Consider the following 41380-nt stretch of genomic DNA (forward strand, 5'->3'; position numbering starts at 1 on the left):
CGATCGTAGCCCTCCCAACACCACCTTAACTACTTAACTCATTGAATCTCAAGGAGTTTGTCGTTCCGATGTCGCTGGAAGTGGGGCGCATTATAAGGGGATTCGAAACCCCGTCAACCTTTAATTTCAATAAACCTTCATCTCGCTGAAAAACAAAGCGGGGAGGCCTACCGGCCTCCCCGCTTTAGTCACCGGCCTTAAAGGCTAGGGAATGCAAACTGCGACGCTTCATGGCTGGCACGCTGCGGCCAACGCTGGGTAATCGCCTTGCGACGCGTATAGAAGCGCACCCCGTCAGGGCCATAGGCATGCAGGTCACCGAACAGCGAACGCTTCCAGCCACCAAAGCTGTGATAAGCCACCGGCACCGGCAGCGGCACGTTCACACCCACCATGCCCACTTCGATCTCGTCGCAGAACAGGCGCGCCGCTTCACCGTCACGGGTGAAGATGCAGGTACCGTTGCCATACTCGTGATCATTGATCAGTTGCATGGCCTGCTCCAGGCTGTTCACACGCACCACGCACAGCACCGGGCCGAAGATCTCTTCTTTATAGATGCGCATCTGCGGGGTCACCTTGTCGAACAAAGTACCCCCCACGAAGTAGCCATCTTCATTACCGGCCACACGCAAGCCACGGCCATCCACCACCAGCTTGGCACCAGCAGCAACCCCGTCATCGATGTAACCCACTACCTTGTCACGGGCAGCAGCAGTCACCAGCGGGCCCATGTCCAGGCCGCACGAGGTGCCGGCACCAATCTTCAGCGCCTTGATCTGCGGTTCCAGCTTGGCAATCAGGGCATCGGCTACCTGGTCGCCCACGCACACCGCAACCGAAATAGCCATGCAACGCTCGCCACACGAACCGTAGGCCGCGCCCATCAGTGCGCTTACAGCATTGTCCAGGTCGGCATCCGGCATCAGCACGGCGTGGTTCTTCGCGCCACCCAAGGCTTGCACGCGCTTGCCACGCTTGGTGCCTTCGGCATAGATGTACTCGGCGATCGGGGTTGAACCAACGAAGCTCAGCGCTTTTACTTCTGGCGCTTCGATTAGCGCATCCACCGCTTCCTTGTCACCGTGCACCACGTTGAGGATGCCCTTCGGCAGGCCGGCTTCCAGCAGCAGTTGGGCAATGTACAAGGTCGAGCTTGGGTCACGCTCGGAAGGTTTGAGGATGAACGCGTTACCGCAAGCAATGGCCAGCGGGTACATCCACAGAGGCACCATGGCCGGGAAGTTGAACGGGGTAATGCCAGCAACCACACCCAGCGGCTGGAAGTCGGACCAGGCATCGATATTCGGGCCGACGTTGCGGCTGTACTCGCCCTTCAAAACCTCTGGCGCTGCACAGGCGAACTCGACGTTCTCGATGCCGCGCTTCAGCTCGCCAGCTGCGTCTTCCAGGGTCTTGCCATGCTCTTCGCTGATCATCTGCGAAATCTTGGCTTCGTTCTGCTCCAGCAATTGCTTGAAGCGGAACATCACCTGGGCGCGCTTGGCCGGCGGGGTGTTGCGCCAGGCCGGGAAGGCCGCCTTGGCGGAGTCGATCGCTTCCTGCACGGTCGCGCGGCTGGCCAGCTCGACCTTGCGAACAGCCTGGCCGGTGGACGGGTTGAAGACATCAGCGGTGCGTTCTCCCTTGGAAACCAGCTCGCCATGGATCAGGTGCTGAACAATGCTCATGCAAAACTCCAGATAAAGAAGGTAGAGACAGGCGCGCGATACTTGCACGCGCCTGACATCGAAATCGGAAAGATCAGTCGATCAGGTTCAGGTTTTCGCCGACGGCGTCGAACAGGCGATCCAGTTCTTGCGGCGTGGTGTTGAACGTTGGGCCGAACTGCAGAGTGTCGCCCCCGAAGCGTACATAGAAGCCTGCCTTCCACAACTTCATCGCCACTTCGTATGGGCGGACGATGGCATCACCGTCACGGGCGGCGATCTGGATGGCGCCGGCCAAGCCGTAGTTACGGATATCGATGACGTTCTTGGTGCCCTTTACGCCGTGCAGCAACTTCTCGAAGTGCGGCGCCAGCTCGGCAGCGGACTGCACCAGGTTTTCTTTCTGCAGCAGGTCCAGCGCGGCGATACCGGCGGCACAGGCTACCGGGTGCGCCGAGTAGGTGTAGCCGTGCGGGAATTCCACGGCATATTCCGGCGTCGGCTGGTCCATGAAGGTCTGGTAGATCTCGCTGCTGGCGATTACCGCGCCCATCGGGATGGCGCCGTTGGTCACCTGTTTGGCGATGCACATCAGGTCCGGGGTAACGCCGAAGGCTTCCGAGCCGGTCATCGCGCCCATGCGGCCGAAGCCGGTGATCACTTCGTCGAAGATCAGCAGGATGTTGTGCTGGGTGCAGATTTCACGCAGGCGTTTCAGGTAACCCTTCGGCGGTGGCAGCACACCGGCCGAACCTGCCAGCGGCTCGACAATGACCGCAGCAATGTTGGAGGCATCGTGCAGTTCGATCAGCTTGAGCATTTCGTCAGCCAGGGCAATACCGCCCTCTTCTGGCATGCCTTTGGAGAAGGCGTTCACCGGCAACACGGTGTGAGGCAGGTGATCGACATCCAGCAGTTGGCCAAACATCTTGCGGTTGCCGTTGACACCCCCCAGGCTGGTACCGGCGATGTTCACCCCGTGGTAGCCACGAGCACGGCCGATGATCTTGGTCTTGGTCGCCTGGCCTTTCAGGCGCCAGTAGGCACGTACCATCTTCAGCGCGGTGTCAGCGCATTCGGAACCGGAGTTGGTATAGAAGACATGATTCAGATTGCCCGGCACCAGCTCGGCGATCTTTTCCGCCAGCTGGAACGACAGCGGGTGGCCAAACTGAAACGCGGGGGAATAGTCCAGCGTACCCAGCTGGCGAGTCACCGCTTCGGTGATTTCCTTGCGGGTGTGCCCGGCGCCGCAGGTCCACAGGCCAGACAGGGCGTCAAAGATCTTGCGCCCCTGGTCATCGACCAGGTAGTTGCCTTCGGCCGCCACGATCAGGCGTGGGTCGCGCTGGAAATTGCGGTTGGCGGTGTAGGGCATCCAGTGGGCATCCAGCTTGAGCTGGCTGGCGATACCGGCAGGGGCGGTTTCGGGCATGTTCATCGGCGGTTCCTCGAAAGACGATTAGGCAACGATGGATGTTGTTGCAGCTAAATTGGCACGGCGATAAAGTCGGAAAAAGCCTACATTTCTAATCTTCAGACAGGTCGTTACTAAACTAATGAGCCGACGCCCCGATCCACTCGCTCAAGTCAGCGATTTCGACATCCGCTTGCTGAAGATCTACCGCAGCGTCGTCGAGTGCGGTGGCTTCTCAGCCGCCGAAAACGTACTGGGCATTGGCCGCTCGGCCATCAGCCAGCAGATGAACGACCTCGAACAACGCCTCGGCCTGCGTCTGTGCCAGCGTGGTCGCGCCGGTTTCTCGCTGACCGAGGAAGGCCGCGAGGTCTACCACTCGGCACTGCAGCTGCTCAGTGCTCTGGAGAGCTTCCGCACCGAGGTCAACGGCCTGCACCAGCATTTGCGTGGCGAACTGAACATTGGCCTGACCGACAACCTGGTGACGCTGCCACATATGCGCATCACCCATGCCCTGGCCGAGCTCAAGGATCGTGGCCCGGATGTACGCATCCAGATCCGCATGATCGCCCCCAGCCAGGTCGAGCACGGCGTGCTCGACGGCAGCCTGCACGTGGGCGTAGTGCCGCAGACCAGCCCGTTGTCGGGCTTGGAGTACCAGCCGTTGTACAGCGAACGCTCGCTGCTGTACTGCGCGGTTGGCCATCCGTTGTTCTATGCCGATGACCAGCAAATCGACGACGAGCGCCTCAATAGCCAGGAAGCCATCACCCCCACCTTCCGCCTGCCTGCCGAAATTCAGGCGCATTACCAGGCGCTGAATTGCACGGCCAGCGCTTCGGACCGCGAGGGCATGGCGTTTCTGATCCTGACCGGGCGCTACATCGGCTACCTGCCCGACCACTACGCCACGTTCTGGGTACAACAGGGCCGTTTGCGTGCGCTCAAGCCCCGGCAGCGCTTCTACGACCTGAGCCTGAGCTGGGTTACCCGCAAAGGCCGGCGCCCCAACCTGGTGCTGGAAAGCTTCCTCGAAAGCCTGGCTGCGACACGTTGATGCCAGTCTGTGCCGCAAACGCTTGTCACTTCGGCACAGGCAGGTAATCTTGTCCGACAGCCGCAGCCATTGCCCCGTACGGAATCGTCCATGACCCTAGAAGTCCCTGCGCATCGCCTCTCCGCCTCGGGCAAGCCCGCAGGCCGCATCCGCCAGAAGAACGAACAGGCCATTATCCAGGCCGCCGAAGACGAATTCGCCCGCCATGGTTTCAAGGGCACCAGCATGAACACCATCGCGCTCAAGGCAGGGTTGCCCAAGGCCAACCTGCACTACTACTTCACCAACAAGCTGGGCCTGTACATTGCCGTGCTCAGCAACATCATCGAGTTGTGGGACAGCACGTTCAACGCCTTGAGCGTCGAGGATGACCCCGGCGAAGCCCTGAGTCAGTACATCCGCACCAAGATGGAGTTCTCTCGGCGCAACCCGCAAGCCTCGCGGATTTTCGCCATGGAAGTGATCAGCGGTGGCACCTGCCTGACCGAATACTTCAGTGCCGACTACCGCGAATGGTTCCGCGGCCGGGCTGCAGTGTTCCAGGCCTGGATCGAAGCCGGCAAGATGGACCCTGTCGACCCGGTGCACCTGATCTTCCTGCTCTGGGGCAGCACCCAGCATTACGCCGACTTCGCCACCCAGATCTGCCAGGTGACCGGCCGCAGCCGCCTGACCAAGCAGGACATGGAAGACGCGAGCAACAACCTTATCCACATCATTCTGAAGGGCTGCGGCATCAAGCCGGCTGCCTGACTACTTTTTATGCCTTCGACCCTGCTCGACCTCTGCGAGTACCGCGAGGAAATCCGCAAAAGCCGCTTCATCACCCTCGCCGGGCCAATCAGCAGTGCCGCCGAAGCGATGAGTTTCATCGAACGCCACAGCGACCTTGCCGCCACCCACAACTGCTGGGCCTGGAAACTCGGCGCGCAGTACCGCAGCAGCGATGACGGCGAGCCCGGCGGGACCGCAGGGCGGCCGATCCTGGCGGCCATCGAAGCGCAGGATTGCGACCAGGTGGTGGTTCTGGTGATCCGCTGGTACGGCGGTATCCAGCTGGGTACAGGCGGACTGGCAAGGGCCTATGGCGGCGGCGCCAACAAGTGCCTGCAACAAGCACCCAAACGCCTGCTGGTACAGCGCAGCGAATTCACCTGCAGCTGCAGTTTCAGCGAACTTGCGCTGGTGAAGCTGCGCCTGGCAGAGGTTGACGGCCTGGTCCTGGATGAACAGTTCACCGCCAATGGCGTGGATCTGTTGATTGCCCTGGGTGACGCCCACCTGGCGCCATTGCAGCAGCAACTGGCCGATCTGAGCCGCGGGCGCATTTTGCTCGAAGCGCGCTGAACATTGCCCACAACACCTGTGGGCCTGCCTGTGGATAACCTTGGGGCACTCATTTGCAGCCAGCTATTTTCAAGGCCTGCAGCGTTTTGATCATAAATTGATCACTATTTGATGACAGCCGCAAATTGCTGAAAGCGCTCGAGTTATCCTCAATGCAAGGCCTGGCGGGCCAGCGCGCGAAAGCCTCAGCTTGCACACAATAACTGTGGACCAGCCTGTGGATAACCCGTGCGCTAACAGGCCAGGCGCCCGGCCAGGCAAGGCCCAGGCATAGTTGATCGTTTTTTATACAGCCATAGGCAGGCAGCGACTGCCGCTGTGCATTATCCTCAATACCTTTCTTTGCCACCGACCAACGGAGCGCGCTCACATGGCTAACGCAAAAAACGCACTTATCATCGGCGCCTCGCGGGGGCTTGGCCTGGGCCTGGTACAACGCCTGCACGAAGACGGCTGGAACATCACCGCCACCGTCCGCAACCCGCAGCAGCCAGGTGCCCTGGCGGACGTGCCCGGCGTGCACATCGAGCAGCTGGAGATGAACGACACTGCCCAGCTCGACGGCCTGAAGCTACGCCTTCAAGGCCAGGCATTCGACCTGGTGTTCATCAACGCAGGTGTCATGGGCCCGTTGCCGCAAGACTTGGAGACGGTACAGACCAAAGACATCGGCGACCTGTTCATGACCAACGCCGTGGCGCCGATCCGCGTGGCACGCCGGCTGGTAGGCCAGGTACGCGAGGGCAGCGGTGTTCTGGCGTTCATGAGCTCTATTCTGGGCAGCGTGACCATACCCGACGGCGGTGAAATCTGCCTGTACAAAGCCAGCAAGGCAGCACTGAACTCGATGATCAACAGCTTTGTTGTCGAGCAGCAGCGCCCCGACCTGTGCGTACTGGCCATGCACCCGGGCTGGGTGAAAACCGACATGGGCGGCGAAAACGCCGAAATCGATGTGCTCACCAGCACCCGTGGCATGCTCGAACAGATCAAGGCGCAAAGTGGCAACGGCGGCCTGCGCTTCATCAACTACAAAGGCGAACCCTTGGTCTGGTGATTCACCCGGTCGCGGGCCGGCCGGGCGCATTGCCTGGCCGGTGCCTGTAGAATGGCGGCAACCGTACCTGATTGAGACCCCTTTTTATGTATGACTGGTTGAACGCCCTGCCCAAGGCCGAGCTGCACCTGCACCTGGAGGGCTCGCTGGAGCCCGAGCTGCTGTTCGCCCTGGCCGAGCGCAACAAGATCGCCCTGCCCTGGAACGATGTGGAAACCTTGCGCGGCGCCTACGCCTTCAACAACCTGCAAGAGTTCCTCGACCTGTATTACCAGGGCGCCGATGTGCTGCGTACCGAGCAGGACTTCTACGACCTGACCTGGGCCTACCTGCAACGTTGCAAGGCTCAGAACGTGGTTCACACCGAACCGTTCTTCGACCCGCAGACCCACACTGACCGCGGTATCGCCTTCGAAGTGGTGCTCAACGGTATCAGCCAGGCGCTCAAGGACGGCCGCGAGCAGTTGGGCATCAGCAGTGGCCTGATCCTCAGCTTCCTGCGCCACCTCAGCGAGGATGAGGCGCACAAGACCCTCGACCAGGCCTTGCCGTTCCGCGATGCGTTCATTGCTGTAGGCCTGGACAGCTCGGAGATGGGCCACCCGCCACGCAAGTTCCAGCGTGTGTTCGACCGCGCCCGCAGCGAAGGCTTCGTCGCCGTTGCCCATGCGGGAGAAGAAGGCCCGCCCGAGTACATTTGGGAAGCCCTCGACCTGCTGAAGATCAAGCGTATCGACCATGGCGTGCGCGCCATCGAGGACGAGCGCCTGATGCAGCGCATCATCGAAGAACAGATCCCGCTCACCGTGTGCCCGCTGTCCAACACAAAGCTGTGCGTGTTCGATCACATGAGCCAGCACAACATCCTGGACATGCTCGAGCGTGGCGTGAAAGTCACCGTCAACTCGGACGACCCGGCCTACTTCGGCGGCTATGTCACGGAAAACTTCCACGCCCTGCACACCCACCTGGGCATGACCGAAGACCAAGCCCGTCGCCTGGCGCAGAACAGCCTTGACGCACGTTTGATCTGAGTCGCATGACGACGTTGCGCTCAACCGACCTGCAACGTCGCCACGCGGGCAATGCGATTGATCTGCTGGACGCCCAGCGCCGAAATATGCAAAGCCCGCGTGTCCTCGGCCTCACGTATCCAGCCAGATTGCAAAAACAACCTGAACAAGGCCTGGCCCAGCACGCCCCCAAGGTGCGGGCCCTGGTCATCCCACTCGGTGCAGCGGCAGATCACGCAACCTCGTTGCTGGTGTGGCGCCAGAGCATCGATGTAGACCCCGACCAACGCCAACTGCGCCCGCCCCTCGTCACTGACCATCAACTGTCGACCGCAGCCGTCCAGCCAGCCGGCCACCACCAGGCGATCATACAACTCACTGGCCAACGCCCCGCCCAGGTGGTCGCCACATCGGCGTGCCCGGCGCATCGACATGGGCAGCGATGATACCGGCGCCTTGGCACGCTCTCCCCGTACGCTTTCCAGCTGTACGCTGGCCAAGGCCTCAACCGCCGCCCCGACCTGAGGGGTTGCCAGGCAGAAGTAGCGTTTACGGCCCCTGGCTTCATGCTTGAGCAAACCGGCCGACGACAGCAACGAGAGGTGCGCGCAGGCCGACGACGAAGTCAGGCCGGTCATTATCGCGAGTTCATTGGCCAACCGTGGCGTGCCATCGATCAATGCCCACAACATGGCACTGCGCTTGGGGTCGGCCATCAGGCTGGCGATTTGGCTGATACTGCTGGCTGCGTTCATGTCCCTGTAACTCCCTGCAAGTTCACTGTGTGGATGCGATTGCCAACCCTGGCAGGGAAGCGCGTCTCGCTGGCACTGGCCTGGTTCGCCAGTATAAGCCGCAGAAAACACCGTTCAGACGACCACGCGCCGACCTACCCAAGGCGAAAACCATTGGGTATGCCTACCCTTGGCACTCAGCGAGGCAGCTTTGGAAAACGGCTCGAACCCAGCCAAACAAGGCCCAGGTACACCCATACAGAAGCACTGAAACATTCTGATAAAAATAGACTTGCAGCAATTTCAGATGCGGCCCACAGCAACCTTCAAAAATTAGCGCGCAACAAAGCGAAAGTTCTGGGGAATTGCAGGCTTTGCGCCCAAAGCAGGAAACACCGTCTGGAAAATGTACGCACTTACCGTCAGTCAGGACGCTGAAGCAGTGCCATGGCAGGCTGGTGGGCCAGCGCTACACTTGAGCGGCTCCCCTTCCTGGAGGTATGCCGCGATGAAAATTGTCGTAAGTGCGTCGAGCCGAAACCCCGCCTGCCCCTGGCAAGTCCAGCTCGATCAGCATGTGGTCAGTTTCCGTAGCGAGGCCGAGGCGCGCGCCTTCGTCGCTACGCTGGAAACCCGTCTGCAGGCACCTCACCCGCTCATGCGGGAACCTTGGCCTGCAAACGTCGGGTCAACAGCGCGACACTGACCACAAGCGCCCCGCACAGGCTGATCACCATTGCCATCGGCACTGCACTGCCATCATGCAGCAGCCCGACCAGCGCCGCCGCACCTGCGGCAACGCTGAACTGCACGCAGCCCATCAGTGCCGAGGCACTGCCGGCCCGCGCACCCTGCCCGCTCATGGCGCAGGCGGAAGCATTGGGAATGATGCAACCAAGGCTGGCGATACAGATGAACAGCGGTATCAGCAGCGGCCACAACTGCGCGGGTCGCAATGCCGCCACGCCCAGCAGCACCAGGCCCGCAACCAGGTACAGCCAAACCGCGCGGGCCAGCAGGAAGGCTGGCCCGCGCCTGGCCAGCAAGCGGGCGTTCACCTGTGCCACCAGAATAAAGCCCGCAGCATTGGTACCGAACAACCAGCCGTAATGCTCGGCGGGCACCCCATACAGCTTGATGAATACGAAGGGCGAACCGGCGATATAGGCAAACATGCCGGCAATAGCGATACCGCCGGTCAACGCATGGCCGAGGAAAGCCCGGTCAGCGAGCAAACGCAGGTACTGGCGCAAGGCGCCAGACAGCGGCTGGCGGGGTATATGCTCAGGCAGGCTTTCAGGCAGGCCCAGGCTGACCGCCAGCAGGCAGCCGGCACTGAACAGGCTCAGCGCGAGGAAAATCGACTGCCAGCCGGCCAGGTTCACCAGCACCCCACCCAGCATCGGCGCCAGGATCGGCGCCAGGCCCATGACCAGCATCAGCTGCGAGAACACTTTCGCTGAGGCTACCGGGTCGCACTTGTCGCTGACGATGGCCCGCGACAGCACCATGCCGGCACAACCGCCCAGTGCCTGGACGAAACGCGCCAGTACCAATGTGTCGAGGTTGGGGGCATAGGCACAAGCCAGTGACGCCAGGGTGAACAGGGTCACGCCGAACATCAACGGTAGGCGTCGGCCAAAGCGGTCGGCAACTGGCCCATAGGCCAACTGGCCGATGGACAGGCCGAGGAAGTAGGCAGCCAACGTGGCCTGGACGTGTTTTTCATCGGTAGCGAACGCTTGCGCCATGGCCGGGAAGGCGGGCAGGTAGAAGTCGATCGCCAAAGGCCCAAACGCACTGAGTGCGCCCAGGATGAGCACCATTCGCAGGTTCATCAGGAATCCATAGCAGGCTAAGCAAGTGCATGATTCTACCTGCTGTGGACCCCATCAGTCTGAAAACATTTGCAACACAGTGCCCCTGTGGAGGGCACTGCCAAGTCTTCAGGCAAGTTCGGCCTGATAACCTTCATCCCGAATGGCAGTGAGGATCTGCTCCTGCGCCAGCTCACTCTGCACCCGTACCTGTTTCGCCGCCAGGTCGATCTCGACCTTGGCCGCCGCATCCTGCTCCTGCACCGCGCGGGTCACGGCTTTCACGCAATGGCCGCAGGTCATGCCTTGTACATTGAACACTTGCATGGGTTACCTCCTTCAGGTTTTCCACGAGTCTCAAGCTTGCCATCAGGGCAAGGTCAAGCCCCGCCTGCAACAGCCGGGGTGGAAATCCGCGCCCGCGTCGGCCAAGCTGCGCCTTTGACGATCAAGCAAGCAGGAGATTTTTCATGTTCAGGGCAGCATTGGGCGTCGTCGGGCTACTGGGCGCGCTGGCTGTGGTGCCACCGGCCAGCGCCGAGGGCAACTCGGCCTACAGCGTACTGATCATTTCCCGGGAGCGGCTGGAGGTAGCTACCAGCTGCGAAATCGGCGTGTACCTCAACGACCAGCTTTCCGGGCGCGTATTTCAGGAGCAGTCCACCTCGTTCAACCTGCCGCCGGGCCCTGTGGATGTGCGCCTGCGCCTGCTACCCGGGCAAATGCCGGGTTGCGCCGCAGGCATCGAAGACCAGCGCAGCACGCGTTTGAACCTGCAGGCGGGCCAGATCAACAAATACCGCATCGCCATGGGGCAATATGGGCTGGAGTTGAAGCGAGCCGATCTGGGCTATTGACCTTGCCCGCGTGGCAAGGTTGATGCTGGAGGCCAGTCCAAGGAGGAGAGCCATGCCCGCATCCACCACTTACGACCTGCCGATCACCGGCATGACCTGTGCCAGCTGTGCTGGCCGGGTCGAACGCGCCCTGCGCAAGGTCACAGGCGCTGAACAGGTCAGCGTAAACCTCACCACTGAAAAAGCCCGGGTTCTGGCCCCGGCCGACAGCCTGCCGGCGTTGGTCGACGCCGTGCGCGAAGCCGGTTACGGCGTGCCCACCCGCACTCTCGAACTGCAGATCGGCGGCATGACCTGCGCCAGCTGTGTCGGCCGTGTAGAGCGCGCCCTCGGCAAATTGCCCGGCGTCGAGCAGGTCAGCGTGAACCTGGCCAGCGAACGCGCGCACCTCGAAGTGCTCACAGCCCTCGATGACAACCTGCTGATCGACGCCGTACAAAAGGCCGGCTACAGCGCCAGCCTGCCGCAATCTGCCAGGGACGAGCAAAGCGCTGCCCAGCACCGCCTGCGCAACGAGCGCCTGGCGGTCGGCGCAGCCTTGCTGTTGGCCCTGCCGCTGGTATTGCCAATGCTGGTACAACCGTTCGGCCTGCACTGGATGCTGCCTGCCTGGGCGCAATTCCTGCTGGCCACGCCGGTGCAATTCATTCTTGGGGCACGCTTCTACGTAGCCGCCTGGAAGGCCGTGCGCGCCGGTGCCGGCAACATGGACCTGCTGGTGGCCCTGGGCACCAGTGCCGGCTATGGCCTTAGCCTGTATCAATGGGCGCAGGCCCCCGCCGGCATGGCCCCGCACCTGTACTTCGAAGCCTCCGCCGTGGTGATTGCCCTGGTATTGCTGGGCAAGTACCTGGAAAGCCGCGCCAAGCGCCAAACCGCCAGCGCCATCCGCGCCCTCGAAGCCTTGCGCCCGGAACGCGCCGTGCGCGTGGTCGATGGCCAGGAGGAGGACGTGGCAATCGCCCAGTTGCGCCTGGGCGACCTGGTCCTGGTAAAGCCCGGCGAGCGTTTCCCGGTCGATGGCGTGGTCGAAGATGGCAGCAGCCACGCCGATGAGGCCCTGATCAGCGGCGAGAGCCTGCCAGTGCCCAAGCAACCCGGCGACAGCGTCACCGGTGGCGCTATCAACGGCGAAGGCCGGTTGCTGGTCCGTACCCAGGCACTGGGCACCGAGACCGTGCTGGCACGCATCATCCGCCTGGTGGAAGACGCCCAGGCCGCCAAAGCGCCAATCCAGAAGCTGGTCGACCGGGTCAGCCAGGTATTCGTCCCGGCTGTACTGGTGCTGGCGCTGATCACCCTGATCGGCTGGTGGCTGGCCGGTGCACCACTGGAAACCGCGCTGATCAACGCCGTTGCCGTGCTGGTCATCGCCTGCCCCTGCGCCCTCGGCCTGGCCACGCCCGCAGCGATCATGGCTGGCACCGGGGTCGCCGCCCGCCATGGCATCTTGATCAAGGATGCCGAAGCCCTGGAGCGGGCCCATGCGGTCAACCGCGTGGTCTTCGACAAGACCGGCACCCTTACCTCCGGCAGCCCGCGGGTGGTTCACAGTCAGGCACAGGACGGCAGCAGTACCGAGCTGCACCGCCTGGCCGGCGCCCTGCAGCGCGGCAGTGAACACCCGCTGGCCAAGGCGGTACTGCAGGCGTGCGCCGAACAGGGGCTGGACGTGCCCGAGGTTGCCGACAGCCAATCGCTGACCGGGCGCGGCATTGCCGGGCGTGTCGAGGGCCGTGAGCTGGCGCTGGGCAACCGCCGCCTGCTAGACGAGAGCGCTCTGCAGCCTGGTGAGCTGGCCTCCAAGGCCCAGGCCTGGGAAGCCGAAGGGCGCACCCTGTCATGGCTGATCGAACGCGGCAGGCAACCGCGCGTGCTGGGCCTGTTCGCCTTTGGTGACAGCCTCAAGCCCGGCGCCGCGCAAGCCATCGACACCCTGCATGCACAGCACATCAGCAGCCACCTGCTGACCGGTGACAACCGTGGCAGCGCCAAGGTGGTGGCCGATGCCCTGGGCATCGACGATGTGCATGCCGAAGTGCTGCCGGCCGATAAGGCCGCGACGGTGACGGCACTCAAGCGCGACGGTGTGGTTGCCATGGTCGGCGATGGCATCAACGATGCACCCGCGCTGGCCGCTGCCGACATCGGCATCGCCATGGGTGGCGGCACCGACGTGGCCATGCAGGCCGCCGGCATCACCCTGATGCGTGGCGACCCGCGCCTGGTGCCCGCCGCGCTGGAAATCAGCCGCAAGACCTACGCGAAGATCCGCCAGAACCTGTTCTGGGCTTTCATCTACAACTTGATCGGCATCCCGCTGGCCGCGCTGGGTTACCTCAACCCGGTACTGGCCGGTGCCGCCATGGCCCTGTCCAGCGTCAGCGTGGTCAGTAACGCGCTGTGGCTCAAGGCGTGGAAACCCACCAGTAGCAGCACCCAGGAGGCGCCATGAACATCGGCCAGGCCGCCCGCCGCAGCGGGCTCAGCACCAAGATGATTCGTTACTACGAGTCCATCGGCCTGCTCAAACCAGCCACACGCAGCGATAGCGGCTACCGCTTGTACCAGGCGCAAGACCTGCACAGCCTGGCCTTCATCAAGCGCTCCCGCGACCTGGGCTTTTCCCTTGAGGAGGTCGGCAAGCTGCTGACCCTGTGGCAAGACCGCCAGCGTGCCAGTGCCGACGTGAAGGCACTGGCGATACAGCACATCGATGAACTGAACCGGCGCATCGAGGAGCTGGTGAGCCTGCGCGATACCCTTGGCGAGCTGGTGTCGCACTGCCAAGGGGATGACCGCCCGGACTGCCCGATCCTCAAGGACCTGGCCAATGGCGCTACCGGCAACTGCTGTCACTGAGCGATCAAAAGCGTTTGGTATGCCAAAAGCGTCCAAACGCGACCGAATAGTCACCAAACACGACTTTGTCCAATAAATACAGGGGTTCTGGCTTCATAAAACCCGGATGCTGCCGATGCACTGGCTACCTGCCTCGTGGGTCGACAATAAAAAATTCCGGGAGCGTCGATGAGCATCAAACAGAAACTGACCTGGGCATTCGCGGTCATCGCCGGCTTGCCCATCGTCCTAGTGGCCACTCTGGTGGTCCTCAACCTGCGTGGCGAAGCCCGCGATGGATTCCTCGACGGTAGCAGCCGGGAAATCCGCCAGGTCAGCAACGCGATGAACATCTTCTTCCAGGGCATCAACCAGAACGTCGAGTACCTGGCTTCCCAGCCAATGGTCGCTGCCACGGGCAGCGAGCTGAACAAGTACATGAGCGCCACACCGTCCTACGAACTGGGCGAACAGGCCAGCAAGCTCCTCGAATTCATGACCCGCCTGGCCAACTCGCACCCCGCTTATGCCTACCTGTCCTACGGCGTGAATGACGGCGGCTACACGGGCTGGCCGGCCGGGCAGAAGTTCGTCAACTACGACCCACGCACCCGCCCCTGGTACCAACTGGCCATGGCCAACCCAGGCAAGACCGTGCGCACCGGCGCTTACTACTGGGCCGCCGACGACGCGGTGCTGGTCAGCACCGTGCGCGCCGTGGCCAACCAGCTGGGCAACCCCGGCGGCGTGGTCAACATCGATGTTTCCCTCAAGGGCCTGACCGAGATCGTCAAGCAGATCAAGCTGGGCGAAAGTGGCTACCTGATGCTGGTGGAAAGCAACGGCAACGTGATGGTCGACCCGCGCGATGCAGGCCACAACTTCAAGCAACTGGCGAGTTTTGGCGACGGTTACGCCGAGCTGGCCAAGGCCGGCAAAGGCCTGGTCGAGGTCGAGCTCAATGGCGTGCGCTACATGGCCAACGTCTACCCCGACGAGCAACTGGGCTGGACCTTCATCGGCCTGATCGAACAAAGCGAGGTGATGCAGACCACCACCCGCCTGACCTGGCTGATCGGCGTCATCGCCGTGGTGCTGGCCGTGCTGTTCGCCGTGGTCGGTGCGGCCTTCGCCAAACTGATCGTGCGCCCGATCAACAGTGTCACCAATGGCCTGGAAGACATTGCCCAAGGTGAAGGCGACCTGACCCGCAACCTGGAAATCCGCGGCCGCGACGAAACCGCGCAATTGGCCAGCTGGTTCAACCAATTCCTCGGCGCCATTCGCAGCCTGATCCAGCACATCGGCGCTGCCGCCAGCAAGATCCTCAGCACCTCCATCAGCTCGACCCGCGTCTCCAGCGACATGGCCGAGGCCGCCGGCCGTCAGCGCGAAGCCGTGGACATGGTGTCCACTGCCTTCCACGAGATGGTCGCCACCGCCAACGAAGTAGCGCGGTCTTGCAGCCAGGCGGCGCAGTCGGCCGACAGCGGCCAGCAGCAAGCCCGCGAAGGCCAGCAACAGATCGATGCCGCGGTAAGCAGCGTGGACCGCCTGAGCCACGAGATCGAGCAGTCGGCGCAGTCGATCCAGCAATTGGAGCGTGACAGCAACGCCATCCAGTCGATCCTCGGCACCATCCGCTCCATTGCCGAACAGACCAACCTGCTGGCCCTGAACGCGGCCATCGAAGCAGCTCGTGCCGGTGAGCAGGGACGTGGCTTTGCCGTGGTGGCCGACGAAGTGCGGGCCCTGGCCAAGCGCACTGCCGACTCCACCGCCGAAATCGACGGTTTGCTGGGCAACCTGGCCAGCCGCACTGCCGAAGTGGCCGAACAGATGCATGCCAGCCTGGAAGTTTCGCAGCAGTCGGTGAGCCGTATCGGCCTGGCCCGCGACAGCTTCGGGCAGATCCGTGAGTCGGTGGACGTGATCCGCGACATGAACACGCAGATCGCCACGGCGGCCGAAGAACAGCACCAGGTGGCCGAGGACATCAACCGCCACATCAGCCAGATTCACGGCGATGCGCAACTGGTGGCCGAACTGGCCCAGGCGGCGCGTCAGGACTCCGAGAGCCTGGCCGGGCTGTCCAATGAACTGGACACGCTGGTGCGCAGGTTCCGCACCTGATGCATTGCCTGTGCCGGCCTCTTCGCAGCTAATGCAGCGAAGAGACCGGCACCGGCAACCGAGCACTAAAGTTTCAGCTCCCCCGGGGTCGCCCCAAACAACTGCTTGAACGCCGCAATGTAGGCCGATGTGGAGTCATACCCACACCCCAGCGCCGCCTCGGTCACATTCTCCCCCGCCTCCAGTAGCGCCAGCGAAGACAGCAACCGCATGCGCTGCCGCCAATTGCGAAAGCTCAACCCGGTCTCCCGCTGGAACAGCCGCATCAGCGTCTTCTCCGAACACCCCAGCTCGCGCGCCCATTGCTGCAAGGTCTGCGGCTGGTCCGGCGCGGCGATTAAGCCATTGCACAGCGCCAGCAAGCCAGGGTGGCGTGGCAAGGGCAGTGAAAAACCGACTTCCGGCAACGTGCGCAACTGGTCGAGCAGCACCGCCACCAAGCGCGCCTCGGCACTGTCACCCTCCGGGTAATCCGCCGGCAACAGGCAAAACTGCTTGATCAGTTCGCGTGCCAGTGGTGTCACCTCAAGCACCCGGCATTGCTCAGGCGCCCATGGGCAGGCATCGCGGCGCACATACAGGCTGCGCATCTCGGCTTGCATCGAAGTGACCACTTCATGCTCGGCATCGGCAGGGATCCACACCCCCCACTGTGGCGGGGCAAAGTAGCTGCCGTCACGCGTGTACACGCCGAGTACGCCGCTGATCGCGTAGGAAAACTGCACCCAGTCGTGCTGGTGGCGGGTGGTCCAGGAACCGGCACCAAGGCTTTCGGCACGGGCGTAGAGGGGCCTGGGCAGGTGGTCCAGCGCCGGAATAGCGCGGGGATGTCCGATAATCGGCATGGCGGTTTCTTGTAGTTCTGACCAGACAAGCCTAACAGCTGGCATCGTCTCGATGTTCAACCTGTGTCATCGCTCGACGATTACCGTCACCCCCTGCCCACCTGCCGCACAGATCGAAATCAGCCCACGCCCCTTCCCCGCCGTCGCCAGCAGCTTGGCCAGGTTGGCCAATATCCGCCCCCCGGTCGCCGCAAATGGATGCCCGGCCGCCAGCGAACTGCCCTTGACGTTGAGCTTGCTGCGGTCGATCGCCCCAAGCGGCGCCTCCAGCCCCAACCGCTCGCAGCAAAAATCGACATCCTCCCAGGCCTTCAGCGTGCACAGCACCTGGGCAGCAAAGGCTTCGTGGATTTCGTAGTAATCGAAGTCCTGCAGTGCCAGGCCATTGCGCGCCAGCAAGCGTGGCACCGCGTACACCGGCGCCATCAATAACCCTTCGCGGCCCGTGACGAAATCTACCGCTGCGGTTTCCCCATCGACCAAATAGGCGAGCACCGGCAACCCTTGCTGCTGCGCCCACGCCTCGCTGCCTAACAGCACCAGCGAAGCACCATCGGTCAACGGCGTGGAGTTACCCGCCGTCAGGGTGCCTTGCCCACTGCGGTCAAAGGCAGGTTTAAGCCTGGCCAACTGCTCAAGGCCAAGGTCCGGGCGCAGGTTGTTGTCCCGAGTCAGCGAGAGAAACGGCGTTAGCAGGTCGTCCTGCCAACCCTCGGCATAGGCCGCAGCCAGCTTCTGATGACTGAGCAGCGCCAGCTCGTCCTGCTCGGCGCGACCAATGCGCCAGGCTTGGGCCATGCGCTCGCAATGCTCGCCCATCGACAACCCCGTGCGCGGTTCGCCGTTGCGCGGTAACTCGGGCTTCAGGTGATGAGGCCGCAGTTTCAAGAAGGGCTTGAGCCGCTCGCCCAGGCTCTTGCCACGGTTGGCGTGCAGCAGGATATGGCGCAGGCCTTCGTTGACGGCAATCGGTGCATCGGAGGTGGTATCCACACCGCCGGCAATACCGCAGTCGATCTGCCCCAGGGCAATCTTGTTGGCCACCAGCAGCGCTGCCTCCAGCCCGGTGCCGCAGGCTTGCTGGATGTCATAGGCCGGTGTCTGCGGGGACAGGCGCGACCCCAGCACACATTCGCGGGTCAGGTTCATGTCGCGTGAGTGCTTCAGCACTGCGCCAGCCACCACCTCACCCAGGCGCTGCCCATGCAGGCGATAGCGCTCGACCAACCCTTCGAGCGCGACGGTGAGCATCGCCTGGTTGCTGGCCGTGGCGTAGGCGCCATTGGCGCGGGCGAAGGGGATTCGGTTGCCGCCCAGGATCGCGACCCGGCGAGATGAACGCATGCGCTAGCTCCTCCTGAAACAATTTGATCCGTACAGCCTAGGTGTTTTTACCGTATTCGAACGACCCTGCCACAAAGTTGGTCCACACTTTCAAGCTTGCCTTTCAGGAGACCACCCATGAGCGATCGCTACCTCGGTTTTGCCAACTCCAATCTCGGCCGTCGCCTCGTGGATGCCCTTGGCCTGCCACGTCCGGCGCCGCTGGAGCGCTGGCAAGCTGGCCGCCTGCGCCCGGTGGAAGGCGCCCTGGTATTGGGTGGCGGGCCTCTGGCGAGCCAGGTCGAAGCCATCGCCCCGTGCCTGACCGACGAGGTCTACAGCTTCAATGCCGACAACCTGCAGGCTGAAGCCTGGGTGGCCGGCCTGGGGCCGAAAATCAAGGCTGTGGTGTTCGATGCCAGTCATTTGTCCGACAGCGATGCACTGAAGCAGTTGCGCGAATTTTTCCAGCCGCTGTTGCGCAGCCTGGCACCGTGTGCCCATGTACTGGTGCTTGGCCGTGCACCAGAAGGCCTCGACAACCCGTTGGCCAGCGTTGCTCAACGCGCCCTCGAAGGCTTCAGCCGCTCGCTGGCCAAGGAGCTGCGCAACGGCGCGACCGCCCAATTGTTGTATGTCGCCCCCGATGCCGAGAACCAGCTGGAAGGCGCCCTGCGCTTCTTTCTCTCGCCCAAGAGTGCCTTCATCTCGGGCCAGGTATTGCGCATGGGGGCTTGTGCCAGTCAGGTCGAGGACTGGACCCGCCCATTGGGGGGCCGCCGCGCTCTGATCACCGGCGCCGCACGCGGTATCGGCGCTGCCATAGCTGAAACCCTGGCCCGCGATGGCGCCGAGGTGCTACTGCTCGATGTGCCCCAAGCCAGCCAAGACCTCGACGCCCTCGCGGCACGCCTAGGCGGCAAGGCACTGCCACTGGATATCTGCGCCAGCGACGCGGCAGCGCAACTGCTTGCGGCCCTGCCCGACGGCATCGACATCGTAGTGCACAACGCAGGTATCACCCGCGACAAGACGCTGGCCAACATGACGCCGGAATACTGGGACGCAGTGCTGGCCGTCAACCTCAAGGCCCCGCAGTTGCTGACCCAGGCGCTGTATGACAACGGCGCGCTGGGGGAAAACGCACGCATCACCCTGCTGGCATCGGTCAGCGGTATTGCCGGGAACCGTGGGCAGGCCAACTATGCCGCCAGCAAGGCAGGGCTGATTGGCCTGGCCCAGGCCTGGGCGCCGCGGCTCGCCGAGCGCGGTGGCAGCATCAACGCAGTGGCCCCCGGCTTTATCGAAACCCATATGACTACAGCCATGCCCATGGGCCTGCGCGAGGCCGGGCGACGCTTGAGTTCACTGGGCCAGGGCGGGCGCCCGCAAGATGTCGCCGAAGCCATTGCCTGGCTCAGCCAGCCGGGCTCAGGGGCTGTCAACGGCCAGGTGCTGCGCGTTTGCGGCCAGGCATTGATGGGGGCTTGAGCATGAGCCGACAGTGGCACGACCTGCACAGCCCAACGGCCCGCGCCCGCCTTTATCTGCGTGCAGCCAGCAAGCGCACAATCAGCGGCGAGCAGTTGCCGGAGGATGGCCTGCGCTGTTTCATCCGGGTTCAGCCGGGCAATCTGAACGCCTATCGAAGGCTGTGCCACTTTCCCGATGATGGCCGCCTGCCGGCGGCTTATCCCCATGTCATGGCGTTTACCCTGCAATTGCAGTTGATGACCGCAAATGACTTCCCCTTCCCGCTACTCGGCCTGGTGCACCTGCACAACCGCATTGAGGTACTGCGCCCGCTTGGCGCTATCGAAGGGCTGCGCTTTGCGGTGTATGCGCACAACCTGCAGCCCCATGCCAAAGGTGGCACCTTCGACCTGGTCACCGAGGCTGAAGACGGCATCGGTCTGCTGTGGCGTGAAACCAGCCGTATGCTGGTGCGTGGGTTGAAGCTGGAAGGCGAAGTGGATGAGCCCACTGACGCCGAACCTGGTTCTTTGCCCGAGGCCACCCGCTGGTACGCCGACAGTGATATCGGCCGGCGTTATGCCAAGGTTTGCGGGGATTACAACCCTATTCACCTCAGTGCAGTCAGTGCGCGGTTGTTCGGCTTTCCCACGTCCATTGCCCATGGCATGTGGACCAAGGCCATGGCCTTGGCCGCATTACGCGGGCACCTGCCGCACAGTGGCTATGCCTTCGAGGTGGATTTTCGCAAGCCGGTAAGGTTGCCTTCGGAGGTGGTGCTCAGTGCCAGTGAGGCGGGCCCTTCGGGGACGTTGCGGCTGGATGGCCATGGAGGTGTGCTGCATATGGTCGGGCGCTGGGCTCTGCTGTAGGCGCCGCTTGCTTTGCATCGGGCCTGGGCAGAAGCTATGCAGCATTAGGAGACCCCCGATGAACCTGCAAGAACTCACCCAACGCCTGCATCAGATCCGCGACAACAACGACTGGCGCGGCTTCCACAGCCCAAAGAACCTGGCCATGGCCGCCAGCGTCGAAATGGCCGAACTGGTGGAAATTTTCCAGTGGCTGAGCGAGGACGAATCGCGCCAGTTGCCCGCCGACAAACTGGCCCACGCCGGCCAGGAGGTCGGCGATGTGGTGCTCTACCTGTTGCTGCTCTGCAGCGAACTGGGCCTGGACATGGATCAGGTGGTGCGGGCCAAGCTGGCGGATAGCGAGAGGCGCTTCGCCCTATGAACGACCGTCACTTCGATGAGCTGGCCACGCGCTTTGCCGAGAAGATCTACGGCGGCGCCAAAGGTGCGATCCGCCTGGCCGTGCTGCAGGCTGACCTGGCCGAGGCGCTGCCCGACCGCCCGCTACGTATCCTCGACATTGGCGCCGGGTTGGGCCACATGGCCTTGTGGCTGGCCGAGCGCGGCCATCAGCTGACCTTGGCCGAGCCCGCAGCCCCCATGCTCGACGGCGCCCGTGCGCGCTTTGCCGAAGCGGGCCAACCGGCCACCTTCATTCATGCGCCCTGGCAAGAACTGCTTGGCCAACTGACCGAGCCCTACGACCTGGTGCTCTGCCACGCCGTGCTCGAATGGCTGGCCGAACCCGAGAGCATCCTGCCTGTGCTGCACCAGCTCACCGCCCCCGACGGCTGGTTATCGCTGGCCTTCTACAACCGCGATGCACTGGTCTATCGCAACCTGCTCAAGGGCCATTTCCGCAAGTTGCGCAGCAACCGTCTGGAAGGTGAAAAGCAGAGCCTGACCCCACAGAAACCGCTTGATCCACGCGAACTCAAGGCGCAACTTGAACCTATGTGGCAGGTTGAAAGCGAAAGCGGCGTGCGGGTGTTCCACGACTACATGCCCAAGGAGTTCCAGGGTAAGGCCGAGCTGCTCGACCTGCTGGAAATGGAGCTGGCCTACCGCCGCCACCCCGGTTTCGCTGGCCTTGGCCGTTACCTGCACTGGGTCTGCCGCCCTCGCTAACCCGCCCCGCCGGGAGGAATACATGCCGTACCGTCTGTTGTGCCTGGCCCTGCTGCCCATTGCCCTGGCTGGCTGCCAGGGCAGCAACCCGTATGTGGCCAGCAGCCGCCCGTTACCACCGGCCCCTGCACAGGCCGCTACCACCTTCGACGCCAGTGCCTACCCGGCGCCCGCCCGTGATTACGGGCACTACCGCAGCTGGAGCTGGCGCAACGGCCAGTTACCCAGCGGCTCGGCCAATGCTGACCCGGCGCAGTTGGCCGATGCCGTCAGCGGCGCACTCGATCAGCATGGCCTGCGCCCCGCCCGAGGGGCCTCCGGCGACTTGTTGGTCAGCGCCGACATGCGCCTGGAAAAACGCTTGCGCCAGGTGCGTGACTACGACACCTACGACCCCTACTACGGGCCGTACCCCTACGGTGGTGTCGGCTATGGTGGCTACCGCCATGGTTACGGGGGCTATGCCAGTGTGCCCATCGTGCGCACCTACGAGGTCGAAGTCATGGTGGTGCGTATCGACCTGTACGACGCCCGCAGCGGCCAGCCGGTATGGAGCGCCAGCGCCGAAAGCGGCAGCGACAAGGACTCGCCGCGCGAACGCGAAAGTGCCTTGCGCGATTCTGTGCACAAGGCGCTCAGCGGCTATCCTCCCAGTTAATCGCTAACGGAGAACCATCATGTTGCGCCGTCTCGTTCTACTGTCATTCGCGTTATTGCTCGCCGCCTGCTCCAGCAATAACGTCCAGCAGGATTTCGATGCCAGCCGCGATTTCGCCGCCTACCGCAGCTGGGCTTGGCAGGAGCCGGGGCTGCAGTACCGCCCGGACGACCCACGGATCAAGAGCGACCTCACCGAACAGCGCATTCGCCAAGCGGTCGCCGATCAGCTCGACCAGCGCGGCCTGCGCCCGGTGCAAGGCGGCGCTCGGCCTGATCTGAGCGTACGTACTTACCTGATCGTCGAGCAGCGCCAGCAGCAGATCACCACCAACTATGGCGGTGGCTGGGGTGGCTACTGGGGCGGCTACTGGGGGGGGCCGATGTACAACGAAACCCGCAGCGTCGACTACAAGGTCGCCACGATTCAGGTCGACATGTTCGATGGGCGTGACGGCAAGCTGGTGTGGCGCGGCAGTGCCGAGCAGATCATGAACAACTACCCGCCAAGTCCTGAAGAACGCAATACCGCCATTCACGACACCGTGGCCAAGGTGTTGGCCAACTATCCGCCAGGCAGCAAGAAATAGCGGCTTGATGCAGGTCTTTGCAGGAGCGGCCTTGCGCCCAGGCCGCGCCTGCAAAAGACCGCGCAGGCCTGTGTCAGCTACGACAAAATCCATTCCAGCCACGCCTTTTTACCCATCCCGCCCCACTCCCCCGCACGTTCCCGTCTATCTTCACTTAAGGAAACCTGACTGACCGGGTAGAAGTGTTCAACATTTGGGAAGGGCGACCTGCCAATGCAAAGCATTGTTCTCCTGCTGTGGCTTGCCTTGTGCTCCGAACAGGATGTGCGTCAACGCCAGATCTCCAACCTGCTGACCCTGGGCGTGGCTACCTGCGCCCTGATCTGGCTGTTCGCCACCGGCCACAGCTGGATCGGCGCCGACGCCAGCGATGCCGGCTGGGCGCTTGCCATCGTCATGCTGCTGACCCTGCCAGGCTATATGCTCGGCCGCTTCGGCGCCGACGACGTCAAGCTGATGGGCGCCCTGGCCCTGGCCACCAGCCCGCAATATGTGCTCGGCACCTTTATCGGCGCCGGCGTCAGTGTGCTGGTATGGCTGCTTACCCGCCGGCGCCTGTGGACCTTGCTCAACCCCAAGGTAAAGAAGCGTTTGCAGGCCCTGACCGAGGAAATGGGCGACAAACAGGCGTTCGTCCCCTATGTGCTGGCAGGGTTTCTTCTGACGGCCGTATGGATCCAATAAGGCTTCCAGTGGTCCGAAGACTTGTACACGCCTTGTACATATTCGCTTAGAGCGACTACTTTTAAGCTGCCAGAGCGTCTGGCACGGGAGCAGGGCGGTATACGAACAGGGAGTTGATCGTGTCCAGACCAGTGAGTGAAGTGAAGGTGTTGGTGGTTGATGACCAACCGGTCATTGTCGAACAACTGTGTGAATTCCTCGAAACCAAGGGCTATGTCTGCATACCAGCCCACTCAACTGACGAAGCTATCGAGCGATATGTGGCAGACCCGGCCATCGGTCTGCTCATCTGTGACCTGCACATGCCGGAGCGAGATGGCATTGAGCTGGTACGCGCCTTGAAGGGGCTCGACGGCAGCCCGCGCATGTTCGAAGCCATCATGTTGACTGGGCGTGCCGAGAAACAGGACGTGATCCGCGCGCTACGCGAAGGCTTTGCCGACTACTACCAGAAGCCGATGGACCTTGACGAGCTGCTGGCGGGCGTACGCCGGCAGGAAGAAGCCTTGCTGGAGCGCCAGCGAAACTTCCGTGATCTGGGTGGGTTGAACCAGCGCCTGCAAGAGCTGGCCGACTCAGTGGACGAACTGTATCAGGACCTGGAAAAAGCCCGTGGCCAAGGCACCCACCGGCGTGCCAGTGACGTGGAGGAAAGCGAAAGCGAACTGCCAGCGGCGTTCGAGAAGCTGTCGCCACGCCAATTGGAAGTGGCGCGCCTGGTCAGCAAAGGCAAGACCAATTACCAGATCGCCTGTGAGCTGGGCATTACCGAGAATACCGTGAAGCTTTACGTGTCACAGGTGTTGCGCCTGACCCACATGCACAACCGCACCCAGCTGGCACTGGCGCTTACCCCTAGCTCATCGCCGGTGCATCAGCGGTTTACCACCCATTGAGGGGGCAGCGTGTAAATTACCGGGGCTGCTTCGCGGCCCCTACAGTTGAACGTCAACGCTCAAGGTCAGCCGAGGCCCACGGTCCAGGCTATCGAGCGCCACATCCGCCAACGGCTTGGCCACTTCCAGCGCCACATTGAACACGCGCCCATCTCCTAACCGCACACCAAACGCCAGCGACGCCAGGTGGGCATCCTCCACCGGCCCTCTGTTATGCCAGGCCTGCGCCGTGTCCACTGCCGCATATGGCTGAACCAGCGCCAGCCCGCTCCCCTGCATGCTGTAGCTCAGCTCGTAAGCCACACCCCAGCCCTTGTCCCCGTCCGCCTGGTCACGCGGGTATCCACGGCCAAAACTCTGCCCGCCAAAACCCGCGCGTTCGCTGTCGGGCAACTTGTCATCACTCCAGTACAAGGCCCCGGACACCACGCCCTGCCAGTTATCCAGCAGTGCGTCGCTCTGCAAGCCGGAAAGCCGCAGCCGCAGAAAGTCCAGGTCGTAGTCGGCATCGCTTCGAGCCCCAAGGTAATCCAGGCCCTGATAGACCCCAGCACTGACGATACGCATACGCCTCTGCTCCATCTCGCGCCAATCGCCCTCGAACGACAGCGCACGTACGTAGGTGTCGTAGTCCCGAGACGATGGCTGCTCATCCGTGTGGTCTTCATCGCGCTCACGAACTGCGTACAAGTGCCCCTGAACCACCAGCCACTCATCCGGCCTGACGATCACCGGCTGACGAAGCCCTATCGCATAGCGCTCGCTGTCGTGCTCGCGGGTGATATCGCGACCATGGTCAAGGCGTATGCGCGTGCCGGGCTCGCTGCGGTAGCGCGAAGCCGACAGCAGCAGTTGACTGCCGGCGGCGTCCAGGTACTGGCTGTAGTCCAGACGCTGGTAATGGACCTGGTCGTCCCCTGGAGGCAGCAGCCAACTGGCCGTGAGTTGTTCACCATGGCGGGTCTGGGCATTGCTGGTTGCCGTGAACAACGCCTGTGCAGTGTCGCGGCTGGAGTCGGTCACCGTCACAGCGGCGCCGAATGGCTTGCGCCGCGCATGCAGGGTCAGCCGGGCGGCGCCATCAGCGGCCTGCGCCATTGTCAGCTCGGCCTCTACCGACACACCAGGCATGCGCGCGGCCAGGCCCAGAAAACGCTCCAGCGTTTCCCGCGTCAGCGGCCGCTCAGCCTCAAGGCGCGCCAGCAACTGTTGCAAATACTCGCTGGCCGGGCCGATATCGCCGTCCACGCGGTAATCACGGAGGTAACCTTCGACCAGCACCACGCTGACCCTACCCTCTGCCACATCCTGCGGTGGCAGATAGGCATACGACAACAAGTAGCCCTGCTGCCGATAACGCTGGGTCAGCCGCTCGGTATATTGCTGCAATTCACCCAACGTGGTCTGGCGCCCTATCAGCGCTTGGTAGTGCTCACGCAGGTCGCTCAGGGGGAACACCGTGCCGCCCTCGAAGCGTACTTTTTGCAGTATCAGCGGGGTATTGGCCGAAGCCCAGTCAGGCTTGTGGATAGCCGCCTCGGCCAGCCGTATGTTGGGGCTGACGAGGCGGTAGGCCGCAATCGGCAGGTTGGCGCTGGGCAAGCGCCGCTCGTATTCATGGCTGTCGAGAAAACCCGGCAACGGCTCGCCCTGGGCCGCAAGCGCCCAGGGCAGCAACAGCAGGGGCACGGCCAGAGGACGCATAGGGCGCTCCATGTTCCCTTTGGTTGTGGGGCACCCGCCGCTCACCCCCCTCACCTGCAAGCGTAGGTGCTGGCCCGGCTGCCGTCGAACACCTACTCGCTGACCTGGAACGCCACCCGCGCCGTCTCGCCACTTTCGTCCAGCGCGCTGAGTTCGGCCTGCCCGACCTGGGGCAAGCGCAGCAGCAAGCTGTCCTGCCCTTGGGTTTCACCCAGCGGCTGGCCGTTGAGGAACCACCAGCGCCGTCCACCACCACCCAACGCCGATACATGCAATTGCAGCGGCTCACTGCTGGTGGCTGGGCGACGCAGATTATCGCCGGGGCGCACGCCCACGATCGACAGCGGTGGCGCGCTGGCCGGTAGTTGCGGCGGGCAGGCCGGGTCGAGGGCGGGCAGACGCGCCGCGCGCCGTTCGAGGCGGGGCAGCCAGGGCTCCAACGGCGCCGGCCACAAGGCGATTTCACGGGGCTTGGCGCCCGGGCAACTGCCATCGACACGCAGGCCCTGGTCGTTGACCCACACGTTTTCGCGCAAACCCAGGCCCAGCGGTTGGTCAGCGGCCTGCAAGGTTGGCGGCGTGGTGCCATCCAGGGTCCAGGCGAAGCGCTGGCGTCGGCAGTTGGGGTCCTGCTTGCTCATCGGCTGGCCCAGCGGCCAGCAGATCGCCGCCACACCGACGTTTGCCGGTACACGCGCCACTGGCACGCTGATGCCACGCTGACTGTCACGGTTGCTCAGCAGGTCATGCACCTGCAGCATCAGCGGCGCCGCCGAAGCCAAGCCAAATTGCCCGGGAACCGGCGTGCCATCGGGGCGACCGATCCACACGCCGATCAGGTAGCGCGGCCCGACGCCGATCGACCAGGCATCGCGAAAGCCATAGCTGGTGCCGGTTTTCCAGGCCAGTTGCGGGCGCTGCACCAGTTCGGCATGCGGGTCGCGGTCGGGGCGAGCCTGGCCACTGAGGATGCGTCGGATGATCCACGCCGCGCCTGGCGACAACAGGCGTCGCTCTACCAGCGGGTCCTGCGGCTGCAAACGCACCTTCGCACTGTTACCGTCCCGTGCCAGCGCCGCGTAGCCACCCACCAAATCTTCCAGCCGGCTGCCGGCGCCCCCCAGTATCAACGACAGGTTGGGCTCGGCCAGCGGCGGCAATATCAGCGGCACGCCCGCCATGCGCAGCTGCGCGGCAAAGCGTTTCGGGCCATAGGCCTCCAGCAATTGCACGGCCGGCAGGTTGAGCGACAGGGCCAGCGCCGAGCTGGCCGACACCGGGCCGCTGAAGCCCATGGAGAAGTTGCCGGGGCGATAATCGCCATAACGCCGTGGCACATCCTGCAGCAGCGATTCGGAATGGATCAGGCCATCGTCCAGCGCCATGCCGTAGAGAAACGGCTTGAGGGTGGAACCGGGCGAACGCAGCGAGCGCACCATATCGACATGGCCAAAACGGCGCTCGTCCGCCAAATCTATCGAGCCCAGGTAAGCGCGCACCGCCATGGTCTGCGCATCGACCACCAGGACGGCGGCCGAGGTGCGCTCCGGTAGCCGGGCGCGCCAACCCAGCAGCAGGTCTTCGAGGCGCCGCTGAAGTGCGGCATCGAGCGTGGTGCGAATCAGTGGCGGGCTGTCGGCGCTGTTCAGGCGCCGGGCCAGCAAGGGTGCCAGGGCCGGCTCCTGGCGTGGCGCCAACACCAACGGTTCCTCGGCCGCCTCGCGGATTTGCCGCTCAGGCCACACCTGGTATTCGGCCAGGCGCTGCAACACCTTGTCGCGCGCGCGCTGAGCACGCTCGTGGTGGCGGTCTGGGCGCAGCCGGCTGGGTGCCTGGGGCAGCACCGCCAGCAGCGCCGCTTCAGCGGGTGTCAGGTGCAAGGGCGACTTGCCCAGGTACGCCCAACTGGCAGCGGCCACGCCCTGCAAGGTGCCGCCGAACGGCGCGCGGTCCAGGTAGATCTGCAGGATTTCGCGCTTGGACAAGTGCCATTCCAGCTGCGCCGTACGCCACAACTGGCGCAGTTTGCCAGCCAGGGTGCGGTCGTGCGGGTCGAGCAGGCGCGCCACCTGCATCGACAACGTACTGCCGCCCGACACCACGCGCCCACCGCGCAGGTTCAACCAGGCAGCGCGGGCCAAGGCCAGTGGATTGACCCCAGGGTGGCTGTAGAACCAGCGGTCCTCGTAAGTCAGCAAGGCCTGCAGGTACAGCGGCGACACCTGTTCGGGGCTGACCGGGTAGCGCCACACGCCATCAGCATCGGCAAAGCGCCACAACGGCGTCCCGTCCTCGGCCAGCACCACCCGGGCCAGGTCGTCGCCCGGCATGGGCAGCGGCCAGATACGATCAGCCAGCCACAACAGGCCGCACAGCACCAGCACGCCGATCAGCGTGGCACGCAACATCCTGCCCGCATGGCGATGTGGCCGCGCTAAGCTTGGCATCGGGAACCGACCTGGCCAGGTAATGGCCAAAGGCTTTGGGACGGCAACCTCGCCGATTCGTTCATCAGGAAGCAACTATGCATGTAGAAGGTTTTTTCGAGTGGTTGGGCCAGGCACTGGGGTCGTTGATCCGCTTCATCGTCGACGCATTGAGCGGGCTGTTCAACCTGCTGGCCAATGCCGGTGGCAATTTCATCGACGGCCTGGCGCGCACCTTGGGCATGGACACCTCGCTACTCAGCATCCTGGCCCTGATCATCGGCCTTATGCTGCTGTACTCGGCAATCCGTGCGTTCATGCGCGCCTCGATCATCCTCGGGATCATCTGGCTGGTGCTGGGGTTGTGGGTGATGAGTTGGGTGATTCACTAGAAACTGCGCCATTCCTGTAGGAGCGGCCTTGCGTCGCGATCGGGCGCGCAGCGGCCGCAAAACCTGGCGACGCGGTACCACAGTTGCTCCGCGCGCTCAGGTTTTGGGGCCGCTTTGCGGCCCGATCGCGACACAAGGCCGCTCCTACAACAGACCGCGTAGCCTCAGCGGGCTTTTACGGTCATCTCCCCTTGCCCATCGCCCACAGCCTGCAGGTTCGGCCGGTACATCGACTCAACCTGCGGCGGCGGTACGCGGTAGGTGCCCGGGGTCACTGCCCGCGCCAGGTACAGCAGGTGGGTGGTGCCGTAGCTGTCGAGCTTGAGCGCGGCAACATAACGGTCATCACGGTACTCCTGGTGCACTACGCTGGCGTTCTGCATAGACTCGCGCCACTCCTTCACCGCGCTGCTGGCGTTGTCCAGGCTGGCGGCGCTTTGCGCCAGGTTCTGGTTTTCCAGCTCCAGGCCTGCTGGCAGCAAATCCACCACCAGCGCATCCGGTACACGGTCTTCAGCCTTGAGCGCCAGGTGCACCAGCACCAAGTCACCACTGCGCAGGTTGTGCAGGTCCAGCGGCTGGCCATTCATGCCCAAGTACTCTCGGCGAATCTGCAGGCCATTGCCGCCAGCAGCAGGCGCCTGGCGTGGGTAGCCCGACAAGGTCAACTGCTGGTACAGCGTCTCGCTGCCTTCGTTCTGCACACTCAGCGGCGATGCCAGTAGCGGGCCTTCCAGCTTCATGCCGGCCTCGGCATTGTTGAACTCGCGCACCTCGCCAGCACTGTCCAGGCGTGCCTGCCACTTGCCTTCCGGCTTGCCCAGCAGGCTACGGCCGGCAAGGAACAGTGCATTGCGCTCCTGGGTAGACAGCCAGCGGTTGGCCGCCAGCTCATCCGACAAGGCGAACAGGCGCTGATCGACCTGGCTGCTGGCCAGGTTGCTTTCCTGCAGCAGTGCCAGGATCAGCGCCTGGTCACGCAGGGCGCTGCCGTAATCGGCCATCCAGCCTTTGCCACGGCTGATGCCCAGGCCCGCCTGCAAGGCTTGCTCGGCACGCGGTTTGTCACCCATCTTGTCCAGTGCCACCGCCAATTGCACCAGCGGTAGGCCAGAACGGGCATCGGCGCGGCGCTCGAACAGGCCTCGCAGGGCACCCAATGGCGCCTGCTGGCTGCGCGACAGCACCAGCGCCGCGTAGGCCTGCACGGCAAAGCGAGTGTGGTCGGCATTTTCGCTGTAGTCGACTTCGACCAGGTTGCGTTCCTGCAGGTAGCGCAGCAGGCGCTCGCTGGCCTTCTTCAGCGCTTCGGCCGGCACGCCGTAACCTTGGTCACGGGCACGCAGCAGGAAGTCGGTGACGTAGGCGGTGAGCCAGTACTCTTCTTCGCTGTCCGAACTCCACAGGCCAAAGCTGCCGTTGTAGCGCTGCATGCCCAGCAGGTGCTCGATGCCCATTTCGATCTTGCGCTTGCGCACCTGCGCCGGCTCGCCCTTGATGCCCAGGCGTTTGAGGCTATCGGCATCAGCGTACAACGACGGGTACAGGCCGCTGGTGGTCTGTTCCAGGCAACCGTAGGGGTAGGCTTCCAACGCGCGAATCTGCTCGGCCAGGTTCAGCGGCGGCCGACTCGACAAGGCCAGGCTGGCTTCCAGGCCGGCAGGTTCGAAAGCTGCCAGGTCCGCTTCAGGCAAGGTCCATGGCTGGTCTTTCAACGCCACGCGGTAGTGCTTGAGCATCGCCGGATAAGCTGGGCGCACGCCCAATGTCCACTCACGCTCGAACGCGGTGGCGGGCTCGTTTGGCAACTGCAGGCCAGTGACCCGCACATGCACTTTACCCTGCCCCAGGCCCCCTTGGGCCTGTACCGGGATCATCAGTGTCGAGCGCTGGCCTTCGGTCAGGTTAACGCTCTGCACGGCGTTGGCCGCCAGGCTCAGTTGCCCATCGGTGGTGATTTCAACGTTCAACTGTTGAGCACGGCCCGACAGGTTGGCCAGGTCCAGTGCCAGGCTGGTGCGGTCGCCACCGGCCAGGAAGCGCGGCGCCGACAGCTCGGCAATCAACGGTGCAGCGACCACGGTTTTGCCTTCTGCCATGCCGAAGTGTTCTTCGGTCCAGGCCTGGGCCATCAGCCGCAGTTCGCCGTTGAAGTCGGGGATATCGACCGTGGCCTGGCCCTCACCCTTGTCGTCCAGGGTCACCGGCAGGCTCTGCTGGGCGACGATGGTGACCGTGGTGTTAGGGCGCTTGCCACCCTTGGCCATTGCCGCGTCACCGCCAAACGCCAGGCTCGCCAGGCGGCCCTGGCCGGCTTCGATCAACTGGCCGTAGATGTCCAGTTGGTCGGCACCATAGGCCTTGCGCCCGAACAGGCTGGCAAACGGATCCGGGGTTTTGAAATCAGTGATGTTGAGGATGCCCACGTCCACCGCAGACAACAGCACATGCACCTGCTTGGGCACGCTGCCATCGGCATTGGCGGCTTTCACCTTTACGGTCAGCGGCTGTTTCGGGCGCATTTTTTCGGGTGCCTGCAGGCTCACCGCCAGCTTGCGTTCGGCGCGGTCCAACGGCAGGTGCAGCACACCCACGGCGCGTTTTGGTGTGGCGTTGGCCTTGCGCTCTCCAGGGCGAATCACCAGCGCGCTGATGTAAAGGTCGTGGCGCGCCCAGGCGTTGTCCAGTTGCACATCAAAGGTCTTGCCCTCGGCGGGCACGTCGATCTCCTGCCACCACAGCGGGCCATCGCTGGACTCGATCATCAGGTAGCCGCTGCCAGCAGCAGGTGGCGTGACGGTGACCTTGGCAGTAGCGCCATCGGCGTAGGACGGTTTATCCAGCGCCAGCTTGACCTGGTCCGGGCGCACCGCGCCGCCTTCGGCGTTGTCCTGGGCGCGATAACCGGCCCAGAAGCGCTCGCTGGACACCAGGCCGGTCTGCGGGTCTTCGACCTCCACGCGGTACGGGCCCCATTCAACCTGGAAGCTCAGTTTGGCCGTGGAGCCGGCCTTGACGCTAACGGTCTCCTCACGCTGGGTGAGGAACTTCTCGTTGTAGGCGTAGCTCCAGCCATCGCTCTGCGAGTAGTTCCAGTAGTAATCGCGACGCTCGCGAATCAGACGTACCTTGAGGTCGTTGGCCGCCAGCTTGTTGCCGTCGCGGTCGGCCACCAGGAATTCGAACTCCACCGGCCCGTCGCTATCGGTTTCCTCACCCTCGAACAGGCCACGCAGGCCCGGCAGGCGCTCGGCAGGCCAGATCGGTTGCTCCAGACGACGGGTGATCGGCCGGCCACCGGACTCCTGCAGGCTGGCCTGCACGGTCAGTTGCAGCGGTGAGCGGGCTTCGGCCCAACGGCTTTCGATATCGACCACGGCCTTGCCAGCCTGATCGAGCGTGACTTCGTCCAGCTCCAGGTCCTGGTTCAGCTCGGTTTCGGTGACCGAGCCGAACTGGTAGCCCGGCAGCGCAGGCACCGCTTCGCGAAGGGGACGCACATAGGCCTGGCCACTCAGGCGATTACCGGCAGCCGGGGCGCCATAGAGGTAACGGCCATTGACCTGGATGCGCGCATCCTCCTCCGGCGACAGCGGCGTGCTGCTGCCCTTCAGCTCCAGCGCCAGGCGTTCAGGCAGGAAGTCCTCGACGAGAAATTCATACACCTGCTTGCGCCCGCCGCCCAGGTCGAGCAGCAGTTGCCAACGGCCAGTCGGGGCCTCGGTGGCGAGCTGCAACTGGTATTGGTACAAGCCATTGCTGTCGGCCTCCCAGACGAACTTGCGGCTCACCTGCTCATCCGGGCGACGCACTTCCACACTCACCGGCTGGGCCTTGACCGGCTTGCCGTCCTGGTCGCGCAGAAGGCCGTTGAGCAGCACCGTTTCGCCTGGGCGATACAGGTCACGCGGGCCGAAGATGAAGAACTGCAACGGGTTGGCTTGCGGGCCGGTAATGTCGAACTCGGCCAGGTCCAGGGCGGCGGTGTTCAGGCGCAGCAGGGTGGTGTGCACACCTTGGGTAGCAATCAGGGTATCGGCCTTGGACGTGATCGGCAGTTGGGCGTGGCCCTTGTCATCGGTGCTGGCCTGGGCCAGCAACTTGCCCTTCTCGTCATGGATTTCGAGATTGACGCCGCTCATCGCCTTGCCGCCTTCCAGCGCCTGCGCGAACACGTCCAGGCGGTCGCGGTATCGGTGCGCCGACACGCCGATGTCGCTGAGGGTGAACAGGGTCGCCGGCTGCGAGTAGTCGTAAGTGCCCGAAGCACGCATCACTGCCAGGTACACGCCCGGGTCCTGCAGCGGCTTGATGCCGGCGATGGGCAGCAGCACGGTTTCGCGGGTGTTGCGGGCGGGGTTGAGGTCGAAGCGGCCGCTGTAGACCAGCTCGGCCATGTCCAGGGTTTCCTTGGACTGGTAGTAGTACAGGCTGCTGTTGCGCCCCCAGCTGGCCAGGAAAGACGAGAGCATTTCCGGCTTCACCCGGAAAAACTCGACATCGACCTTGTCGACGTTCAGGGCAATCACCGGCAGCCCCTCGGCCAGGCGCGTGGGCAGCAGCGAGCCGCGGCTGGCAAAGCCGATGGTCGGCTGCATGTCGCGGGTTTCCAGCTGGGTGATCGATTCACTGTCCAGTTGCTTGCCGTTGACCGCCAGCAGGCCCTTGTCGACGGTCAGCACCAGCTTGCGCTGCGGTTCCAGGTGACGCAGGCGCAGTTCCATCTGGTTGTCGGAGAGCTCCCAGGCGCCGTCGAGCTTGCCTTTGACGGTGTCGACCAGGTGCACCTTGGTGGCGAAGTCCTGCTTGGCATCCAGCGGCGCGGAGAAGCTGATCGACAGCGTCGCAGCGCCATCGAGCTGCACTTCGGATACATCCAGCACCGTGAGTTCGCGGCCCTCGTAGCGCTTGGCGAGCACGGCCGGGTCTTCGCGTTTGGGGGCGGGGGCTTCGGCGGGCGCGGTGGCCGCCGGTTTCTCGACCGGCGCCGGTTTGTCCGGCGCGGATGAGTCACAGGCACTGAGCAACGCCAGCGCGCAGGCCAGCAACAATCCTTTGTTGAACATGGAGTAGGAACTCTTGGGCAGCGTGTACGTGAGGGCAGCAACTATAGCGCAACGTCAGGTGCGGCACCCGGCGTTGCGCGCCCAGTAAGACCACGGTCGCGCGAAATGGTTGCCTGGTGGTTACACTGTGGCCTTCGTTAAAGGGGCGTACAGCGGCCCCAAGCCCCTTGGTAAGCAAATGTCCCAACTCTCCGCCGACTGGCGCCACCGCCCTACCCACCACAAGGTCTGGGCGCTGGCCGCACCGATGATCTTGTCCAACATCTCCGTACCGCTGGTGGCGCTGGTCGACAGCACCGTCATCGGCCACCTCCCCCACGCCCACCAGCTAGGCGCCGTGGCCGTGGGCGCCACTTTGTTCACCTTCATGGTTGGCCTGATGGGCTTCCTGCGCATGGGCTCCACTGGCTTCGCCGCACAGGCCGCTGGCCGTGGCGACGGCGCCGCGTTGCGCCAGGTGCTGGTACAAGGGCTGCTTTTGGCGGTCGGTTTCGCCCTGATGATCGGCCTGCTGGCTCTGCCGTTCAGCCAGCTGGCACTGCATGCGATGCAACCCAGTGCAGCCCTGCAGCAATCCACCGAAGACTTCTTCCATACCCGCCTGCTTGGCCTGCCCGCGGCGCTTGCCAGCTATGCGCTGGTTGGCTGGTTTCTGGGCACCCAGAACGCCCGGGCGCCACTGGCCATCCTGCTGACCACCAACCTGCTGAACATCGTCCTGAACCTGTGGTTCGTGCTGGGCCTGGATTGGGGCGTACTGGGGTCGGCACGGGCTTCGGTCATTGCCGAATGGAGCGCCGCGCTGCTCGGCCTGGCCCTGACCCGCCCGGCACTGCGTGCCTACCCGGGGCAGGTCGCCTGGGCAGCGCTCAAACGCTGGCAGGCCTGGCGCCCGCTGCTGGCGGTCAACCGCGATATCTTCCTGCGCAGCCTGGCGCTGCAACTGGTGTTCCTGCTGATTACTGTGCAGGGGGCGCGCCTGGGTGAGGCCACGGTGGCGGCCAACGCCCTGCTGCTCAATGGCCTGCTGCTGACGGCCTATGCCCTCGACGGGCTGGCGCATGCGGTCGAGGCCCTGTGCGGTCATGCCATTGGTGCCCGCGACCGCGACACCTTGCGCCGTTCGTTGGTGGTGGCCTGTGGCTGGTCGCTGATCACCAGTTTGGGGTTTGCCGGGTTGTTCCTGCTGGGCGGGCACTTGTTCATCGACCTGCAGACCGACATCGAAAGCGTGCGCAATGCGGCCTATCCGTATTTGCCCTACCTGGCGGTACTGCCGTTGATTGCAGTGTGGAGTTACTTGCTGGATGGGTTGTTCATCGGTGCGACGCGGGCGCGGGAGATGCGCAATGCGATGGTGGTGTCGGTACTGATTGCACTGCCGGTGGCGGTGGCCATGAACGGGTTCGGCAACCATGGGCTATGGTTGGCGTTTCTCGGGTTCATGGGGTTGCGGGCGGTGACGCTGGGGTGGGTGGGGTGGCGGTTGCAGCAGAAAGGTGAGTGGGTTCGGTAATGCCGGGATCGCGGAACGGCTCGGTATCGCGATCCCTGTAGGAGCGGCCTTGTGTCGCGAAATGAGGGCGAAGCCCTCACCTGCCGGCTCACAGCCACACACAATTCCAATGTGGGTACTCGCCCGCTCGTCGAACCAGACCCGCCCGAATCGGGTTGGCGATGATGTAGCGGGCAGCAGCCCTTACATCCTCATCCTTGCGCAATGCCCGGTCATAAAAGCCAGGCTGCCAGATGTGCTTTCGCTCGGCACCTATACGGTAAAGCGCACAACTGCTGCGTGACTTGAAAGCACACATGAGTTTGTCCAGGCTGGTAGGCCCAAGCTCGATCAACCAATGCAGATGGTCTGGCATCAGAACCCAAGCCAACGTACGGCAACTACCTTCATGATCACTCAGGCGCAATTGATTAATGGCCGCTCGTGCAAACCAGAGGTTCTGGAACAGCGGGCGCCGTTGGCGGGTAACGGTAGTTAGCAGATAAAGCCTGCCTGACTCTGAAAAGCGCCCTTGGCGCAAGCGATGATTGCCGTGACGGTCCATGTCGAATTCCTTTGAACATTGCATTCGCAGGATAGGTGTCGCAATGAGGGATGGCGTAGGCGGATCATTACCGGGTATGACGCCGTGAGGGCTGCGCCCTCAGTTCGCGACGCAAGGCCGCTCCTACAGGGAAATCGCGTATGGCAATTACTGCGCGATCCGCTGTAGGAACGGCCTTGTGTCGCGATGGGCCGCAAAGCGGCCCCGGCGGTTACGACGACAAGTACGAAGACCGGGTCAACCCAAGGCGCAAGGCATCCAGGAACTGGGTACGCTCACGTGCGGTGATCTTGGCGCTGGCCACCTTGTCGCGGTAATGCGTCATCAACTCCTCCGGCGACAGGTGCACGTAGCGCAGCATGTCCTCGATGGTGTCGTGGGTCTCGATACCGGCGTGGTACACGCTGCCGTCGGCATTCTGGTAGATGTTCACCGAGTCGGTGTCACCGAACAGGTTGTGCATATCGCCCAGGATTTCCTGGTAGGCACCGACCAGGAACACGCCCAGCAGGTAGTCCTCGCCCTCCTTCAGCGCATGCACCGGCATGCTGGTCTCGATGCTCTGCTCATCAACGTACTGGTTGATCTTGCCGTCGGAGTCGCAGGTCAGGTCCTGCAATACCGCACGTCGCATCGGCTCTTCGTCCAGGCGGTGCAGCGGGATGATCGGCAGTACCTGGCCGATGGCCCAGGTGTCCGGCAGGCTCTGGAACACCGAGAAGTTGCAGATGTACTTGTCGGCCAGCTTGTCGTTCAGCTCGTCCAGCACCTGACGGTGCGAGCGCTGGCGGGCCTTGAGCGAGTTGTGCAGGCGGCGGCAGACGGCAAAATAGCACTGTTCAGCCAGTGCCTTCTCGCCCAGGCTGATCTTGCCATCGGCATACTGCGCGGCCACGTCACCCATATAGTGGGTGGCGCGCCAGTAAGTCTCGGTGACCATCTCGATATCGGTCGGGCCAAGCAGGTCGACCAGCCACTGCACGGTCTCGGGCAGGGCTTCCTTGTTCTCGATGGTGGGCACGTCGTCGTTGTGTTTCTCGACGTCGGTCACCTGGATCACCAGCATGGCGTGGTGCGCTGTCAACGAGCGGCCACTCTCGGAGAAGATGTGCGGGTGCGGCAGGCCCTGCGCGTCGCAGAACTCCTTGAGCATGCCCACCACCACGCCGGCGTAGTCGTCCATGTCGTAGTTGATCGAGCTGGCATTGCGCGAGTGGGTGCCGTCGTAGTCCACGCCCAGGCCACCGCCAACGTCGATGTGGTCGACCGGCAGGCCCAGCGCACGCAGTTCGCCGTAGTAACGGATGGCTTCCTTGAAACCGTGCTGATAGTCAGCCAGGTTGGCGATCTGCGACCCCATGTGGAAGTGCAGCAGGCGAATGCCCTGGTCCAGGCCTGCATCGCGGAAGCGCTGTACTACAGAGAGCAGCTGGGCGGCAGACAAACCGAACTTGGACTTTTCGCCACCGGTATCGGCCCACTTGCTCGAAGCCAGCGACGACAGGCGCACGCGCAGGCCGACCTGCGGTTTCACCTTCAGCTCGGCGGCCTCTTCGATCACCAGCGCCACTTCCGACTCTTTCTCGATGACGATGAACACGTTGTGGCCGAGCTTCTGGCCCATCAACGCCAGGCGAATGAACTCACGGTCCTTGTAGCCGTTGCAGACGATGGTGCCGCCCTTCGGCGCCAGCGCCAGTACGGCCAGCAGCTCGGGTTTGGAGCCGGCTTCCAGGCCAATGGAAACGTTTTGCGTGGCGATGATGTTTTCCACCACCGCTTCCTGCTGGTTGACCTTGATCGGGTACAGCGCGGTGTACTGGCTCTGGTACTCCAGGCGCGCGATGTTGGCATCGAACGCACCAGTCAGCTGGCGTACGCGGTCCTGCAGAATGTCGGGGAAGCGCACCAGCAAGGGCAGCGACAGGCCGCTCTGGCGCAGTTCGTCAACCTGTTCGTACAGGTCGATCGGCGCGCTGTTGGGGCCGTTGGGGCGCACTTCGACGCGCCCGGCTTCATTGATGGCGAAATAACCAGCGCCCCAATGGCGGATGCCATAAACACTGCGGCTGTCGGCCACGGTCCATTGGCTACCATCGTCTTTGCGTGTGCGTCGTACGGACATTCAAGTCCCCTATAGATAAGTCGAAGACACTGCCCCGCAGGCAGCGGAGCGAGTGTAAAAGCTGAAAATGACGATTCATCCGTGTTCAGGCATAGACCCTGGCCACGGGAACGAGTTTAGAAAGCGCTGGGCAAAAAATCGCGCGATGGCCTCAGCCGCCGGACTTTTTCGCCTTGAAACCCTGTTTGGTCAGCTCGCCGATCAACAGCTCGACATGGTCGCCCTGGATCTCGATAACCCCGTCCTTCAGAGCGCCGCCGGTACCGCAGCGGCGCTTGAGCGTGGTCGCCAGCTCTTTGAGCTGGTCGGGCGGCAGCGGCACGCCGGTGACGGTGGTCACGGTCTTGCCGCCACGGCCTTTGCTCTCACGGCGCACACGGGCAATGCCGTCGCCTTCGGGGATAATTTGCTGCTTGCAGATGCAGGCATCCACTGGCTGGCCACAGTCAGAGCAGTGCCGACCAGCGTCGGTGGAATACACGAGACCGCCAAGGGCGGAAAAGGAAGAAGCTTTCTTGGCCACTTTTGTTCCTCTGTGCTGAGGACAAAAACTGGTCGTGCCTTGGGGTTGAGGCCGACCGCGAAGCCCCACTCTGGCAGGGGCGGCGCTACTGCCGCAAGACTTGCGACAGCCCGAAAAGGGCGCGCAGTGTAACGATAAATGCAGCCGTTGCTAAGTACAGGATTGCGGCATTTTGCGAATGTTTTGCGACCCTTCGCGTATTGGGGCTGCTTTGCAGCCCGATCGCGACACAAGGCCGCTCCTACAGGAGACCGCGCAAGGCCGGGGGACGCGACCTCTTGTAGGAGCGGCCTTGTGTCGCGATCGGGCCGCAAAGCGGCCCCTGCTTTATTTCAAGCTAAGCTTGTAGCGCTGCAACGCCGCCAACGAGTCCGGGCAATATGGCTTGCTGAGGCTTTCCTGCTCAGCCTGCTCCAGGCCAATGAACCGCGCCTCGATCACCTCTTCCGGCTGCAGTCGCAATGGCGCATCGGACACCGCCGAATACACCGCACACCACAGACGGTTGTCCGGCTGGTCAAAGTAGAACCGCTCGTGGAAACGCAGCTGCGCACCTTCGATCCCCAGCTCTTCGGCCAGCTCGCGTGCGGCCGACTCGGCATACGCCTCCCCGGCCGCGACCATGCCGCCTGCCGCCACATCCCAATAGCCTGGGTACAGCGCCTTGCTCAGGGTGCGACGATGCACACACAGCTCACCGGCACTGTTGAACAGCAAGATGAACGTGCAACGCCCGATCAACCCGCGCTCACGCAACTCGGCACGGGGCAACGCGCCCAGCACCTGGTCGGCTTCGTCCACCCAGGTGACCAGTTCGCGGTCGGAAGCCGCCCGGTGGGCGGCCTCGTTTGGGCTGATAGCCATCATCAACCCTGCGACAGCAACTGACGCAGGTCGATAACCGCGGCGTTGGCCCGGGAAATGTAGTTGGCCATGACCAGCGAGTGGTTGGCCCACATGCCGAAGCCACTGCCGTTCAGCACCATTGGGCTCCACAGCGGCTCTTGCGAGGCTTCCAGCTCGCGGATGATCTGGCGCACGCTGACCGTGGCGTTCTTCTTGGCCAGCACATCGGCAAAGTCCACCTCGATAGCACGCAGCAGGTGCGACAGCGCCCACGCCTGGCCACGGGCTTCATAGAACACGTTGTCAATCTGCAGCCACGGGGTTTCCACCAACTCCTCGTCCACTTGCGGCGCCTGGCCGGCGACGACCGACTCGGTCTTCAGCGTGCTGTTGAGCTTGACCCGGCCAACGCTGGCCGACAGCCGCTGCGACAGCGAGCCCAGGCGAGTGGCCACGTCACCCAGCCAGTTGTTCAGGTTGTCGGCACGGGTGTAGAAGATCGCGCCCTTGTCGCCAGCAGCCAGGCGAGTCTGGTAGCGGGACAGCGACTTGATGCCCTCTTCGAACTCCGACTCGCTCGATGGCAAGATCCAGCTCTTGTTGTCGAAGTTGAATCGCGGCTCGGCCTTGGCCAGGTCGGCGTCTTCGGTGGACTGCGACTGCGACCGGGCGAAGTCCTTGCGCAGCGCGCGCGACAGGTCGCGTACCTGGACCAGCACGCCATATTCCCAACTCGGCATGTTGTCCATCCACAGCCCTGGCGGGAAGCGGTCGTTGGAAATGTAGCCGCCCGGCTTGTTCAGCAAGGTGCCGGCAACGGTCTTGAGGGTTTCGAGGGTGGTGTAGCCCACCACCATTTGCTGGCCATTGCGCTCGGCAGCGGCCTGGGCATTCTGCTGCACCGGGAACAGCGCGGGCTCCTGGCTCCAGTACCAGCCAAGGCCGATACACACCAGCAGGTACAACCCGATCAGGGTCCCCAGGGCGCGGCTCCACAGGCCGCCAACGTAGCTACGGGCGGCAGCGCCGCGGCCATCGACACGCTCACGGGGCTCGGCTTTGGCCTCGCGGTTTTTCCAGTCCAGCATGGCTTTGTCCTTAATCAGTCACGACGGTTCAGGGGCTTGGACCACAGGCCTGCGCCAGGGTGCCACGGCAAGCCCGCGTGGCAGCACTATAAAGCAGACACCACCGTACGCATAAGCGACCATTCAGTCAGTAACTGAATATTCGTTCTGGCCGCTTTGTTGATGCAGGGCAGTCACGCGCTTGAAAAGAGCTGCTAGCATAGAGCCATCATTGCCCCTGCACATCCCAACCTATAAGTAGCCAGGACATGAGCAAAGCAGTCGAGCCGAGCCCGCAATGCCCCGTGCAACAGCTGACGCGTAACGGCCTGCGCAAGGACGACCCGCTCGACCCACTGCTGCCGCCGCCCCCACGCAAACCGGTGTACATCCTGCTGCAGGATCATGAGCGTGCCCAGCGCTTGGCCCAGCAACTGGAGTTCTTCGGCCTGGTGGTGCAAGCACTGCCCAATGCTACGGCGTTTCTCGCCTCGATCTGCGAGTACCCGCCTTCGGCCATCATTATGGATGTCGACTTCACCGGTACGGGCCAAGGCCTGCAGCTGGCCGCCCAGGTGCAGCAAGGGTTGGCGCGACATATTCCGCTGCTGTTCTTCAGCCACCACGAAGCCGACACCCCAACCCGCCTTGCCGCCGTACGCGCCGGTGGCAAGGACTTTCTCACCGGCAGCCTGGAGGCTTCCAGCCTGCTGGAAAAGGTCGAACTGCTGACCAATGCCACCCCGCACGACCCGCTGCGCGTGCTGATCATCGA

36 protein-coding genes and 2 pseudogenes are annotated in these 41380 nt (G+C 63.4%); 22 read left to right on the top strand and 16 right to left on the bottom strand.

Annotated elements, in window-relative coordinates:
• Positions 1–197 precede the first annotated feature (197 nt).
• Positions 198–1691 (bottom strand): CoA-acylating methylmalonate-semialdehyde dehydrogenase, encoded by a 1494-nt coding sequence (locus APH35_RS22670; RefSeq protein ID WP_012270363.1) that lies wholly within the window; start codon positions 1689–1691, stop codon positions 198–200.
• A gap of 73 nt (positions 1692–1764) precedes the next feature.
• Positions 1765–3111 carry an aspartate aminotransferase family protein gene (locus APH35_RS22675; RefSeq protein WP_012270362.1) on the bottom strand — a complete coding sequence of 449 codons (1347 nt, stop codon included), beginning with the start codon at positions 3109–3111 and terminating at the stop codon, positions 1765–1767.
• Positions 3112–3229: 118 nt separating this feature from the next.
• On the opposite strand from APH35_RS22675, the gene APH35_RS22680 reads away from it, so the two are divergent.
• The 5 genes from APH35_RS22680 to APH35_RS22700 all read left to right on the top strand — a co-directional run bounded on the left by APH35_RS22680 (position 3230) and on the right by APH35_RS22700 (position 7585).
• Positions 3230–4147: a LysR family transcriptional regulator gene (locus tag APH35_RS22680; RefSeq protein ID WP_012270361.1), complete on the top strand. Its 918-nt coding sequence runs from the start codon at positions 3230–3232 to the stop codon at positions 4145–4147.
• A 90-nt stretch (positions 4148–4237) separates the two neighbouring features.
• Positions 4238–4900 (top strand): TetR/AcrR family transcriptional regulator, encoded by a 663-nt coding sequence (locus APH35_RS22685; RefSeq protein WP_012270360.1) that lies wholly within the window; start codon positions 4238–4240, stop codon positions 4898–4900.
• A gap of 9 nt (positions 4901–4909) precedes the next feature.
• Entirely contained in the window at positions 4910–5494 is a 585-nt protein-coding gene (locus tag APH35_RS22690) for an IMPACT family protein (protein ID WP_012270359.1), read from the top strand.
• Positions 5495–5864: 370 nt separating this feature from the next.
• The gene (locus APH35_RS22695; protein ID WP_012270358.1) at positions 5865–6551 is read left to right on the top strand and encodes an SDR family oxidoreductase; all 687 of its coding nucleotides are present in this window, start codon (positions 5865–5867) and stop codon (positions 6549–6551) included.
• Between the two features lie 86 nt (positions 6552–6637).
• On the top strand, positions 6638–7585 hold the full coding sequence (locus tag APH35_RS22700) for an adenosine deaminase (protein WP_012270357.1): 948 nt from the start codon (positions 6638–6640) through the stop codon (positions 7583–7585).
• A 20-nt stretch (positions 7586–7605) separates the two neighbouring features.
• On the opposite strand, the gene APH35_RS22705 is transcribed toward APH35_RS22700, so the two are convergent.
• Positions 7606–8319: an ArsR/SmtB family transcription factor gene (locus tag APH35_RS22705; RefSeq protein WP_060494584.1), complete on the bottom strand. Its 714-nt coding sequence runs from the start codon at positions 8317–8319 to the stop codon at positions 7606–7608.
• 487 nt (positions 8320–8806) lie between these two features.
• Here APH35_RS22705 and APH35_RS29500 point away from each other — a divergent pair, with 487 nt between their 5' ends.
• Positions 8807–9004 carry a hypothetical protein gene (locus APH35_RS29500; RefSeq protein ID WP_071984764.1) on the top strand — a complete coding sequence of 66 codons (198 nt, stop codon included), beginning with the start codon at positions 8807–8809 and terminating at the stop codon, positions 9002–9004.
• Here the strand turns inward: APH35_RS29500 and APH35_RS22710 are convergent.
• Complete coding sequence (locus tag APH35_RS22710; protein WP_060515569.1) at positions 8955–10136, bottom strand: multidrug effflux MFS transporter; 1182 nt, start codon at positions 10134–10136, stop codon at positions 8955–8957. The genes APH35_RS29500 and APH35_RS22710 overlap by 50 nt on opposite strands.
• 108 nt (positions 10137–10244) lie before the next feature.
• A complete protein-coding gene (locus APH35_RS22715) occupies positions 10245–10442 on the bottom strand; it encodes a heavy-metal-associated domain-containing protein (protein ID WP_012270354.1) in 198 nt (65 codons plus the stop codon).
• 143 nt (positions 10443–10585) lie between these two features.
• Here APH35_RS22715 and APH35_RS22720 point away from each other — a divergent pair, with 143 nt between their 5' ends.
• The 5 genes and pseudogenes from APH35_RS22720 (at position 10586) to APH35_RS29795 (ending at position 15946) form a co-directional block, all read left to right on the top strand.
• Entirely contained in the window at positions 10586–10972 is a 387-nt protein-coding gene (locus APH35_RS22720) for a hypothetical protein (RefSeq protein ID WP_012270353.1), read from the top strand.
• A gap of 52 nt (positions 10973–11024) precedes the next feature.
• A complete protein-coding gene (locus tag APH35_RS22725) occupies positions 11025–13427 on the top strand; it encodes a heavy metal translocating P-type ATPase (RefSeq protein ID WP_012270352.1) in 2403 nt (800 codons plus the stop codon).
• Positions 13424–13834: a Cu(I)-responsive transcriptional regulator gene (gene cueR, locus APH35_RS22730; protein ID WP_012270351.1), complete on the top strand. Its 411-nt coding sequence runs from the start codon at positions 13424–13426 to the stop codon at positions 13832–13834. Before APH35_RS22725 ends, cueR begins: the two co-directional genes overlap by 4 nt.
• 324 nt (positions 13835–14158) lie before the next feature.
• Positions 14159–15088: pseudogene (locus APH35_RS29790) on the top strand (HAMP domain-containing protein); the annotation flags it as partial.
• Between the two features lie 129 nt (positions 15089–15217).
• Positions 15218–15946: a methyl-accepting chemotaxis protein gene (locus APH35_RS29795; protein WP_371040047.1), complete on the top strand. Its 729-nt coding sequence runs from the start codon at positions 15218–15220 to the stop codon at positions 15944–15946.
• Here APH35_RS29795 and APH35_RS29800 read toward each other — a convergent pair.
• The 3 genes and pseudogenes from APH35_RS29800 to APH35_RS22745 all read right to left on the bottom strand — a co-directional run.
• Positions 15927–15974 (bottom strand): annotated as a pseudogene (locus APH35_RS29800) (hypothetical protein); the annotation flags it as partial. The gene APH35_RS29795 and the pseudogene APH35_RS29800 overlap by 20 nt on opposite strands.
• A 37-nt stretch (positions 15975–16011) precedes the next feature.
• Positions 16012–16791, bottom strand: a complete 780-nt coding sequence (locus APH35_RS22740; RefSeq protein ID WP_060493796.1) for an AraC family transcriptional regulator — start codon at positions 16789–16791, stop codon at positions 16012–16014.
• Between the two features lie 66 nt (positions 16792–16857).
• Positions 16858–18135 (bottom strand): acetyl-CoA C-acetyltransferase, encoded by a 1278-nt coding sequence (locus tag APH35_RS22745; RefSeq protein WP_060515571.1) that lies wholly within the window; start codon positions 18133–18135, stop codon positions 16858–16860.
• 117 nt (positions 18136–18252) lie between these two features.
• Between APH35_RS22745 and APH35_RS22750 the strand changes: the two genes are divergently transcribed.
• The 8 genes from APH35_RS22750 to APH35_RS22785 all read left to right on the top strand — a co-directional run bounded on the left by APH35_RS22750 (position 18253) and on the right by APH35_RS22785 (position 24396).
• Positions 18253–19605, top strand: coding sequence for a 3-oxoacyl-ACP reductase (locus APH35_RS22750; RefSeq protein WP_060515572.1), 1353 nt, complete (start codon positions 18253–18255; stop codon positions 19603–19605).
• 2 nt (positions 19606–19607) lie between these two features.
• Positions 19608–20459, top strand: coding sequence for a MaoC family dehydratase (locus APH35_RS22755; RefSeq protein WP_060515573.1), 852 nt, complete (start codon positions 19608–19610; stop codon positions 20457–20459).
• A 58-nt stretch (positions 20460–20517) separates the two neighbouring features.
• Positions 20518–20823, top strand: a complete 306-nt coding sequence (locus APH35_RS22760) for a MazG-like family protein (RefSeq protein WP_012270345.1) — start codon at positions 20518–20520, stop codon at positions 20821–20823.
• Positions 20820–21569, top strand: a complete 750-nt coding sequence (locus tag APH35_RS22765) for a methyltransferase domain-containing protein (protein WP_012270344.1) — start codon at positions 20820–20822, stop codon at positions 21567–21569. Before APH35_RS22760 ends, APH35_RS22765 begins: the two co-directional genes overlap by 4 nt.
• A 22-nt stretch (positions 21570–21591) precedes the next feature.
• Positions 21592–22227, top strand: a complete 636-nt coding sequence (locus tag APH35_RS22770) for a DUF4136 domain-containing protein (protein ID WP_012270343.1) — start codon at positions 21592–21594, stop codon at positions 22225–22227.
• Between the two features lie 19 nt (positions 22228–22246).
• Entirely contained in the window at positions 22247–22816 is a 570-nt protein-coding gene (locus tag APH35_RS22775) for a DUF4136 domain-containing protein (protein ID WP_012270342.1), read from the top strand.
• A gap of 213 nt (positions 22817–23029) precedes the next feature.
• A complete protein-coding gene (locus tag APH35_RS22780; RefSeq protein ID WP_012270341.1) occupies positions 23030–23500 on the top strand; it encodes an A24 family peptidase in 471 nt (156 codons plus the stop codon).
• A gap of 119 nt (positions 23501–23619) precedes the next feature.
• The gene (locus tag APH35_RS22785) at positions 23620–24396 is read left to right on the top strand and encodes a response regulator transcription factor (protein WP_012270340.1); all 777 of its coding nucleotides are present in this window, start codon (positions 23620–23622) and stop codon (positions 24394–24396) included.
• Between the two features lie 39 nt (positions 24397–24435).
• Here the strand turns inward: APH35_RS22785 and APH35_RS22790 are convergent, their stop codons facing one another.
• On the bottom strand, positions 24436–26100 hold the full coding sequence (locus APH35_RS22790) for a ShlB/FhaC/HecB family hemolysin secretion/activation protein (RefSeq protein ID WP_060515574.1): 1665 nt from the start codon (positions 26098–26100) through the stop codon (positions 24436–24438).
• 92 nt (positions 26101–26192) lie between these two features.
• On the bottom strand, positions 26193–28547 hold the full coding sequence (gene pbpC, locus APH35_RS22795) for a peptidoglycan glycosyltransferase PbpC (protein WP_012270338.1): 2355 nt from the start codon (positions 28545–28547) through the stop codon (positions 26193–26195).
• 77 nt (positions 28548–28624) lie between these two features.
• On the opposite strand from pbpC, the gene APH35_RS22800 reads away from it, so the two are divergent.
• On the top strand, positions 28625–28918 hold the full coding sequence (locus APH35_RS22800; protein WP_012270337.1) for a hypothetical protein: 294 nt from the start codon (positions 28625–28627) through the stop codon (positions 28916–28918).
• A gap of 164 nt (positions 28919–29082) precedes the next feature.
• On the opposite strand, the gene APH35_RS22805 is transcribed toward APH35_RS22800, so the two are convergent.
• Positions 29083–33984 (bottom strand): alpha-2-macroglobulin family protein, encoded by a 4902-nt coding sequence (locus APH35_RS22805; RefSeq protein ID WP_060515575.1) that lies wholly within the window; start codon positions 33982–33984, stop codon positions 29083–29085.
• A gap of 178 nt (positions 33985–34162) precedes the next feature.
• Between APH35_RS22805 and APH35_RS22810 the strand changes: the two genes are divergently transcribed.
• Entirely contained in the window at positions 34163–35500 is a 1338-nt protein-coding gene (locus tag APH35_RS22810) for an MATE family efflux transporter (protein ID WP_060515576.1), read from the top strand.
• Positions 35501–35588: 88 nt separating this feature from the next.
• On the opposite strand, the gene APH35_RS22815 is transcribed toward APH35_RS22810, so the two are convergent.
• From APH35_RS22815 to APH35_RS22835, 5 genes are all read right to left on the bottom strand, one after another.
• Positions 35589–36044 carry an REP-associated tyrosine transposase gene (locus APH35_RS22815; RefSeq protein ID WP_060493803.1) on the bottom strand — a complete coding sequence of 152 codons (456 nt, stop codon included), beginning with the start codon at positions 36042–36044 and terminating at the stop codon, positions 35589–35591.
• Positions 36045–36255: 211 nt separating this feature from the next.
• Complete coding sequence (gene speA, locus APH35_RS22820; protein WP_012270333.1) at positions 36256–38169, bottom strand: arginine decarboxylase; 1914 nt, start codon at positions 38167–38169, stop codon at positions 36256–36258.
• Positions 38170–38320: 151 nt separating this feature from the next.
• Entirely contained in the window at positions 38321–38692 is a 372-nt protein-coding gene (locus APH35_RS22825; protein ID WP_060515577.1) for a translation initiation factor Sui1, read from the bottom strand.
• Positions 38693–39019: 327 nt separating this feature from the next.
• Positions 39020–39556, bottom strand: a complete 537-nt coding sequence (locus tag APH35_RS22830) for an NUDIX hydrolase (RefSeq protein WP_060515578.1) — start codon at positions 39554–39556, stop codon at positions 39020–39022.
• Between the two features lie 2 nt (positions 39557–39558).
• Entirely contained in the window at positions 39559–40626 is a 1068-nt protein-coding gene (locus APH35_RS22835; RefSeq protein ID WP_060515579.1) for a DUF2333 family protein, read from the bottom strand.
• A gap of 248 nt (positions 40627–40874) precedes the next feature.
• On the opposite strand from APH35_RS22835, the gene APH35_RS22840 reads away from it, so the two are divergent.
• Positions 40875–41380, top strand: a 506-nt coding sequence (locus APH35_RS22840) for a response regulator (RefSeq protein ID WP_156341237.1), incomplete at its 3' end; no start/stop codon positions are given.

This window comes from Pseudomonas sp. NBRC 111132 (genome assembly GCF_001320565.1).
Lineage (GTDB): Bacteria > Pseudomonadota > Gammaproteobacteria > Pseudomonadales > Pseudomonadaceae > Aquipseudomonas > Aquipseudomonas putida_P.

What these genes read in the sequence shown, in the direction of transcription:
- cueR (WP_012270351.1), top strand. Translation starts at nt 13,424, where the DNA reads ATGAACATCGGCCAGGCCGCCCGCCGCAGCGGGCTCAGCACCAAGATG.
- APH35_RS22690 (WP_012270359.1), top strand. Translation starts at nt 4,910, where the DNA reads ATGCCTTCGACCCTGCTCGACCTCTGCGAGTACCGCGAGGAAATCCGC.
- APH35_RS22740 (WP_060493796.1), bottom strand. Translation starts at nt 16,791, where the DNA reads ATGCCGATTATCGGACATCCCCGCGCTATTCCGGCGCTGGACCACCTG.
- APH35_RS22695 (WP_012270358.1), top strand. Translation starts at nt 5,865, where the DNA reads ATGGCTAACGCAAAAAACGCACTTATCATCGGCGCCTCGCGGGGGCTT.
- APH35_RS22810 (WP_060515576.1), top strand. Translation starts at nt 34,163, where the DNA reads ATGTCCCAACTCTCCGCCGACTGGCGCCACCGCCCTACCCACCACAAG.
- APH35_RS22805 (WP_060515575.1), bottom strand. Translation starts at nt 33,984, where the DNA reads ATGTTCAACAAAGGATTGTTGCTGGCCTGCGCGCTGGCGTTGCTCAGT.
- APH35_RS22780 (WP_012270341.1), top strand. Translation starts at nt 23,030, where the DNA reads ATGCAAAGCATTGTTCTCCTGCTGTGGCTTGCCTTGTGCTCCGAACAG.
- APH35_RS22765 (WP_012270344.1), top strand. Translation starts at nt 20,820, where the DNA reads ATGAACGACCGTCACTTCGATGAGCTGGCCACGCGCTTTGCCGAGAAG.
- APH35_RS22760 (WP_012270345.1), top strand. Translation starts at nt 20,518, where the DNA reads ATGAACCTGCAAGAACTCACCCAACGCCTGCATCAGATCCGCGACAAC.
- APH35_RS22705 (WP_060494584.1), bottom strand. Translation starts at nt 8,319, where the DNA reads ATGAACGCAGCCAGCAGTATCAGCCAAATCGCCAGCCTGATGGCCGAC.
- APH35_RS22745 (WP_060515571.1), bottom strand. Translation starts at nt 18,135, where the DNA reads ATGCGTTCATCTCGCCGGGTCGCGATCCTGGGCGGCAACCGAATCCCC.
- APH35_RS22680 (WP_012270361.1), top strand. Translation starts at nt 3,230, where the DNA reads ATGAGCCGACGCCCCGATCCACTCGCTCAAGTCAGCGATTTCGACATC.
- APH35_RS22685 (WP_012270360.1), top strand. Translation starts at nt 4,238, where the DNA reads ATGACCCTAGAAGTCCCTGCGCATCGCCTCTCCGCCTCGGGCAAGCCC.
- APH35_RS22755 (WP_060515573.1), top strand. Translation starts at nt 19,608, where the DNA reads ATGAGCCGACAGTGGCACGACCTGCACAGCCCAACGGCCCGCGCCCGC.
- APH35_RS22800 (WP_012270337.1), top strand. Translation starts at nt 28,625, where the DNA reads ATGCATGTAGAAGGTTTTTTCGAGTGGTTGGGCCAGGCACTGGGGTCG.
- APH35_RS22710 (WP_060515569.1), bottom strand. Translation starts at nt 10,136, where the DNA reads ATGAACCTGCGAATGGTGCTCATCCTGGGCGCACTCAGTGCGTTTGGG.
- APH35_RS29500 (WP_071984764.1), top strand. Translation starts at nt 8,807, where the DNA reads ATGAAAATTGTCGTAAGTGCGTCGAGCCGAAACCCCGCCTGCCCCTGG.
- APH35_RS22700 (WP_012270357.1), top strand. Translation starts at nt 6,638, where the DNA reads ATGTATGACTGGTTGAACGCCCTGCCCAAGGCCGAGCTGCACCTGCAC.
- speA (WP_012270333.1), bottom strand. Translation starts at nt 38,169, where the DNA reads ATGTCCGTACGACGCACACGCAAAGACGATGGTAGCCAATGGACCGTG.
- APH35_RS22675 (WP_012270362.1), bottom strand. Translation starts at nt 3,111, where the DNA reads ATGAACATGCCCGAAACCGCCCCTGCCGGTATCGCCAGCCAGCTCAAG.
- APH35_RS22715 (WP_012270354.1), bottom strand. Translation starts at nt 10,442, where the DNA reads ATGCAAGTGTTCAATGTACAAGGCATGACCTGCGGCCATTGCGTGAAA.
- APH35_RS22725 (WP_012270352.1), top strand. Translation starts at nt 11,025, where the DNA reads ATGCCCGCATCCACCACTTACGACCTGCCGATCACCGGCATGACCTGT.
- APH35_RS22790 (WP_060515574.1), bottom strand. Translation starts at nt 26,100, where the DNA reads ATGCGTCCTCTGGCCGTGCCCCTGCTGTTGCTGCCCTGGGCGCTTGCG.
- APH35_RS22750 (WP_060515572.1), top strand. Translation starts at nt 18,253, where the DNA reads ATGAGCGATCGCTACCTCGGTTTTGCCAACTCCAATCTCGGCCGTCGC.
- APH35_RS22815 (WP_060493803.1), bottom strand. Translation starts at nt 36,044, where the DNA reads ATGGACCGTCACGGCAATCATCGCTTGCGCCAAGGGCGCTTTTCAGAG.
- APH35_RS22670 (WP_012270363.1), bottom strand. Translation starts at nt 1,691, where the DNA reads ATGAGCATTGTTCAGCACCTGATCCATGGCGAGCTGGTTTCCAAGGGA.
- APH35_RS22835 (WP_060515579.1), bottom strand. Translation starts at nt 40,626, where the DNA reads ATGCTGGACTGGAAAAACCGCGAGGCCAAAGCCGAGCCCCGTGAGCGT.
- APH35_RS22775 (WP_012270342.1), top strand. Translation starts at nt 22,247, where the DNA reads ATGTTGCGCCGTCTCGTTCTACTGTCATTCGCGTTATTGCTCGCCGCC.
- APH35_RS22720 (WP_012270353.1), top strand. Translation starts at nt 10,586, where the DNA reads ATGTTCAGGGCAGCATTGGGCGTCGTCGGGCTACTGGGCGCGCTGGCT.
- APH35_RS22770 (WP_012270343.1), top strand. Translation starts at nt 21,592, where the DNA reads ATGCCGTACCGTCTGTTGTGCCTGGCCCTGCTGCCCATTGCCCTGGCT.
- APH35_RS22830 (WP_060515578.1), bottom strand. Translation starts at nt 39,556, where the DNA reads ATGGCTATCAGCCCAAACGAGGCCGCCCACCGGGCGGCTTCCGACCGC.
- pbpC (WP_012270338.1), bottom strand. Translation starts at nt 28,547, where the DNA reads ATGCCAAGCTTAGCGCGGCCACATCGCCATGCGGGCAGGATGTTGCGT.
- APH35_RS29795 (WP_371040047.1), top strand. Translation starts at nt 15,218, where the DNA reads ATGGTGTCCACTGCCTTCCACGAGATGGTCGCCACCGCCAACGAAGTA.